The following is a 57,186-nucleotide window of genomic DNA, read 5'->3' on the forward strand; positions in this document are numbered from 1 at the left end:
CTCAGAACCACGCCGAAACGCCGCTTTCGTCGCAGCAATTGTCCGGAGGCCCCCGTTAAGAGCATCCCAACCGGCATCGGAATGCCTCCGGCTTGGCCGCTGGCTCCAACCGCAGACCCCGCCGTCTGCGCTCTTTCCCCATAGACAGCCCCAAGAGTCCCGCGGCTTCCACCTTGGGAGGTTTTCCAACGCGGGCCGATGTCGCGCCAAGCCGCACCCTCACACCGCGGCCCGCATCAGAAAACCTTCACCAATGCGGGCTTCGAGGGGTCTTTGCTGAAGCGGTCGATGCGTTTCTGAGTGTCCTCGACCGCAGCACCGTCGCCGATCTGATCAGAAACAAGGCGGATCTGGTTCCGTTGCTGACATTGTCGGAGGCGGCAGATAATCCGTAATCCGCCGTGAACCGGCCAAGGAACCCAAACTGGTCAAGGGCAGTGACCAGGGGCTTGGCAGGACGCTAATTGCAGGGAGTGGCTGAAATTTGCGACGCCGTCCCCGTTTGGCCTGCCAACTGCAAGACACACCCGGTTAGTGAGCAGGAAAACAAGTACGAAACGCGGCTTACTATGTCTTCTTTCTGCCTGAGGTTCTGGGTAACCGTGGCTTCCTGCAATGGCGAAAGGGATGCTGCAAGGCTGGAAGAACATTTGTGTGCCGAACCATGAGCCACCGAAGAGTTGCCGGGCGATAAAACGTTTTCATAGCGCCTGTTTTGTGCGCAGTTTACCGGCGGGTGGTTCATTTCCGGGCAGGCGGAGCCATGCAGCTGAAGTCAAATCTCTTGCGCCATCTCTCACCGGTATTGCCGCCAGCACAGATACGGAAAACCCTCGCGTGGCGACGGGTGCCGCCACCGGGATTTGTGTTTGCGCGTTGTTCGCGCTTGTCTGGCCGGAAATCGCAGGGGTTCCAATGCGCCTGCTCGCCGCCTTGGGCGCCTCCGCGGTTTTAATCTACGCCGTCCAAAATTCCCCGCTGGCGCAGCCCTGGTCGGCAATCTGCGGCAATGTTGTTTCCGCCGCGGCAGCGGTTGCAGTCTTGCAAAACCGTGCCCATGCCCTGGCAACCGGCATTGGCTGTGGCCGCCGCGATCTTCGCAATGATGATCGCGCGGGCCCTGCATCCTCCGGACGGGGCAATTCCCTTGCTGGCGGGACTGGAACCGGAGCCGGTCCTTGATGCAGGTTTTGCCTTTGCGATCGTACCAGTTGACCTTCTGATGGCCGCTTTAGTCCTGACGGGTGTTCTGATTAACTGGGTCACAGGCCGGATGTACCCGTTTGGCCAATCCTTAGAGACGCCTGTGCAGCCGCAAGAGGTCCGCGTGGGTCTCAGCAATGACGAGCTGGAGGAGTTGCTGGAGCGCTTCCATCAATCTGCCAACATCGGCGTGGCAGATCTGGGGCGGTTGCTTGCCGGTACCGAAGGATGGCCGCCTGGCAGGTATTCTCACGCGTACCGACATCATTGGTCTGCTTCTGCGAGGGGCGCAAAACAGATTGGCCGCGTAAGTTAGAAGTCGGTTAGGGGCACTGGAGACGCCCAGGCTGCACCTTCGGTGCCGGGCAGTTTTTACCGCTCAACTTCAGTTAGTGCTGGGCGCAACTAAAGGCGACTCACCCCGGATCAGCTACTCGTGCTGGTTGCGGCAAATTGGCGGGTCGAACCCAAAACGCCGAATGCAGCGCCTGGCCCGAGCGGCAGGGCTGCGCAGGAAGCGGGCTTTGCAAAGCATTGATTGCTTCCCGATTTCGGCCCTTCGCGCCGCTTGCCGGGAGCCGCAATCACGGCCGCCGGACAGAGTTTCCGTTGGCGATGATCTGATTGATCAGAGCGGCTGCTGCCTTGTGAGTTACGACTTCTGCATCCGTACCGGCAGCGTTTTCATGTGAGGCTGCTGCGTCACGGAGGATTCCGGTGATTTCATGCTCCGGCATCACTTGGAGGTCATTCATGGCAAGCAGCAGCGCCTCGCAAATTGATAAGGCGGCCATTCCCGCCTTGTCGGAATACTCAGGCATCCTGCATTCTCCTTTCTTGCATTGCATATCAAGCCAATGTGGCAGACTGGTGATCAAGGGCATCTTTGCAGAAAACGGAGTATGCTGGGCTGATCGAGAGCAGTCCCTGTCCTGGGGGCGTTCTGAACTGCCGCGTCTGTCCGGGGGGGGGGCCATGAACGCTATCAAAAATAGCCCGTTTACAAGAAAGCTATCAGCTTTTGCCGTATTGTCAGAAGATGAGCTTGCCGTGCTGGAGCGTTTGCACCAGCGCCGCAGAACTTTTTCTGCCGGGAGCGACCTTGTGCATCAGGGGCAGCCGGAACAAGCTGCCTATATTCTGTCCTCCGGCTGGGCCTGCTCCTATAAAATTCAGCAGGAGGGGTCGCGCCAGATCGTTGACTTTCAGATACCGGGTGATTTCCTGGGATTGCGCAGCGTTCTTCTGCGCACCTCTGACCATAGCATTGAACCTATCGTGGAGATCGAAGCTGCCGAAGTTCTGGCAGAAGACCTTCTTGGGGCATTTGCCGATACCCCAAGGCTGGCGGCAGCCATACTGTGGGCAGCGTCCCGGGACGAAGCAATGGTGGTGGAGCATCTTGTGGGACTTGGGCGCCGTGATGCGGATGCCCGAATGGCGCATTTCCTGCTGGAACTTGGTGCAAGGCTGGCTCTCGTCGGGATGGGAAGCAAGGCGGGCTATGCCTGTCCGTTAACGCAATACCACCTGGCCGACGCGCTGGGACTGACCGCAGTCCATGTGAACCGTGTGCTGCGCCAACTGCGGGAACGAGATCTGGTCACCTTCCGCGACGGTTATGTGAAGTTCGGCAGTTTTGACCGCCTGGTGGCACTGGCGGATTTCGATCCGGGATATCTGGATCAGGCTGGGCCGCTTCTGAAATGAAGCGGCCGCCCTCGGGTAAAACCTGGGCGGCCGGAAAACCGGTCCGGAATAGGAAGGTTACACGAGGGCTAGTTTTGCCGCATCAAGCTCTTTGTACATTTCAGCATCGTTTTCCTCGCTCTGCGCCAGCTCGGCCAGCCGGTAATGCTTCCAGGCGGTGTCTTTCCGTGGCCCGGCAGGAGCCCTTTCGCAGGCAGCCCTGACAGAGGCCAGTTTTATGGACATCTCTCTTGTTTCAGGTGTCATTCGATTGTCCTTTCTTTGGCGTTCGCGGAAAACAAGAAGCGCGAACCATATGCCGAGCCAAATTAGGCCGGCACATCCTCCGCGCTTCTTGGCACTCGTAATACCCCCGCTGGCAAATGCATGGCCAGTCCGAGATGCTTAGCTGGATCCCGATCAGTGCGCACTGACCTAGGTTAGCTAGCGGCGCTGCGTTGCGGAGGCTTGTCAGGGATCAGGCTTTCTCCGTCAGCGAAAGACGCGGCCGATTGGGGCCAGGCACCAGATCATCCTATGGCTTCAGAGAGCCCTATACCCGGGCACAGAGCAGCGGCTGTAAAGCACCCGCCTCTCCGGTTGATCAAAACCACACCTGGAACCGCCCAAGCTGGAAAACCGTCAGGCGCTAACATCGATCAGCACGTGACCATTCCTTTCAGCTTAAAGTCTCGATGACACTCAGCGCTGCCGTGATCTCGCGCAACAGGTTACGAGGCGCCCCGCGGCAGCAGCTGCAAGCAGCCGCCATACAGGACATCAATGAGAAACAGGATGAACACACGGTCGTCCAGACTGATGGTGACGTTTTCCCATCCGTTTGCCTTAGCTGGCTACGCTGACGAACTTCCTTCGGGTGGGTACGAAGTTATCGTGGAAGAGGAGCTTATTCAGGGGCTCAGCTTCGAAGCTTACCGAACCACAGCAACCTACCTGCTGGTCCATGGCAGGGGCGGCCGCGCGGGGCGGACCGAACTGCGCCTGATCACTCAGAAGGATTTGGAAACGGCGCTGAACCGCGACAGCGGATTCCACACATAACAGCAATCATAGCGAGGCGGCGCTTTCTCCGCAGGAGGACTAGAAATGACTTATCCCGAATGGCTGAAACCCGGCGTTTACGGTGCCTTGATTGGCGCGGTTTCTATTACTATTGCCGGTTTTTCTTGGGGCGGCTGGGTGACAGGAGGTCATGCAGAGGCAATGGCGAGCACCAGATCCCATGACGAACTGATTGCAGCCTTGGTGCCAGTGTGCGTCAACATGGCCAAAACAGACACCGACCGGATCGCCAAGCTGGCGTCAATCCAGGAAACGATGTCCTTCAAACGCCGGGACGCGGTTATTGCAACGGGCTGGGCAACAGTTCCGGGCGCTGAAACGCCAAACCGTGATCTGGCGCAGGCTTGTCTGGCCGGGCTGGAATTAGATGCATCGTAATCTTCTTCCACCAATACCGCTTCTTCGCGCCAACGCGGAGAACTTCAGCCGGGTGATGGAATTAAGACGTTTTCTGCACTCAATGATCAAACGCCTTATTGTGGTGTTCGGTCTGCTGGCAGCCTTTATTCAACCTGCATTTTCAGAGACGGTTGCTCTTTCAGTGCCAGAGAATGCACATAAAAGCAGTTACGGTGATGGCTGGGAATGCAACCGGTCTTACCGGGCGGTCGGCAGCGCCTGCATAGCCGTCGTCGTTCCGCAAAATGCCTACCCCACACACAGAAGCTATGGTCCCGGGTGGGAATGCTCACACGGGTTCATTGAGGCCGAAGGGGCGTCCTGTGCTAAAGTGTTTGTGCCCGAAGGCGGGTATCTTGCCCCCTCAGGAACTCGGTGGAACTGCCTGCGCGGTTATAGAAAGATCGACGATTTCTGCCAGAAAATAGTTCTGCCGCCTGACGCCTATCTGACCAACAGCACACACGGGCCAAGCTGGCTTTGCGACCGCGGTTTCGAAGCTAAAGGCGGCGCCTGCGCAGTTATCGAAGTTCCAGAACACGCCTTCCTGAATGCGTCGGCTTATGGCCGGCAGTGGAAATGCGAGCGCGGCTACGCAGTGTCCGGTGACCACTGTATCCTGATTGAACTGCCGGAAAATGCACATCTTGCCAGGACGGGTAACCGTTGGGAGTGCAACAAGAATTTTCAGCAGAAGAAAGGCCGCTGTGTTCTGAACAACTAGGCGCCGCACCTCCGGCTGCCGGCTTGGCAGCATCAATACCTGCATCAAGAGCACCAATGCCCTGAACGCGGGCCTCTCAGAAGGAAATTCCATGGAAACCGCAGTCAAAGCGGGAAGGCCGGTATGGCAAAATGCCAGCGGTCCGCAACTACGATTATCTGAACGCTCTCAGAAACCTGGCGGTTCCCCCGCCGCTCGCCCCCCCACCGCAATCGTGTATTGCGAAGGGAATTTCGCACGTGTCGACGGCAAGACAGCAAACGGGCTTGTCCGGCACTCACAAGCCTATCGCATACTCTCGGTGGTCGACAGTGATCACGCAGGAGGTGACAGCGGGCAGATCCTTGACGGCGCCCCGAACCACATTCCAGTCTTTGACGATCTTGAAACGGCAGTTACTCACGAGGCAGTCATTCCTGACACGCTGATCTATGGGATGGCTCCGTCAGACGGAAAACTGTCGGCAGATGACCGCCGTGTTGTGCTGGATGCAGTATCTTTAGGGATGAACATTGTCAGCGGGCTGCATGAATACCTCAGTGACGATCCGGAGATCGCCTTGGCAGCCAAATCGCGCAGTGTTTCCCTTCGCGATATCCGCAAACCGCGGAGCAGCAAGGACATGCGTCTGTTTGACGGCAGTGTCGCGAATGTGAAGGCAATCCGTATTGCTGTACTGGGAACTGATTGTGCGATTGGTAAGCGGACGACGGCAACGCTTCTCGCCCGCGAACTGAATGCGCAAGGGATCAGGACTGTTCTGGTTGGCACCGGCCAGACCGGCCTGATGCAGGGGGCCAAATACGGCGTGGCAATGGACGCAGTGCCGCCGCAATTCTGCTGCGGGGAACTTGAAGGGGCCATTGTCGCGGCATCCGAAGGTGAACAGCCTGATGTCATTCTGATCGAAGGCCAGGGCGCACTCAGCCATCCGGCATTCTGCACGTCTGCATTCATTCTGCGCGGCAGCCAGCCGGACGCGGTGATCCTTCAGCACGCCCCCAAGCGGGCGCACCGTTGCGACTTTCCAAACATGGCCATGCCTGATCCCGGTGACGAAATCGCCTTGATTGAAGCCTTCGCGAACACAAAGGTGATCGGCGTGACACTCAATCACGAGGGGATGACGGAAGCCGGACTCACTGCCGCGATCAAGGAACATGCCGGCAACCTGGGCCTTCCTGTCAGCGATGCCCTCAGCCGCCCCGCGGCGCATCTTGCCGAAATTGTCCTGTCCGCATACCCCCGGTTGCGGCCAATGCCTGTTGCGGCAGCGTTATGACCGCACCGCGTATCAAAATTGACCTGCACAAAATCCGCGACAACACGCGATGTCTAGTTGAGCGTCTGAAACCGCGCGGAATTACCGTCACAGGGGTCACAAAAGGCGTGTGCGGTCATCCTGGCATTGCAAGGGCGATGCTGGACGGCGGCGCGATCGGATTGGCAGATGCGCGGCTTGCCAATGTAAGACGCATGCGCAAAGCAGGGCTGACCTGTCCGATCCTGATGATCCGGACCCCAATGCTGAGCCAGGCCGGGCAAATCGTCGAAACTTGTGAAGCAAGCTGCAATACAGAGACCAGCGTTATTGCAAAGCTTGCCGCTGCGGCCTTGCGCAGAGGCATTCGTCACGAGATAATTCTGATGGTGGAAATGGGGGATGGGCGGGAAGGCATCATGCCTGAGGATCTGACGGATGCTGCCCTTCACGTCACCAGGACGCCGGGTGTGCTTCTCAAAGGTATAGGCGCAAATTTCGCCTGTCTGGCTGGTGCAGCCCCCACCTCCGGGATGATGGCGGCACTCTCAACCCTTGCTGATGACATTGAGCAGATGTGCGGACCCTTCGCCGAAGTGGTTTCCGGGGGAAGTTCCGCAAACCTGCCATGGGCATTCGATGGCGGGGCGGCAGGGCGGATCAACAATTTGCGCATAGGCGAGGCCATCCTGCTGGGCACTGACCCTGTTTCGGGGCATCCGATCAGCGGGCTTCATACAGATGCTTTCACGCTGCTGGCTGAGGTGATCGAGACGAAAATCAAATCAAAGCCGGTACCGCTGAAATTATCCGACCCGGCCCTCTCGGCGCTGAGCCTGGTGCCAGGCAATCATTGGACAACCCGCTCGATCCTGGCCCTCGGGCTGCAAGACACCGACCCTGCCGGGCTGGCCTTTCCAGCGGCTGTTACCTTTGCCGGTGCGACCAGCGATCACATTGTGGTTGAGACGACCAATTGCCCCCTTCGCATCGGCAGCGAGATGTCGTTGAAAATGAGCTACAGCGCCCTTGTGCGCGCCATGGCAGCCCCCGATGTTTCGAAGGTTCTACACGGAAACAGAACATTGACAGAAGGTGCCGCCGCCAGCCGCAACGACCGGCTTCCTGAGTTTTTTTGATCCTGGCGTTTCCTTAACAGCGTTGCTCCAAACCGCAATCAGAGGCCTCCTTCTGCGGCGTTCCGTAGTAAATGGTGCAGTGAATGCCTATATTGGTTTCAGTTGCGCATCTTTCCGTGCCTCGCCGCTGGCATGAAAATGGCTCCGGCCGTCAGGCGATCGCAACATCTCTCTCAAAGACCGGATGGCTCCTGTGGCGGCCTTGCCGGAACCAAAGCCCTCTGCAGCTTTGCAAGCTGTGGCGGACTTCGGGCGTCTTTCAAAACCCCGGAAACGCCCAATCCTGCCGCTTGGAGGTCAGGGAAACATTCAAGCGGCGGAGACATACACGCTATGGGTCGCGCAAATACAGCTCAGCAGCAGAGGAGAGATAAATTAATGGATCAGCTCAGCAGCAGGACCGTCGCAGTATTTTCCCGATCCTTCACCTTGCCGGGTTTTGATGAGGCACTCCCCGCTGGTGAATATGATATTGAAACCGAATTATCCGCGCCTCCTGACCACCTGGATCCTCAAGCCTGGAAGGCTTCGGTTCTGGTGCATCTGCATCCCCGGAAATCACACCCTGGTCTGGCGAGGAGCCTGACCGTTTCATTGGCGGATCTCGAAAGCGCCCGGGCCAAAGACAAGCTTTCTGGAAAAGAGCTGTCGACGTTCATCTTCGAGGAAATGCTAGCCGATCCGATGGTGCGCCTTGTTATGCAATCCGACGGTGTCTCCGAAGCTCAGATCCGGCACCTTTACTCTGGTTTGGGAATATCAGAGCCGGATGGCGAACGGCATGACTAGCAGTTTGAGTACATGCGGCAAAAGGAGCGGCTCTGAATAATGGAGGCAGGCCAATCATGACCAATACCGATCAAAATGAAGTATTCTTGGCTCCGGCCCGCGAAGACGTGCCGCGGGAGCGCCAGTGCCTGCGCTGCAACACCGCGTTCTGGAGTGAAGGGTTCGGTGAACGGATCTGCCGACGCTGCAAAGCGTCGAATGCATGGCGCAACGCCGTTCCAGTAAGGTCCGGTTCACCTCGCCGTCACTGAATGCTCCAGTTAATGACAGCCTCCTTGTGCTTGCTTCGGGCTTTGTGAGAAAAGGTGAAGGTCTGCTTCGACGATTTCGGGCGGCTGCTTGGCGTCTGTTCCGTCCCGATTCTGTTGAAAAACAACGTGTTGCTGGCGCAGAAAGTAGCGTCTCAAACAGAGTGCAGGCGCCTTTCTGATCACGCTTTGCGGGCTTGCTGCGGTGCAGGAAAGTTCTTGGCCAGTTTGCGGAGGTTTTGAGCGGTTGCGGCGAGTAGGAATTCGTCATTTTCGCCGCATGGGCCACGTAATCGGAGCCGTCCGAGGCCAAGGATGCGTTTGAGATGGGCGAAGAGCCTCTCGATCTTCATTCGCAGCTTCATCGAGATTCCGTATTGTTTGGTCTTTGCAATATCGCGTGCAATCTGACGGGCGTCTTCGTGTTCTTCCCGGGTGATGGAACGGGTGTCCATGCTGGGGCAACAACGGGCCTTTGATGGGCATGATTGGCAGGTGAGCTTGAGCGCCCGGTATTTTGCGACACCTTTGCCGGTTGGTCCCCTGTTTGGATCGGAGTAGTTACGGCGGAACGGCTTCAGTTCCTGACCTTCGGGGCAGATGTATTAATTGTTCTCAGCATCCCATTCGAAGTCAGCCCGTGTCCAGGTTCCATCTGTCCGGCCAGCCCTGTCGATAACTGGAATATGTGGCGCGATTTTGCGACCCACCAGCCAGCCCAACATCGGGCCGGAGCCGTATGCCGTGTCCGCAATGATCCGTTCCGGGTGCTGGCCAAACCCGCCTTTGACCCGATCCAGCATCGTGCGGACAGCACCCGCTTCTGCCTTTCTGATCGACCGGGTCGCTTCGACGTCCACGATGATGCTGTGATCTGTGCCGATGAGATAGTTGGTGGAATAGGCAAAGAACGCAGGGCCTTTGCGGGCTGCTGTCCATTGGCTGGACGGGCCGGAATGGGACGTGAACTTTGGTTCGGCCATTGTTGCTGCGCCAAAAGCCGCGTCGTCCAGTGCGCCGAGATACTCGCGCACGGCACGTGGTGCGTCGTCGGGGGTGATGGTGCCGTGATCCCAATCTTCCTTGGGTGTCGAGTTTTGTTTGTTCGCGTCCGCTTCAATCAAACTGGCATCCGCTGCAAAGCGCTGGCCGCTGACCAGTCCTTCGGCGATGCTACGCGCCGCCGTCGCTTCCAACAAGCGGCGTAACAGATTGCTGTCTCGGAACCTACCGTGCCTGTTCTTAGAGAAGGTGGAATGATCCGGCACAGCATCCGTCAGATCGAGGCGGCAAAACCAGTGAAACGCCAGGTTCAGATGCACCTCTTCACACAAACGCCATTCAGGCCGAATGCCCAAACAATAGCCAACCAATAGCATTCGGGTCAGCAACTCCGGATCAATCGGAGGGCGGCCTGTATAGCTGTAGAAATCAACCAGATACTGACGGATGTCGCTCAGATCGACGATGCGGTCAATGGACCGCAATAGGTGATCTTGAGGGGCATGATCCTCAATGGAGAACTCGCAGAACAGCGCACCTTGCGCTTCCTGCCTCGGTCCCAACATGATCAATCCCTCCGCTCGATACGGGAATTGAATCAGCAGTTCATGTGTCAATCAAGGAAGAGTTTTTCAACGAAACAGGCTGCCTGGCGTCATTGCAATTTTTCGCTGCGCGCGCTCGCAGCGCAAATTTTTCTGCATCTGCGCAGATTCTCGTGCTGCGGCGCGGCGGCGATTCCGGCCATTCGCGCATCGCGCAGCATTTTTGGATGTGGGAATTTGCAGGTCGCCGGACAAGGACGAAGCCGCTGCCGCGGCAATGTTACTTGTGGCTGGTGTTCCGCTTTGCGTTTGGCCGAGTGCATTTTGCGAACTGACGAACCTGTCTGTCGATTGGGATCTTCTCAATCTGATGACAGGAGGGTCCCATGGCGGACGCCAAGACCACGCATTTGCGTGAACGAATGATCGAAGATATGCGGATCAAAGGGCTGGGCGAGAACTCACAGAAGTCCCATATCCGGGCGGTTCGATACCTTGCCGAGTTCAAAGGCCGATCACCGGATACTGCGAGCGCCGAAGATCTGCGTGCTTACCAGCTTCACATGTTGAACACGAACGTCACCCCGTCGACCTATAAGGCGCGGCTGGTCGGGCTGCGGTTCTTTCCCCCACTGAAGTGGTCCTCCGCTATGTTTAGGAAAACGGCGGAATACCATGGCCAACAAACGGCCAAAGCCCGAGGAGATTGTCACGAAGTTACGGCAAGTTGAGGTTCTGACTGGGCAAGGTATGCCGCGTCTGGATGCGATCCGTCAGATTGGTGTGACTGAACAGGCGTCTTATCGCTGGAAGATCGAAGCATCGCAGCGCCATTGGTTCAAGCGTGATGCTGAGGTACGGTGGAATGGGCACGGACCAGCTGAAAGAACTGAAGCGTCTTCAGAAGGAAATGAACGGCTGAGAAAGGCGGTGTCTGACTTGACGCTGGACAAGTTGATTTTGGCGGAAGCTGCGAAGGGAAACTTCTAAGCCCCGCTCGCCGCCGCGCTTGCATTGATCGCGTTCGTGCTGAACTGCACATCCCGGAGCGCCGGGCATGCCGGGTTCTGACACAGCATCGATCCACGCAGCGCAAAGTGCCAGTAGGCCGCGCTGATGAAGAACGATTGGCGGCCGGCATGATCGAGCTGGCGGGACAATACGGTCGATATGGCTATCGTCGGATTGCGGCTTTGCTGAGGGACGCTGGCTGGCATGTGAATGACAAGCGGGTCGAAAGGCTGTGGCGGCGAGAGGGGCTGAAAGTACCAATGAAACAGCCGAAAAAGGGACGGCTCTGGCTGAACGATGGATCGTGCGCGCGTCTTCGGCCACAACGGCGCAACCATGTCTGGTCATATGACTTCGTGCATTGCCGCACTGACGATGGAAAAGCCTTCCGGACACTGAACATCATCGACGCGTACAGTCGGGAGTGTCTTGCCATTCGTGTGGATCGCAAGCTGAACTCAGGCAGCGTCATCGATGTCTTGAGCGGCCTGTTCATTCTGCGCGGGGCGCCGTCGTTCATTCGTTCAGACAACAGTCCGGAGTTTGTTGCTCAGGCCGTCCAGAACTGGATCAAGGCTGTTGGCGCGAAGACCGCATACATCGAACCAGGGTCTCCATGGGAGAACGGATATTGCGAGAGCTTCAACGCACGGTTCAGGGACGAGTTCTTGAACGGCGAAATCTTCTACAGCCTGCGAGAAGCTCAAATCCTCATCGAAGACTGGAGGAAACACGACAACACCAAACGCCCTCATAGTGCTCTGGGCTATCGCCCACCGGCGCCAATCGCTGCCCGGCAGTTGATTGCAGAGCAATCAATGAGAGGGGCGCAAAGTGCATCTTGCGATGGATGCTGCCATGTCTGACATCCGTGCTGTCCCTTGTCCGGCAGGCGATTTGCAAAGCAAATCTGACGAGAGGGAATTCACCCCCAGCCACGACGGCCCCACTCGTGGTTATGCTGCGCAAACCACGAGTGGGCAGTGGACAGCCCGGTCCTGCCGGAACTGCTCGATCAGATTCCGAAGGACGAAGAGATCAGCAGCGTGACCGCAGACGGAGCCTATGACACGCGCCGTTGCCACTCCGCCATCATCGAGCGTGGTGCCGCCCCGATTATCCCTATCCGCAAGAATGGTCGGCCGTGGAAAGAAAACTGCCCGGCGGCACAGGTCAGAAACGAAACCTTGCGCGCCACCCGGCACTACGGCCGGGCCTTCTGGAAACGCTGGACGGGATACCACGCCCGGAGCCGGGTCGAGGCAAAGATGCGCTGCTTGAAAGCATTCGGCGAGCGCATCGCTGCAAGAGACCCTGACCGCCAAACCGCCGAAATCCACATCCGCATCGCACTCATCAACCGCTTCAACGCACTCGGTACCGCCGAGATCGTCCGCGTCGCCTAAGTTCAGAGGGGAAAGGGGGAGCCAGGCCTCAAGAGGGAGTTCTGCAACATGTATAACCGCCCCTTGCGCAAGAGGTAACTTCAGAGCTGATCTTGGCACGTCACCGGGTGCTGACATGTACCCGGCCTCGTATGCGGCGTCACACATGCCGCAGGGCCCGTATGGTGTTCGCGGATCAGACCCCAAATCAACGCCGCGTGCTCATGGGCACTCTGTGGCACACTGGTTTTCCCGATCCCGTCTCACGACTGTTGCGCCAAACTGCTCTTTGCCCTCTTACGCTCCGGCGCCCTCGCGACCTACCGCTGGCTCATGCCACCGCGGCCGGAGATTGGTAGACGCCGCCGCGGGCCATCCGCTGCCCGGCAGGGCATTGCGCAGCAATGTCCCGAGAGGGGGCCCAGACGATCCGCGCCATCTTGTTCGCCAGCGCCACCCTCACCAGCACCGGTGGCTTGCGTGACAGCCTTCCAGCCAGCCAGGTGCCCGGCCGGGCCGCAGCATGGACGTGACGTTTGATGATGACGCTGTTGGCGTCAATGATCAGCAACCGCCTGAGAGACCGCTCGCCTATCCACTGCCCGGCAGGGAATTGCGGCACGCAATGTCCCGGGAGGGTCGTAGTGGCCCCAAGCCGCTGCTTGCCGCCTGTCGAATGCTGGCGGGGCGTGAGGCCGAGCCATGCCGCAAAATCGCGGGTCTTGCGGAACGTCTCGGGCGGCGGCGCAAGGGTCGCGATGGCCGCAGCGATCAGCGGGCCGATGCCCGGCACCGTCATCAGGCGGCGCGCCACGTCGTTCTCCTTGGCCCGGCGGGCGATCTCGGCATCGAGCTTGACAATCTCTGCCTCCAACTGGGTCAGGGCCGCGATCAGCACCTTGAGTGCGGGGATGGCATCGGCTGGCAAGCCGCTTTCCGGGGCTTCGACGATTGCAATCAGCTTCGACGCGTTGGCCGCCCCCTGTGGCGCGACCTGTCCGAACCCGCTCAAATGCCCTCGCAGTGCATTGATGGCCTGGGTCCGCTGCCGGATCAGAAGCTCACGCACGCGGAACACCATCGCCGCACCCTGCGTCTCTTCGCCTTTCACAGGCACAAAGCGCATCGTCGGACGCAGCGCGGTCTCGCAGATCGCCTCGGCATCGGCTGCATCATTTTCTGGCGTTTGACAAAGGGCTTCACGTAGGCGGGCGGGATGAGCCCTACATCATGACCCAGCTTGCCGATCTTACGACCCCGGAAATGAGCGCCGCCACAGGCTTCCATCGCGACAACACAGGGCTGCAACCTGCTGAAGAAGGCCAGCCCCTGATCCCTCCGCAATTTCTTGCGCAGAACAGGCTGCCCCGCTCTATCTGCCCCGTGGACCTGAAACACAGTCTTCGCCAGATCGAGCCCGACCGTGATAATCTCTGACATGACCGCTCTCCTTTGTGGATCGTTGCAGACCCACCTTGGCACAGTGATGCCGTCGGGGGGCGGTCACATCATCAACGCCCCTAAAATGGTCCGAACCGGCCGTTTCTTTGATGGTCAGCGCCAGTTGTCACTTTTGGAAAGGGTTTTGTCCCATATGGACGTGGAATCCTTCTCAAACTACACGTAGTTGGCGTGAAGGAACCCAAATTCGGAGCAATAAAATGACCTATCAGGCGCCGGTTCGCGATATCATGTTCAATATCGAGCATTTGTCTGACTGGCCCGGGGTTGCATCTCTGGCGGCTTATACCGGGATCGAAACCGGGGATGTCCAGGCTGCGCTGGAAGGGTTCGGGCGCTTTTGCTCGGACGTGGTTGCTCCGCTTTCTGGCTCCGGAGACGACACCGGTGCGCGGTTCGACGGTGAAAATGTCGTGATGCCCGAGCCATACCTGCAGGCTTATGCACAATACGCCGGGATGGGCTGGCAAAGCCTGCCGCACCCGGAGGAGTTTGGCGGGATGGGGTTGCCGCGGGCCGCAGGGGCCGCCGCGACTGAGATTCTGAACGCAGCGGATATGAGTTTCGGGCTGTGCCCGCTTTTAACCGACGGGGCGGTTGAGGCGCTGTTGCTTACCGGCTCCGGCGCGCAGAAAAAGCGATACCTCGAGCCGATGATTTCCGGCCGATGGTCCGGCACCATGAACCTGACAGAACCCCAGGCGGGCAGTGATCTGGGGCGCGTGCGGTGCAAGGCGGAACCCGGCGCGGATGGTGCATATTCGATCAGCGGAACAAAGATCTTCATCACCTATGGCGCGCACAGCCTGACCGAAAACATCGTTCATCTTGTTTTGGCGAGAACCCCTGATGCCCCGGCCGGCCCAAAGGGGCTGAGCCTGTTCATTGTGCCTAAATTCCTGGTCCAAGAAGACGGATCGCTTGGCCGGCGCAATACCGTCCAATGTGTCAGTATTGAGCATAAATTGGGCGTCAGGGCGAGCCCGACCGCGGTTCTGGAATTTGACGGCGCCACCGGTTTTCTGGTGGGAGAGGAAAACCGGGGCCTTGAATATATGTTCGTGATGATGCGGGCCGCCCGGTTTTCTGTGGGCGTGCAGGGGGTTGCCGTATCGGAACGCGCGTATCAGCACGCCTTGCGCTATGCGCAGGAGCGGGTGCAGAGCCGCCCGGTTGACGGCAGCTCCAAGGAGGCTGTGCCGATCCTTCAGCATCCGGATGTGCGGCGGTTGCTGCTGCGGATGCGGGCCTTGGTCGAAGGCGGGCGGGCTTTGGCGATGGCCACTGCAGGATGGCTGGACCTGGCGCAGCACGCCGAGGCCGAACAGGCCCGCGAGGCGTCGGAGATGGCCGAATTTCTGGTGCCGCTGGTCAAGGGGTACTGCACGGAACGGTCTGTGGAAGTCACCTCTATGGGCCTGCAGGTTCATGGCGGCATGGGGTTCATCGAAGAAACCGGGGTTGCGCAATTTTATCGGGATGCCAGGATCCTGCCGATCTACGAGGGCACGACGGCGATCCAGGCCAATGATCTGCTGGGCCGCAAAGTGCTGCGGGACGGTGGCAAGACCGCCCGCCGCTTTGCCGGCATGATCCTGTCGATTGAGGCGGACTTGCGCAAGGGCAGCGCGAAGGCGCAGCTGGTTGCAGACCGGCTGGGGCAGGCGCGCCGCGCGTTTGAGACCAGCCTTGCCTGGCTTCTGGAGACCGCGCCCAACGACCCCAATGCGGCCTATGCCGGCGGTGTTCCCTTTCTGATGCTGGCAGGCAATCTTGCCTCGGGCTGGCAGCTGGGCAGGTCAGTCCTGGCTGCTGAATCCAAGCTGGAACAGGGCGAAGACACAGCCTTCATGACACAGAAAATCGCCACCGCAGTGTTTTACGCACAGCATATTCTTGTGGAATGCGGAACCGAAAGCGCCCGGATCATCGACGGCAGCAAAAGCCTGTTCGATGCCGGTTTCGAAATCTGAACAATGGAAATTCCCGGCCTGGACAGGGGCAGGACAGTAAGGAAAAGGCCAGAACAATGTCGCAAGCTGCCAGTTCGCAAACCTATGAAAAGCTCGCCATCGAACAGCGGGACAATGGTGTCTTTATTGTCTCGCTCAACCGGCCGTCCAAGCGAAATGCGCTGGATGCTGCCACGATTGAGGAACTCATCTGCTTTTTCAGCGGTGCGCATCGCAATGGCGTAAAGGCGGTGGTGCTGGCAGGCGCGGGCGACCATTTCTGTGCTGGCCTGGATCTGGTGGAGCACTGGAAGGAAGACCGCAGCCCGGATGACTTCATGCATGTCTGCCTGCGCTGGCACGAGGCCTTCAACAAGATGGAATACGGCGGGGTGCCGATCATTGCCGCCCTTCAGGGGGCGGTTGTCGGCGGCGGGCTGGAACTGGCCAGCGCGGCCCATGTCCGGGTGATGGATCAGACCACTTATTTTGCGCTTCCTGAAGGTCAGCGCGGCATTTTTACCGGCGGCGGCGCCACCATCCGGGTGTCCGACATGATTGGCAAATACCGGATGATTGACATGATCCTGACGGGCCGGGTGTATCAGGGGCAGGAAGCGGTCGATCTGGGGCTGGCGCAATACATTACCGAAGGGTCCAGTTTCGACAAGGCGGTCGAGCTTGCCGATAAGGTCGCGCAAAACCTGCCGCTGACCAACTATGCCATCTGTTCGGCGATCAGCCATTTGAACAACATGTCGGGCATGGATGCGGCTTATGCCGAAGCCGTCGTGGCCGGCGTTGTGAACACGCAGCCGGCAGCGCGTGAACGGCTGGAGGCCTTTGCCAACAAAACCGCAGCCCGCGTGCGGCCCAACAGCTAGGCCGGGCAAATCAGCCGTCAGGCCGTGGTTTTGCATGGCCTGATGCCGCCGCAGGGTGGCGGGCAGGGGAGACGGACCCTGTATGCGGTGCAGATTGCTTATGCTTTGTGATAGTCCACATCTTGACATAACCGGTTTTGTGGTTATTTTGACGTCATGACAATATCAAGCCACAACGCCCGCGCCCTTGCTGCCCTTGGCCACGATGCCCGTCTGGCCATTTTCCGCCTGCTGGTCAAAGCAGGGGAGGACGGGCTGCGGGTCGGCGAGATTGCCGAACATCTGGGTTTGGCGCCCTCCACGCTGGCGCATCATCTGTCGGCATTGGTGGATGCCAGACTGGTTGTGCAGGATAAGCGCGGGCGTGAAGTGTTCAACCGGGTTGATTACCCCGTCATGCTGGGCGTGGTGAATTTCCTGACATCCGAATGCTGCACGGGCGTGACCCTGTCTGCCAAAGAGGAGGTCGCATGAGGTGAACAGTTCTTTTCTGCGATCTGAAACAACTATAAAACCGGTGATATAAAAATGGCAAACGCAACAAACATCCCCCCAAGACCAGGTGTATCCCTCAGGCGGTTCTTCCAACAGCAGCGGGTCTGGTTCGCCTCCGCCGCAATCCTGCTGCTGCTGGCCATTTTTGATCCGGCGCAATCTGCAGGCAGTGCCGTCTTTGCCGGGGCCGCGCTGGCGCATACGGCACCTTATCTGCTGTTCTCCATTGCCATCGCGGCCTGGGCTGGCGCTACTGGCGCGGACAATCTGGTTGCCAAGGCTTTTACCGGTAAACCGCTTCTGATGATTGCGCTCGGCGCTCTGGCGGGCGGGTTGTCGCCGTTCTGCTCCTGCGGGGTGATCCCGCTTATTGCGGCACTTCTGTCGATGGGGGTGCCGTTGTCCGCCGTCATGGCGTTCTGGCTGGCGTCGCCGATCATGGATCCGTCGATGTTCTTTCTGACCGCCGGGGTTTTGGGCGTTGAATTCGCGGTGGCCAAAACCGCAGCCGCAGTGGGTCTTGGCATTTTTGGCGGCTTGGTTGTCCATTTGCTGAACCAGAGCGGCGCCTTGAAGGATGCGTTGCGTGACGGTGTCGGAAACGGCGGCTGCGGCGGAGCAAAGCTGCGCGCGCCCAAGCCGGTGGTCTGGGCATTCTGGACTGAGGCTGAGCGCCGGGCAAAATTTGCAGCAACTGCATGGACCACGACGATGTTCCTGGCCAAATGGCTGCTGCTGGCCTTTATTCTGGAAAGCCTGATGCTGGCTTGGATCCCGGCGGAAACAGTGACCTCCGCCCTGGGCGGTGAAGGGCTGCTGCCGATCATTACAGCAACGCTGGTTGGTGTCCCGGCCTATCTGAACGGTTATGCGGCGCTGCCGCTGGTCGGCGGGCTGATCGAGCAGGGCATGGCACCGGGGGCAGGCCTTGCCTTTCTGGTGGCCGGCGGCGTGACCTCGATCCCCGCAGCGATGGCCGTGTGGGCGCTGGCACGTCCGCAAGTCTTTGCGCTGTACCTTGGCCTATCGCTCAGCGGAGCTTTTTCCGCGGGGCTGCTGTTCCAGCTCTGGCACGCAGTCTGATCTTGCCAGCCGGGGGATGTGCCAGTGTCCTGGGGTGTCCCGGCGAAACCAGCGCGGACGGGCGGGGCAGTAACCCAGTGGTTTCGCCCCGCCCAGGCGTGCCGCCTCAGGCCTTCACCCGGCTCATCGACGGGTCGTAGAGCGGGCTGAGCTGCACCTTGCAGGGCACTCTCTCAGTTGCGACTTCCAGTTCGTAGTCGCCGCTCAGCACATATTCTGCATCAACGCCATCTGAGTTGCGGATATAGCCGTAGCCAATGGATTGCCCCACCGTGTAGCCATAGCCGCCCGAGCTGAGCCAGCCGACGCGCTGTCCATTCCGGTAGATGGTTTCGCGGCCCAAGAGCACCACACCGGGATCAGCGGTAAAGCAGGCGAGCATCTTCTTCACACCCTTGGCCTTTTGCGCTTCGGCGGCGGCACGGCCCTTGAAGGGCATGTCCTGCTTCAGCTTCACTGCCCAGCCCAGCCCGGCTTCAAACGGGGTGTGGTCCGGCCCGATATCAGCTCCCCATGCGCGGTAGCCTTTTTCCAGGCGCAAGGACTCAATAGCGCGGTAACCGGCGTTTATCAGACCGTGCGGCTGGCCGGCTTCCATCAGCGCATTGTAGACGGTCTGGGCGTATTCCACCGGCAGGTGCAGCTCCCAGCCCAGCTCACCCACATAGGTGACGCGCAGCGCCTGAACCGGGCAGCCCGCAATGCCGATGGTGCGGATAGTGCCGAACTTGAAACCGTCGTTTGATACATCGTCGCGGGTGACAGCGGACAGGATATCGCGCGCCTTCGGCCCCATCAGTGACAGCACCGCGTTGGAGGAGGTGATGTCGAACAGCTGGCAGTTCATGCCGTCGGGAATGTTGCGGCGGATCCAGTCGAAATCATGGGTGGCATAGCCGGTGCCGGTGACAATGTAGAATTCGTCATGCGCCACGCGGCCCACGGTCAGATCGCATTCGATACCGCCTTTGTTGTTCAGCATCTGGGTGTAGATCAGCGCGCCCACGGGCTTGTCCACGTTATTGGCGCAGATCCAGTTCATCGCGGCCAGCGCATCCGGGCCTTTCAGCGCGAATTTGGCGAATGATGTCTGGTCGAACAGCACCGCGGCTTCGCGCGCGGCCTTATGTTCGCGGCCCACCGCCTCGAACCAGTTCTGGCGCCCAAAGCTGTAGACGTCCTTGGGCGTTTCCCCTTTGGCGGTATCGGCGAACCAGTTGGGGCGCTCCCAGCCGAGTTTTTCGCCGAAGCAGGCACCCTGGCGTTTGAGCGTGTCGTAAAGCGGCGACTTGCGGCAGGGGCGGCCGGAGTCGTGTTCCTCATGCGGCCAGGCCAGGGTGTAGTGCTTGCCGTAAGCCTCGACTGTTCGCGTGCGGACCCAGTCGGTGTCGAAATGCGGGCGGCCAAAGCGGCGGATATCGGCGGACCACAGGTCGAACGGCGGCTCGCCGTTCTTCACCCATTCCGCCAGCGCCATGCCTGCACCGCCGCCCGCGGCGATGCCGAAGGCGTTGAAGCCGGCGCCGACAAAGAAGTTCTGCAGCTCCGGCGCCTCGCCGATGATGAAGTTACCGTCAGGGGTAAAGCTTTCGGGCCCGTTGGTCAGGGTCTTGATACCGGCATGCTCCAGCGCCGGGACCCGGCCAAGCGCCTGTTCCATCAGCTGCTCGAAATGGTCGAAGTTGCTGTCCAGCAGCGTGTAGTGGAAGCCCTGCGGGATGCCGTCCTGGGCCCAGGGGATCGGGTTCGGCTCGTAGCCGCCCATCACCAGCCCGCCGACTTCTTCCTTGTAATAGGTCAGCCGGTCGGGGTCGCGCAGGGTGGGCAGGTTGGACGGCACGCCCTCGAACGGCTCGGTCACCATATACTGGTGCTCCATCGGCACCAGCGGTACGTTGACACCAAACCGCTTGGCAAAAGTGCGGGTCCATTGGCCGGCGCAGCAGATCACCTTTTCACACTCAATCCGGCCATGTTCGGTGATCACGGCACGGATTTTGCCGTCCTTGATCTCGATATCGGTGACCTCGGTGTCCTCGAAGATTTTGGCCCCGGCCATCCGTGCGCCCTTGGCCAGCGCCTGGGTGATGTCGGACGGGTTGGCCTGGCCGTCGGTGGGCATGAAGGCGGCGCCGATCACGTCGAAGATATCCATCAGCGGCCACAAGTCCAGCGCCTCCTTGGGGGTCAGCAGCTCCATCTCCAGACCAAAGGAATGCGCGGTGGTGGCCTGGCGTTTGACCTCGGTCCAGCGTTCTTCGTTGCAGGCCAGCCGCAGCCCGCCGTTCATTTTCCAGCCTGTGCCCAGGCCGGTTTCCTCCTCAATCTTGTTATAAAGGTCGACCGAATAGCCCAAGAGCTGGGTGATATTGGCGTTTGAGCGCAGCTGCCCGACCAGCCCGGCGGCGTGGAAGGTGGTGCCCGAGGTCAGCTTTTTCCGCTCCAGCAGAACGGTATCCGTCCAGCCCAGTTTGGCCAGGTGATAGGCTGTTGAGCAGCCGATAATGCCGCCGCCGATGATGACTGCCTTGGCAGTTGAGGGGAGTTCGGTCATGTCAGTCCTCAGGTGTTTTGAAAGTCGTCAAGTGCGGCGCGGAAGCGCGCGAGGTTTCCGGCGGTGTAAGCCGCATAGTCAAAGTCGATTTCTGAAGTGATTTCCGAGACCATGCTCCACATGGTCTCCCGCAGCAGCGAGGCGCATTTCATGGCGCTGTAGCGGTGCAGCAGCGCGTCTGTCACCGGTGCTTCGAAATAGGTTTCCAGCAGCCAGAGTTCCTGTTGCTGCGACAGCCCGTTGTTGGAGGCGAGCCCGCCCAGATCGAACAGCGGCGAGTTGAAACCTGCATAGTCATAGTCGATCAGCCAAAGCCGCTGTCCGTCGTCCAGAAAGTTGCTGCAGAGCAGGTCATTATGGCCAAAGACGATGTCGAAGGGGCCGGCGGCCTGTTCCAGGCCGTTGCCGATGCCAGCCAGTTCTGTCGCCAGCGGCGCATGCGGGCTGTTCTGGTCCTGCAGCGTCGCGGCATAATCGCGGATCACATGAAAGACCCAGAACACCAGCGCCGGGCCGCGCAAGTGCCGGGGCACATCGCGGTGGCAGGATTTCACCAGCTCCAGCACCCGCGGCAGCATGGCCGGGCCGCGCACGTCCGCTTCGGTCAGGGTGCGGCTTTCGATAAACTCCAGCACCGTCAGGCCGTCTTGGGTGTGCACCACCGCGGGCGACAGGCCGGCGGCATGGGCTGCACGGCTGGCCGCCAGCTCATTAAAGCGCATCACCTGATGCAGCGGGATATCATCGCCCGCGCGGACCACGTATTTGCCGGCACTGTCCTCGACCAGGCAATTCACATTGGTGATACCGCCGTCGAGCGGTTTGACGTCTATTTCACCTTGCCAGATCGGCAGGGCGCGGATGCGGTTCAGCAGATCGGATTGGCTCATGCTCAGCTCTCCAGTCCAAAGCGGATGCGGGCGCCGCGGGCACCGGCATTGACCAGCCGGTCGGCGATGATGGCGATAAAGGCGATGGCAAGACCTGCCACCAGGCCGCGGCCGGTGTCGGCCTTGGTCAGCGCAATATAGACCTCCTGACCCAGGTCGCGGGTGCCGACCAGCGCGGTGATCACCAGCATCGACAGCGCCAGCATGATGGTCTGATTGATGCCCAGCAGGATCTCCGGCAGTGCCAACGGCAGGCGCACCAGGCGCAGAAGCTGCCATTTGGTGCAGCCCGAGACCTGCCCCGCCTCGATCAGCTCGCCGCTGACACTGCGCATGCCGTGGGCCGCATAGCGGACTGCCGGTGCCAGCGCATAGAGCACAATGGCAATCAGCGCGGTGAAATCGCCGACCCGGAACAGCATCACCACCGGGATCAGGTAAACAAAGCTGGGCAGTGTCTGCAGCGTGTCGATCAGCAGGTTGATGGCGATGCCCGCACGCCGGTTGAGCGCCGCCAGAACCCCCAGCGGCACACCGATCAGGGTTGCCAGGATAACCGAGGCACCGCAGAGATAGACTGTGACCATCGCCTTGGCCCACAGGCCGCTGACCACGATCAGCAGCGACAGCCCGCCGCACAGCAATGCCAGCCCGACGCCGCCCGCACGCCAGCCAAGCAGCGTCAGCATGGCGATGGCCCAGGGCCAGGGGAGGCCCAGCAGGATCTTCTTGATCGGCAGCATGAACCAGTGGAGGAAGAACACCTTCACGGCCTCAAACATGTCGAAGTAGTTCACATTCAGGTACTTGACGGCATCGTTCCAGAAATCGCCGGTGGTGATGGTCTGGCTGGCCGGATAGTCCAGCAGCAACGGCGAGAAGCGGCCAAGAACCCAGGTGACGGCCAGCAGGGACAGCACCAGCACCGTGCGCTTGTGCCGGGCGGCGAAGGTTCCGGGCGGCGTGTGGTGAACCTGGCCCATCCGCTCTGCCAGTGCCTGGCTCAGCCGGTCCACGGCGACGGCCAGCACCACAATGGCAATGCCTGCCTCAAAACCGGCGCCGATATCCAGACGGCGCAGCGCGGCCAGCACGTCAAAACCAAGCCCTCCCGCGCCGATCATCGAGGCGATGATCACCATGTTCAGCGACAGCATGATGACCTGATTGACGCCCACCATCAGGCTTTGGCTGGCCGAGGGCACCAGCACCCGCCACATCAGCTGGCGTTGTGTCGTGCCTGCCATCCGGCCGAAATCCAGGATCTCCGGGTCCACCGCCTTCAGCGCCATAATGGTGATGCGGATCATCGGCGGGGTAGCATAGATGATGGTGGCAACCAGCGCCGAAACGGGGCCAAAGCCGAACATGAACAGGATCGGCACCAGATAAGCGAAGATCGGAATGGTCTGCATCAGGTCCAGAACAGGCGACAGGATGCGCTCGCCCAGCGGATGGCGGTAAGCCCAAATGCCAGCCAGCAGCCCGCCGACCGCACCGATCGGCACCGCGATAACCACCGAGGCCAGCGTCACCATGGCACTGTCCCACTGCCCGAATACGGCAAGGTAGGCAAAACAGGCCCCGACCAGCGCCGCCAGCCCCCAGCTGCGGCAGTAATGCCCCAGCGCAACAGCTGCGGTGGTGACGGCAATCCAGCTGATGGCAGGTAGCAGGATCTGCTGGTCCGGGCCGGAACCCAATAGAAACCCATGCGCCAGCAGGCTCAGCATCAGCTCATAAGGTTGTTCGATCAGCCAGGCGAGGGCGCGGGTGGCATCGGTGAAAGACACCGGGCCTATGGCCGCGTCTTCGACCAGCCAGGTCATGCCCGCGGAGATATGGGTTTTGAACGGGATCACCCATCCGGAGGGCCATTTGATCAGCCAGCGCGCATCCAGCGCCTTAGCCAGATCGCGGCCGAACCAGCCCAGCAGGATGGTGGCCAGCACCAGCCCCCAGGCGGCCTGTGCCGGCAGGCGCGGCTTCATGCTGCGTCCCCCGTTCCGAACAGCACCCGGGCCACGGCCTGGCGGCCGATACTGCCGACGATCCGGCCGCTGCCGTCACTTACGGGGCGCGGCGCGTCCGCTGCGATAATCTGCTCGGCCACCTCCGATACCCGCGCTGATTGCAGCACCGGGTCGCCTTCGCCGCCGGTGCCGGGGGTCATGATGCCACCCACCGTCAGCACTTTGGAGCGCGGGATGTGGCGGGTGAATTCAGCGACGTAATCTGTGGCCGGGTTCAGCACCAGTTCCTCGGGCGTGGCAATCTGGATGATTTCGCCGTCCTTCATGATGGCGATACGGTCGGCCAGGCGCACCGCTTCCTCAAAGTCGTGGGTGATAAAGACAATGGTTTTGTGCAAACGGGCCTGCAGGCGCAGGAACTCGTCCTGCATCTCGCGGCGGATCAGCGGGTCCAGCGCCGAGAACGGCTCGTCCAGAAACCACAGATCAGGCTCTGTCACCAGCGAGCGGGCGATGCCGACGCGCTGCTGCTGGCCGCCGGACAGCTCGCGCGGGTAATAATCCTCGCGGCCCTTTAGGCCGACCAGTTCCACCACCTCGCGGGCTTTGGCCTCCGCCTCGGCTTTGGGAGCAGCCTGAACTGTCAGCGGGAACTTCACGTTTTGCAAAACGGTCAGATGCGGCAGCAGGGCAAAGTGCTGGAACACCATGCCCATCTTGTGGCGGCGGATTTCGATCATTTCACGCGCGCTGGCGGTCAGCAGATCCACGCCGTCAAACAGCACCTGGCCACCGGTGGGTTCGATCAGCCGCGACAGGCAGCGCACCAGAGTGGATTTGCCGGACCCGGACAGCCCCATGATGATAAATATCTCGCCTTCGGCAATGTCGATGCGGGCATCGCGTACAGCACCTATAATACCCGCCTTGCGGATCTCCGCGCCGCTGGGGGACGGGTTGCCGTTCAAAAACACCGTGGTATTGGCGCCATACAGCTTCCAGATATTGCGGCAGGAGAGTTTGGTCTTGGGGGTCATCAATGCGGTTCCTGAACCGGTCCGCGGAATGCGGCCGGGTTGATTGACGGGGCAGGGGAAAAGGCCGGGGCTGCCTGAGAGCGTGCAGCAGCCCCGGGGAGTGAGATCAGTTGCTGATCCAGCCGGACCAGCGGTCCTTGTTTGCGGCCATCCAATCCGACACCACTGTATCGATATCAACGCCGTCCAGGTCTGCTTTGCCGACCATGGCGCTCATCTCTTCGTTGGAAATCTGGTAGGACTGCACGATCTCATAGGCGCCCGGCCATTTTTCCGGCAGCCCTGCCCAAGCGGCTTTCCAGATCGGGCCGCGCGGCTTGCCGCAATCATAGGCCAGATCCGGGTTCACCCCCGCCGCAGGATCGGTGTAGCATTCCGCGGAATAGGGCGGGAACTCCACGAATTCACCGTCGTATTTGGCCGGCGCCCAGTGCGGCACATATACCCACAGGACAATCGGGTCCTGGCGCTGATAGGCGGATTCAAGTTCGGCAAACAGTGCGGCGTCGGTGCCTGCGTGAACCACTTCAAATTCCAGCTCCAGCGCCTCGACGCGTTCTTCGTCAAAACCGCCCCAGGTGACCGGGCCGCCGACATAGCGCCCGTAGGGAGAGGTTTCCGCCGTTGCGAATTCCTCGGCACAGTCCTTCAGCGCCTGCCAGTCGGGCAGGCCGGGGCAGCGGTCTTTCATATAGGCGGGGTACCACCATTCCTCGATCGCCATCAGTCCGGTTTCGCCGGCATTGACAACTTTGCCCGAGGCGGTCGCGTCGTCCAGCGCCTCGCGCCCGGTGGTTTCCCAGATTTCCATCGCCAGATGCAGATCGCCGGTCTTCAGCCCGGCAAACTGCGCGATATAGTCTGCCTGGACATATTCGATGTTATACCCTGCCTCCTGCAGGATGCTGCCCATGATCTTGGTGTTGATCAACTGGCCGGACCAGTCGTGCAAGGTCAGTTTGATCGGGTCGGAGGACTCGGCGGCCCAGGCGGATGAAGCGGAAACGGCGGCTGTCAGCGCCACGGCTCCCAAAGCGTTGAAGTTTCTCGGCATAAGGAATTCCCTGATATGTGGCATTTTGTGCGATTCTTGGCGTCGCCTGTTATGATGGTGCGGCGATTGTGCCGATCAGTCAATAAAAAACCACAATAAGCCACAGTCACCTCGAAGAAAGTGCGTTTTGAGGCGGACGGGCGCGGTATCCGAGGGCTCATGTGTTGTTTTTTGTGGCTTTCTGGCGTAGCAACACAACAGGAGGCCCAATGACCAAAAGCCGCAAAACCACCAATCAGCGCGAAGAGGAAATCCTGCGGGCGCTGCAACAGGCAGGCGGGTCCTGCCGGGTCAGCTATCTGGCCGGCAGGCTGGGCGTGTCCAATGAAACCATCCGGCGCAATATCCGCACGCTGGAGGATGCCCAGGCGGTCCGCAAGGTGCACGGCGGGGTGCATCTGGTTGAAGATGTGAACGAGCTGCCGCTGCAAAGCCGGATGGACACACACGCCTCAGAAAAGCAGCGTCTGGCCATCGAGGTTGCCAAGACCATCAGCGACGGGGATTCGGTCTTTTTGGATGTCGGCTCCACCACCGCTTATGTGGCGCAGGAGCTGCGGCAGCGGTCAAACCTCTTTGTGGTGACCAATTCCGTGCTGGTGGCCCATGCGCTGGCCTCGCGCAACAACAACCGGGTGTTTCTGGCGGGCGGCGAGCTGCGCCCGCATGACGGCGGTGCCTTCGGGGCCGAAGCGCTTGATCTGGTGCGGCGGCTGAACGTGCAGTTTGCCATCTTTTCGGCCGGGGCGATCAATGCCGAACTGGGCTTCATGCTGCATGATCTCGAAGAGGCAAACCTGGCCCGTGTCGCGGCGGCCAATGCGCAGGTCCGGATTGTTGTGGCCGATCATGACAAGTTCAACAAGCGCGCGCCGGTGTCGGTCGGCAAGGATACAAAATTCGAGGTCTTCTATACGGACGCGCAGCCGCCGCAGGCCATCAAGGACATGCTCAAGGCGATGGATACCGATCTGATCGTGGTCGAGTAACCGGGCAGGGCCGTCATCCGGACAAGACGCAGCCCAGTTGCTCTGGCTGCGCCCGGTTTGCAGAATTCCCTCTGCATCAAAACTTTTTCTTGCCGCAACGAAAGGGATGCGCTACCCGCGCTTTACCGGTCCCGAAAGGGCTAAGAGGGAATCCGCGGTGCCTGCCGGCGCCAAACGGAACTGCCCCCGCAACTGTAGGCGGCGAGAGCTGTGCCATGACGTCACTGGACCAAACGGTCCGGGAAGACGGCACAGTCATTGACCCGCCAGTCAGGAGACCTGCCGGTGAAAACCGAAAGACACCGGGCGGGGTTGTCCGGGGAGGTTGCCGGTAAGATGCGCCGCCGTTTTCCGGTGCCGCAAGCGGGGGCCAGACCCTCAGCCTTACCGGTCAATGCCCTTTCACCCGTTCTCCGGTCATTGACACATGGAGATCGAATATCATGTTTTTGCGTTCCGGCCTGATCGGCCTTTCCTTCATCGCTGCCGCACAGGCTGCGGCGGCCAGCGAAACCTTTCCGCTGACCATAGAAAACTGCGGCCAGTCGGTCACCTTCGAGGCGCCGGCAGCGTCTTCGGTAACGGTTGGCCAGGCGGCGACCGAAGTGCTTTATGCGCTGGGGCTGGGCGATAAGGTGCTGGGCACCTCGGTCTGGTTCAACGACGTGCTGCCGGAATACGCAGACATGAATGCCAAGATCGACCGTCTGGCCGACAACGACCCAAGCTTTGAAAGCGTCGTGGCCAAACGCCCCGGTCTGGTGGCAGCGCAGTACGAATGGCACGTCGGCCCCGAAGGCGTCGTAGCCAAGCGCGAGCAGTTCCATGATCTGGGCATCCCGACCTATGTGATGCCCGCCGATTGCGTCGGCAAGGACAACACCACCGGCGGCGACGGCACCCGCACGCAGATGTTCACCACCGGCAGCCTGTATCAGGGGATTGAGGAACTGGCGGCGATCTTTGGCGAGGCTGAAAAGGGCGCCGAACTGGTCGCCGATTACAAGGCGCGCGAGGCTGCGGCGGTTGCCAAGGCGCAGCAGGTCGCGCTGGAAGATGCGTCTGCCGTGTTCTGGTTCTCGTCGCCCGAAATGGAAAGCGACCCGTTTGTGGCCGGCCAGAAGGGCGCGCCAGGTTACATGATGCAGCAGCTGGGCCTGCGCAACGTCGTTGAGACCGACGAGGAATGGCCAACGGTCGGCTGGGAGACCATCGCCAAGGCCAATCCGACGGTGATTGTGATTGCCCGCATGGACCGCCGCCGCTTTGCCGCGGATGACTATGAAAAGAAGCTGGACTTCCTGCGCAATGATCCGGTGGCGAGCCAGATGGATGCAGTCAAGAACAACCGCATCGTTGTGATGGACGCCCAGGCGATGGATGCCACCATCCGTGCCATTCCGGCGCTGGAGGATCTGGCTGCTGAACTCAGCGTGATCGGCACCAGCCAGTGAGTGCAGCCGCTGCAATCACATGGCAGGGCGTCAAGGGCGCGTGCCTGGCCTTGCCGGTGCTGATTGCAGCGGTTCTGGCAGGCGCAATGATCGGGGAAACCGCGCTTGCGCCTGACCTAGTGCTGTCGGTTCTGGCCAATAAGCTGGCCGGGGCAGGGCTGCCGGTTGATCCGATAGATCAAGGCATTGTCTGGAGTTACCGGCTGCCGCGTGCGCTTGTGGCGGGGGCCTGCGGGGCGGCGCTGGCGGTGGCGGGCGTGGTGCTGCAGGCCCTGCTGCGCAATGCGCTGGCAGACCCCTATATCCTGGGCATTTCCGCCGGCGCCTCGACCGGGGCGGTTGCGGTGACCATTGCAGGGCTTGGCGGCGGTGCGCTGTCGTTGTCTTTTGGCGCCTTTAACGGCGCGCTGCTGGCCTTTGGCTTTGTTGCCGTTCTGGCCCGGGCCGCCGGGGCCGGCGGTAGCCGCGCTGCGGCAGCGCAAATTGTGCTGGCCGGCATTGCAGGCTCGCAGCTGTTCAACGCGCTGACGGCCTTCATCATTGCCAAATCCGCCAACGCCGATCAGGCCCGCGGCATCATGTTCTGGCTGATGGGCAATATGGGCGGGGTGCGCTGGCCGGATGTGTGGCTGGCAGTGCCGCTGGCGCTGGCGGGCTGGGTCGTCTGCCGGTTCCATGCGCGGGCGCTGGATGCCTTTACCTTTGGCACCGATTCAGCAGCCTCGCTGGGCATTCCGGTGCGGCGGGTGCAAGTTATCCTGATCTTTGCCACCGCGCTGACCACAGCGGTGATGGTGTCCATCGTTGGCTCGATCGGCTTTGTCGGCCTGGTGATCCCGCATGCGGCGCGGTTCCTGGTTGGTCCCGGGCATCGCAGGCTGATGCCGGCCGCGGCGCTGACCGGCGCGGTGTTCCTGATTGGCGCAGACATCGTGTCCCGGATCATAATCCCTGGCCAGGTGCTGCCCATCGGCGTTGTCACAGCCCTGATCGGGGCGCCGTCCTTTGCGGTGATCCTGGTGCGCGGAAGAAGGGCTGCGCGATGAAGATCGAAGCCCGCAGCCTGTCTTACTCCATCCGCGGCAAGCTGCTGTTGTCTGATGTCTCATTGACGGTGCAGCCGGGTGAGACCCTGGCGCTGGTCGGTCCGAACGGGTCCGGGAAATCCACGCTGATGCGGCTGCTGGCGGGGTTGGCACGCCCCTCGCATGGCGAGGTTCTGCTGGCGGAAAAACCCTTGGCGCAGCTGACGCGCAGAGAGGTCGCCCAGCGGACCGCGATTGTCGAACAGCAGGCCGATACTGCCGAGCGCATCACCGCACGGTCGGTGGTGGAACTGGGGCGGACGCCCTGGCTGTCAGCGTTGAGACCTTGGAGCGGCGAAGACAGCCTGCATGTTGAAAACGCGCTGAAGACAGTGGAAATGGAGGGTTTTTCCAGCCGCGAATGGGCCACATTGTCCGGCGGCGAGCGGCAGCGGCTGCACATCGCCCGCGCCCTTGCGCAGCGGCCCGGGCTGCTGCTGCTGGACGAGCCGACAAACCACTTGGATATTCATCACCAGCTGTCGATCCTGAACTGCATCCGGAACCTGAAGGTGACCACCGTCGTGGCACTGCACGATCTGAATCAGGCGCTGATGTGCGACCGGGTGGCGGTGCTGTCGGGCGGACGCCTGGTGGCGCTGGGCACCCCGCAGAGAGCATTGAACCCGGAAACGGTATCGGAAATTTTCGGGATCAAGGCCCGCTGGATCCGTGACGCGGACGGGGCAGAACCGTTCCTGTCCTTTCATCTGGCGTGAGCGGCTGCGATGCCGCACTCCCGCCCGTTGCCGGATCCCCTGACGGAGACCCCGCGCCCGTTGGGCCCGGCGCCGCGCTGCCGCGCGGCGGACCGGTCAGCACTGCTGACCGGATGTTTCGCGCGCGAAACATTGAGGCAGAAAAGCTGACCTTCTTATCATCTTGCGGGCGAGGGTTGTTGGGGAGTTCAGCTGTTGGTGATTTCCCCAAGGATTTTGTTGCGCTGGATCTTTCCTGACGGTCCTTTGGGCAGGTCCGGCAGGATGTGGATCTCGTCCGGCGATTTGAACCGGCCCAGTACGGACTGGCAGATTTCGATCAGCTCCAGCGGTGTCAGGGTGGAGCCGTCGCGGATTTTGACCGCGGCCTCGACCGTTTCACCGTAGCTTTTGCAGGGGCGGGCAAAAGCGGCGGCCTCGATCACGTCGGGGTGCGAATAAAGCGCCTCGTCAATCTCGCGCGGTGCGATGTTTTCGCCGCCTTTGATGATCAGCTCTTTCAAGCGGCCAGTCACGAAGACATAGCCGTCTCCGTCGATGCGCCCCAGATCACCGGTCCGCAGCCAGCCGTCCGCGGTGAAGGTGCCCGCCGTGGCCTCCGGGTTGTTCAGGTATTCCAGCATCACGTTGGGGCCGCGCACGGCCAGTTCGCCCTCGGTGCTATCGGTAACCGGCTGCTGGTTTGCATCCAGGATGGCGATGCCGTTGCCATAAGCGATGCCGGGGGAGCCGATCTTGCGGGTGCCTGGAGGCAAGGGATTGGACAGGATCTGCGCGGCGGTTTCCGTCAGGCCCATGGTCTCGATGATGGGGATGCCGAACCGGTTCTCAAACGCGCGCTGCACGTCCGGAGCCAGCGCCGAAGACGCGGAGCGGCCAAAGCGCAGGCGTGCCCTGGTGCTGTCGACGGGATCAAGCTCTGAGTGCAGCAGATGCGATATGATGGTCGGCACCACCGAAAACCACGTGGCCTTGGACCAGCCCGCATGCGCCCAGAAGCGGCTGGCCGAGAAACGCTCGCACATGGCCAGCGAGCCGCCGGAAATCAGCGTGCCCATCACCGTCACGCACAACCCGTTGATATGGTAAACCGGCAGCACGCACAGACCGCGGTCCTGCGGTGTCAGCTCATGCGCGATAGCCGTGGTCCAGCCCCCGGCCAGCAGGCTGGCGTGGCTGTGCACCACCCCCTTGGGCTGCCCGGTGGTGCCGGAGGTATACATCAGCAAAGCGTGGTCACCGGCAGAGAGCGGGTGCAGCTCTGCCGGTGGCCCGCCGGTGACTGCCTGCCTGTCTAATGGGGAGAGGATGGACAGGTCGGCAGTCTGCGCGAACAGCCCGGTCTGGCTGTCATGAACAAAGGCGTAGCGGGCGCCGCTGTGCTGCAGGGCGTAGGCGACGGCGCTGTTGCCCGCGACCAGGTTGATCATGGTGGCGCGGAAGCCGCCGTAGAGCACCCCGAACAGGCATTCGAGCGCCTCGCGTCCGTTGGGGTGCAAGATCGCGATGCTCTCGCCCTTGGCGATGCCCAACGCGGTCAGCGAACGGGCGATGGCCTCAGCCGTGCTGCGCAGTTCTTGCCAGCTGAGATCCGGCGCGCCATCGGGGAAGATAAAACCGGTGCCGCCGTCCTCGGCGCGTTTGTTCAGCCAGTCGCGAATGGTTCCTTTGGGCGGTTCCATCATTGTCCCGCCTCCGCCCAATAGCTGGCAAAGATGTCGTCCAATGCCGGTTCGCGAGGTGCGATTTCGCGCACGATCTTGGTGGTTTGCACGAAATGCCGCCAATGGAGGTTGGTGTCGATCGAATTGCCGCCCCAGCTGCCGCACCCCATCGACAGGGAAAACGGCATCCCATTGGTGAAGGCGCCGCCGGTGGCAAAAGTATGGGCCTGATTGACGATCACCCGGCAGGCGGGCATCTCGCGGCCCAACTCAATGGCGCGGGTGTCCTGGCTTGTGTGGATGCCGATGGAATGGCCGCCGCCCTGGTGGTCCAGAATCCGGGCGGCGATGGCTTTGGCATCCGCAAAATCAGCGGCGCGGTAGACCGCCAGAATGCGGCTCAGCTTTTCGCCGGACAGCGGGTGATCCGGGCCGATGCCCTTGGTCTCCACGGCGAGAAATTTGGTGCCTTCCGGGATCTGGCCGGCCATGTCCAGTGCCGCCAGCATTTTGTCCGCGTCCTGTGCAATGACTTCGCGGTTCAGGTGGCCGTCCGGCCAAAGTTTGGCGATGATGCCGTCTGAGTCAGCCTCGGAGATCAGCGCGCCGCCTTCCTGGGCCAATGCGGTGATAAACCGGTCATAAATGGCCTCCACCACCACAACCGAGTTCTCGGATGAACAGGAGGTGGCGTTGTCGAACGTCTTAGAGGCGGTGATCTTTGCTGCCGCGCTAGCCAGATCGGCGGTCTCGTCCACGATCACCGACACATTGCCGGCCCCCACGGCCACGGCAGGGGTGCCGCAGGACTGGGCGCGGTGGACGTTGTTCTGGCTGCCGGTGCAGATCACCCGGTCGGCGGTCTCCATCAGCGCCTGGGTCTTGGCCTTGGAGCCGGGTGCAGGGATCATCTGCACCAGATCCGGGTCCAGCCCGAGCTTGGCGAATTCGGCGTGGATATAGGAGAGCAGCAATTCGCAGGAGGCGACGCCCTTGGGCGAGGGGGCCACGACGATGGCATTGCCGCCTTTCAGCGCGTTGATGATGTTGTTGGCGGGCGTCGCCGCCGGGTTGGTTGACGGGACCACGGCACCGATCACCCCGATGGGGCGCATGATCTCGGTGATGCCGGTCGCGGGATCATCGCTGACGATGCCCTGGGTCTGAACGCCTGCAATGTCGCGCAACAGTCCCAGCGTCTTGCGGTGGTTTTTGGTGATCTTGTCAGGCACGTTGCCCAGGCCGGTGGATTCAACGGCAAGCTTGGCCAGGGACCGGTTGCGGGCGGGTTCCATGATGGCCCAGCCTGCCGCCAAGGCTGCCTTGTCATACAGCGCCTGGCTGCCGCGGGCCTCGAATGCCTTTTGTGCGGTGCGTGCGCGCGCCACGATCTGTTCCACCTCGGCGATGCCAGAGGCGAGTGCGTCCTGAGCGGTCATGTCTTTCCTCGATTGATTGTCCGGGGCAGGGGCGCTGCCCCGGAGGGTTTCGGCCTGGGGGCGCGGGATCAGAGCCCGGCCAGAAGTTCCTTAAGCGTCTGTTCGCGGGCGGCCCACATCGCCTTGACCTCGTCACGGGTCATGATGTGCATGGGCGAGCCGCCGGCCTGCATCTTCTTGGCCACGCGGGGGTTCGCGAACATCTCGGGCACGGTAGCGGCGAGTTCGTCGATCACCTCTTGCGGGGTGCCTTTGGGCACCATCACACCGCGGAAATTGACCGAGGAATTGTCGACGTCCAGCCCCTGCTCCTGCATGGTGGGCACGTCAGGCAGGAACTCCGAGCGCTGCAGGTCCGCCACGCCAAGGATCCTGACGTTGCCCGCCTCCTGCGCACGGAAGGCGTCAGACAGGTTGTTGACCCCGCCCATGACCTCACCGGCGATAACGGCCTTCATCGCCGCGGCACCGCCGCCCTTGGTCGGGATATAGGCCATTTTGACGCCAGCGGCCTTTTCGATCTGCAGCGCGGCAATATGGTGGCCCACAAACAGCCCGGCGCCGGAGAAGGTCAGCTTGCCCGGGTTCTCCGTGGCATGGGCGACCACATCCGCCATCGAGGTGAAGGGGCTGTCGGCGGCGACAACAAACACAGCCGGATCGGCGCCCCAGTTGGCGATAGGTTCAAAGCTGTCGGAAGAATACTGCACGCCGCCCTTGATCGACTGGGCGATGAAGTGGGGCACGTTGTAGGCGGCCAGCGTGTAGCCATCCGGATCCGCTTGCGTCGCAAACCAGTTCCAGCCGACACGGCCGCCGGCGCCCGGCTTGTTGATGATGGCGATGGGCATCCCCAGCGCATCCTCGTTACCCGCGGTCATGGTCACGATGCGGGCCTGGAAGTCAGTGGCACCGCCCGCGCCGTAAGAGACCATCATCATAATCGGGCGTTCGGGGTAATCCTCGGCCAAGGCGGCTCCGCCCAGGCCCATCAGCGCCATGGCAGCGCCTGTAATCAGGTTCTTCATCTTCTTCTCCTCCCTTATGATTTCGCTTATGTTTCCGGGCCGCGTTCAAACGGTCAGAACAGAATTTCACGTGGCGTGTAGACGCTCAGCAGCAGCGCAAAGAGCCCGTACATCACGGCAACAAAACAGGCGGTGATCAGGGCGCGTTTGCCCCAGGTTCTGGCTTCGGAATGGGGCGCCGGATCGTAAATCGACAGCAGAATGAAAAAACCGATGGCGGTGGCGGTATAGAACCCCAGTGTCTTGGCGGCCCAGAAGACATAGATCAGCATCACCATCAGCCCCGGCACCATTTGTATGAACATGCTGCGGGACACGCCCGAGCCGACTTTGCTGAGGCCCAGGACGGCCTTGCCAAAGGTCCAGCCGGCCAGCACCACAAACACCGAGGCAATCAGGCGCGGGAACAGGAAGGCCTCGGCAGGGGCCTGCGTGTAGCTGATCCAGGCGACCCAGATACCGACCGCAAGGACCAGGCCGGAGCCGAAAATATGCTGAGACCGGTTCATGCCTGTGCCTCCTCTTTGGTGGTGTAGCGGCGGCTGCGCAGCTCCATCCAGCCCGAATAGGCGACGGAGGCAACAACCACGGCGATCAGGAAGATGTTCAGCCCGCCGGACAGGAAGTAGCCGGCCCGGCCCACTGTGGCATCGGCGATCATTCCGCCCTGGATAAAGTTGGATTCCGCGATCGGACCCAGGATCAGCCCCAGCACCAGCGGTGCGGCGGAAAAACCGAAGCGTTCCAGAAAATACATGCCGATGCCGAGGCAGGCCATCACATAGACGTCGCCCATCGAGCTTTGCACCGAGTAGGCGCCGAAGACCGACAGCGCCAGCACAATGGCAGCCATCACCGATTGCGGCACTTGGGCGACACGGGCGGCGAGGCCTGCCACGTAAAGGCCGAAGAGGCACATCAGAACCTGGCCCACCAGCATCGAATTGATGAAGGTCCATGCCACATCCGGGTGGTTGTCGAACAGGTCGGACCCCGGGAAAATGCCGTGGATCAGCAACCCGCCCAGCAGCACCGCAGCGGTGGGGCTGCCGGGGATCGACAGCGTCAGAAGCGGCACCAGCGAAGGGCCGACCATGGCGTTGTTGGCAGCTTCTGCGGCGATCACGCCTTCGCTGTGGCCCTTGCCGAATTTCTCCTTCTCGGAGGAGAACTTCTTAGTCTGGTCATAGGCCACCAGCCCGGCGATCTGGCCGCCCACGCCGGGGATCAGGCCAATGATCGATCCGGTGATGGTGCCGATGCCCAGGGCCAGGGGACGGCGGAGCAGTTCCTTGGTGGCGTCCAGAACCGAGTGTTTTTGCACTTCGATTACCTCGGCACCTGATGTGCGGCGGCCCTTGGCGAACATGGTCAGCACCTGCGGGATGGCAAACAGGCCGATGAGGGCCGCGATGATGTTGATGCCGCCGCCAAGGGACGGGTGGAAAATAAAGCGCTGGGCGCCCATGATGTCGTCAAAGCCGATGGTTGCCAGCCACAACCCGATGCAGCCTGACAGCAACCCCTTAACCACCGAGGCGGAATCGAGCGAGCCGATGACCGTGACGCCCAGGATCGCCAGCCAGAACAGATGCGAGGGGCCAAAGGCCAGCGCCCATTCGGCCAGCAGCGGGGTCAGGAAGATCAGCAGCAGCACGCCGAAGATGCCGCCGACGGCAGAGGCGAGGAAGGACAGCTGCAGCGCCTTGGCGCCCTGGCCTTGCTTGGCCATCTGGTGGCCGTCCAGCGTGGTGGCGATATTGGCCGGCGCGCCGGGGATCTTCAGCAGGATGGCGCTGACGGCGCCGCCTGCAACAGTGGAGGTATAGGCCGCCCCCAGAAGGATCAGACCCTGCACGGCCTCCAGATGAAAGGTGAAGGGGATCAGCAGCGCCACTGCCATTGTGGGGGAAAGCCCCGGGGTTGCGCCCAGGATAAGCCCGCCGATCGTGCCGCCCAGAAGCAACAGAAAGGACAGCGGCGAGAAGACGTCTCCGAAGTAAAATATGAAGTCCATTCAGGGCCTCCCAACCCGGCTGATCCCGTTTTCACGTTTCTTGACAATTCAGGTTAGGCCATGAAAATAGTATTGCAAACGTTTTCATAAGATGTATCGCGGGAGGGGGGTTTTTGGCTTCAAAACAAAAGGGTAACGTCGATATCGTCGCTGTGGCCAAGGCTGCCAAAGTGTCTCCCTCCACGGTGTCGCGCACCTTTAATCACCCCGATCTGGTCAGCCCGGCGACTCGCAAGAAGATCAACCGCGCTGTGCAAAAGCTTGGTTATATCCGCAACCGCGCGGCGCAGACGATGCACGGTAAGCGTTCGGCAACTATCGGCCTGGTTGTGCCAACAATCAACCATGCGATTTTTGCCGAGGTGATCCAGGCGTTTTCGGATGCCATCGGCAAAGAGGGGTTCAGCTTGCTGCTGGCCTCGCACGGGTATGATCTGGAGCGCGAGTACGCGATGGTGCGCAAGTTTCTGGAGCATCGGGTCGACGGGGTGGCGCTGATCGGGCTGGAGCATTCGCAGGCCACCACCCGGCTGATCGCGCAGCAGGAAACTCCGGCGATGGCGATCTGGAATTATGCCGAAGATGCAGAACTGCCTTGTGTCGGGGCCGACAACAGGCAGGCAGGCCGGATGGCAGCGGCGCATCTGCTGGAACTAGGGCACCGCGATATCGGTCTGATCTTTCCTGACACCCAGGGCAATGACCGGGCGCGGCACCGGCTGTCGGCGGTGCTGGAAACCCTTGAAGCTGCGGGCATCACCGTGCCGCAGGACAGAAAATCCGAGGCGCCTTACAGTGTCGCGCAGGCCAAGCAGGCGGCCTTGGATCTGCTTGCCGGCCCGTCCCGTCCGACGGCGCTGTTGTGCGGCAATGACGTGATTGCCCAGGGCGCGCTGTACGGGGCGCAAAAACGCGGGCTGAAGGTGCCTGAGAAGCTGTCGGTGATGGGGATCGGCGATTTCAAAGGCTCGGCTGATATTGAACCCGGCCTGTCAACGGTCCGGATCCCGGCAGAGGCGATCGGGACACTCGCGGGTGCGCAGTTTACCCGTTTTATCACATCCGATGCGCCGGAACCTTTCAGGCTGTGCTGTGAGCTGGAGCGGGTTATCCGGGGAACCACCGGGCCGGCCTAAGCAATTGCTCTAACCGGGCAGGTCGCTGGACAGGTCGCAGGATTGGATGAATGCACTGCATTCCGCGGTAAGCGCGGCAAAGCGGGAGCGGTCGCGCTGATACAGATAAACTTCGCGCCTGTCCGGCAGGTCGGCAATCGGGCGGAACACCGTGGTTTCCGGCATGAAACGGGCCACGGTTTGCGGCAGAACCGTGACCCATTTTCCGGTGCGCACCATGGTGATCAGTGAATGGGTGTTGTGGATCGTCACATCCGCGCCGCTGCTGGCCTCGACAAAGCGCTCGTTGCGGATCAGGTCGCACAGCGCATTGCGGACAAATCCCGCGCCGGTGACATCCGCAATGGAGGGCGGGCTGTCTTGCCGAAACAGCGGGTGCCCGGCAGAGCAGACCAGTCCGAAACGGTCCTCGAACAGCGGCACTGCCCTGACCCCGTTCAGCGGGTGATAGCCAGAGGCGATGCCGATATCCGCCTTGCCCTCGGCCAGCGCATCCAGCACCTGCTGGGTGTCGGTATCGCGCAGTTCAACCTTAAGCCCGGGGTAGCGGGCGGTCATATGCTCCAGCACCGGCGGGAACACCAGCGCCGCAACTGAAGGCACCGAGACGATACGGATCAGCCCGTGAATGGCCTCTGCTGCCATCTCGATGCTTCGCACGGTCTGGTCGAACTGGCGCACTTGTTTCTGGGCCAGTTCAAACACCTGCTCTCCCAATGATGACAGTTGGTTCTTGCGCTCGCCTTCGAACAGCTTTTTGCCCAGATGGTCCTCCATCTGCTTGAGGGTCATGGAGACAGCTGACTGGGTCCGGCCCAGACGGTTGGCCGCCTCTGACAGGTTGCCGGTCTGCGCCACCGTGCAAAAGGCACGCAGCATTTCGATTTTCAAAGCCATGACTTCAGAAATTCTGTAGTTATGTTCAGTTAATTGAGTTTGACTGATGCGGGTGCCGAAGTCCATCCTGCTGTAAACCTGAAATTCAGCATCTGGGGCTTCTCCGTGACCAAATTGAACCTGATTGCCGGCGAATGGCTGGCTGGCGAAAGCGAAATCGAAAACCGCAACCCTTCGGATCTGAGCGATCTGGTCGGCATGTTTGCCCAGGCCAGCGCCGATCAGCTGGAGGCAACGCTGGACCAGGCGCAAGTTGCGCAAGCCGAGTGGGAAGCCTATGGCATGGAGCGCAAGCAGGCGGTGCTGATGAACATCGGCAACGAGCTGATGAGCCGCGCCGAAGAGCTGGGCACGCTGCTGTCCCGCGAAGAAGGCAAGCCGTTTGCTGAAGGCAAGGGCGAAGTCTACCGTGCTGGTCAGTTCTTCACCTATTACGCCGCTGAATGCCTGCGTCAGCTGGGTGAAAACGCCGATTCTGTACGTCCCGGCGTTGAAATCGACGTGCGCCGCGAAGCGGTTGGCACCGTTGCCATCATCAGCCCCTGGAACTTCCCGACCGCAACCGCGTCGTGGAAGATTGCGCCGGCGCTGTGCTACGGCAACGCCGTGGTTTGGAAACCTGCCAACATCACCCCTGCATCGGCTGTTGCGCTGACAGAAATCATCAACCGTCAGGACATCCCCAAAGGTCTGTTCTCGCTGGTCATGGGCTCGGGCCGCTCAATCGGTCAGCGCCTGGTGGAAAGCCCCAAGGTCAACGCCATTTCCTTCACTGGGTCTGTGCCGGTTGGCAAAGGCATCGCCTCCGCAGCCATCCAGAACCTGACCAAAGTGCAGATGGAGATGGGGTCCAAAAACGCGCTGGCGGTTATGGATGATGCAGATATCGATCTGGCTGTGACCCTCGCGCTTGGCGGTGCCTTTGGCAGCACCGGTCAGAAGTGCACCGCGTCGTCGCGTCTGGTTGTGCATGCTTCGGTTCACGATGAATTTGTCGAAAAACTGGTCGCGGGCGCCAGCGCCTACAAGGTTGGCCACGCCCTGGAAGAGGGGACGCAAATTGGCCCCGTTGTCAGCGAGCAGCAGCTGAACGATAACCTGGCCTATGTCGATCTGGGCAAAACCGAAGGCGCCGAACTGGCCTGCGGCGGCCAGCGGCTGGAGATGCCGCACGAGGGCTATTACATGTCCCCCGGCGTATTCCTGAACACCAACAACCAGATGCGCATCAACCGCGAGGAAATGTTCGCGCCGCTGACCAGCGTGATCAAGGTTGGCAGCTATGACGAAGCGCTGAGCGTGGTGAACGACACCAACTTCGGCCTGACTTCGGGCATCGTTACCCAGTCGTTGGCCCGCGCCACCCATTTCCGCCGCAACGCCCGCACCGGTGTTGTCACCGTCAACCTGCCGACCGCAGGCACCGACTACCACGTGCCGTTCGGCGGCCGCGGCGACAGCTCTTATGGCCCGCGCGAGCAGGGCAAGGCGGCGGCGGAGTTCTATACCACTGTCAAGACTGCCTACATCAGCGCCGGCAATCCGGTCTGATTAAACGACTCTGGCAGCGCCGTGCAGCCGGCCTGCCAGCTTATGGACGCGCCCGTTCTGCCTCACGTGGGGCGGGCGCATACTGCCCGCCGCAAGGGGCCGGGCGATGGTTTTTGAAATTCGAGGTGCTTGAATGACCGGATACCGTATCGATTGCCTGCAATATGCCAACTGGTCGGAGAAGATATTCCGCCAGCTGCGCGAGGGCGGCGTGGACGCGATCCAAGTCACCATTGCCTATCACGAGAACTTCCGCGAAACGGTTCTGAACTTTGAGAAGTGGAACCGCTGGTTCGAGCAGTATCCGGACCTGATCATGAAGGGGCAGTGGGCCTCTGATATCGACAAGGCCCGCGAAACCGGCCGCACAGCTGTGTTTTTCGGCTTCCAGAACCCCTCGCCGATGGAAGACGACATCGGCTTGGTCGAGATCCTGCACACCCTGGGCGCACGTTTCATGCAGCTCACCTATAACAACCAGTCGCTGCTGGCGACCGGCTGTTACGAGGCCGAGGATCCCGGCATCACCCGTATGGGCAAGCAGGTCATCAAGGAGATGAACCGCGTCGGACTGGTCGTGGACATGAGCCATTCCGCCGACCGTTCCACCATCGAAGCGGCTGAGATTTCCACCCGCCCGATCGCCATCACCCATGCCAACCCGTATGAGTGGTCGCCGGCCCTGCGCAACAAAAAGGATGACGTCATCCGCGCGGTCACAGGCCACGGCGGCATGCTGGGCTTTTCGGTCTATCCGCATCATCTGAAGGACAAGGGCGCCTGCACCCTGCAAAGCTTCTGCGAGATGATTGCCCGCACCGCCGACAAATACGGGCTGGAACACCTCGGTATCGGCACCGACCTGTGCCAGGATCAGCCCGACAGCGTGGTTGAGTGGATGCGGGTCGGCCGCTGGAGCAAGGAAATCGATTACGGCGAAGGATCAGCCGCCGCTCCGGGATTCCCGGAAATGCCAAGCTGGTTCAAGGACAACCGCGACTTTGGAAACATCGAAGAGGGCCTTCGCGCGACGGGCATGAACGATGATGAGGTCAGCGGCATCATGGGCGGGAACTGGCACCGGTTCTTTGCCGAAAACTTTGGCCCCAAAGGATAACCTAAATGGAAACAACCGCGCAGACATCAATATCACTACGGGACCCGGCGCAGGTCATGCGCCTTAGCCGTCTCGGTTCTTTGCACCAGTGCCGCCTCAGCTTCATGCGGATTCTGACACGGCGCATGGCCCGCGAAAACTGGAGCTTTTCGCGCCCCAAGTTTGATATTGATGAAAACGGGGTCGGTGTTGCAGTCTTTTCCGCCACCGGCCCTGCGCGGACCTATTCTCTGATCGCCTTTGCACATGATCTGCCGCCTGAAATGCGGTCGGATCGTGTGATTGCAACTGCGTGGGATGCCACCTTTGCCCTGTTCGATGGTGTCCCGACGGACGAAGACATCGAACGTCTTTCGAAAAATGTCCCCTATCAGGAAGCCGGCCGGGTCAGCGAGCGCGAGATATCGGTATCGCGCGCAAACCGGTCCGTGCGCCTGTGGGAACATGTGGTTTCCGCCCTGTCCGAAGGCCGCCAGCCTGACGCCGCCCAGCTTGATGCCGTCGGCTATCTGATGCGGACCACAGCCGTTTACGGATCGGGAAAACTGGGTGCTGCGGATCGCGAGATGATCGCAAAACGCCCCGAATTCCAGGTTCCGTTCCAGGCCGAGATGCTGTCGGTTTTCCTGACCCGCTGGTTTGTGCGCGATCTGGTGCAGCATATGGCAGACCTGCGCGCCAAGGCGGCAGGCCGAACAGCAGCACAGCTGGCCCCGGAACTGGCCCGGTCGCTGGGGATCGGCAATTCAACCGGCTTGGGAATGGCGCCGTTCCTGCTGAACCATCCGGTTCTGTTCAACAACTGGATCGCCGCCCGCGAGGATGCAATCCGTACCGTCCGCAGTCTGGACAGCGCATCGGAGGACGAAATCGCCCTGTTCCTGCGGCTTTTGCAGCGCAGCAAAAAGAATGTTGACCTGTGGCAGTCCGAGCATGAGATCCAGGTGCGCAAACTGGCCGGGCTGCGGAACGACCTGGAACAGATTGACGCCTATCTGAGCACTCCGCAGGTGCTGAGCGGTCCCCAGCCATGGGATCAGATGCACCGCTGGGCCGAAGAAACACTGTCTCTGGAAGGCCAGGAATGGCTGGCCTCAATGATGCTGGAACCCTATGGCAGCCTGATTGACGAGTTGAGCGACGGCATGGCGGCGGACAATACGCCGACGTTCCGCATTGCCGGTGCGATGACCATTGACGAACTGCGCGGGCTTCTGACGCGGATTTATGAATGGGCGATCGGTACAGACTGGCAGAAACGGGAAAACCGGGCCCGCGCCTGGTATGTGTCCGAAGAAAAGCTGGAACCGCGCCTGGGCGAACGGTTTGAGGAGCCGGTGGAGGAATACGAGCAGCCGCTGGCGCCTGGCCGGGATGCTGCGGCGCTGTTCAATGCGCTGGCGCATTGGCAGGGGGAGATCCGCGTCGCCGAGTTCCTGCTGCGCCATCCTGAATACCGTCATACGGTGCGCCGGGCGCAGATCGCGGGCCGCGCACCTTATGCCGAGATCCGTGACAACACGATCTCGCACGACGTTCTGCCGATTGACATGCTGCGTTGCAAACTCGCCTTCTTTGGCGCCACGCAGTTTGATCCCCGCTCTGACCGCTGGGTGCGGATCTGCATGTATGGCAACGCACCCTACCCGCAGGAGCTTTCGCAGGAGAACGCTGAATTCTGGGTCTATCCCAGACTGGAAGAGGGGGCACTGGCATGAACCATTCCCTGAATGAAATCGAAGCAATGTGCAAACGCGCTGCCCGTGGCGCCGGCCTTCCCTGGGGATTGGCCGAGGAGGCTGCAAAAGGCACGCGCTGGCTCTCTTCCTTTGGCTTTCCGGGGGCGGAGCTGCTGGCTGCGCTGCTGGAGATGAACGACCGTTTGCCGCCCGCGGATCTGGCGCCCTTGGCACTGACAGGCGTGTGGAGCGCCCCGTCGGGGCGGATGAGCCCGCTGATTGCCGGCGCCGCCCTAAGCGACTGCGCGGTGCAGCTGATGGATGCGGGCCGGATCGAAATGGAGCGTGTGTGCGTGCCGTTGCTGCTGGTTCCCTTTGCTGCAGGGGCTGCGTTGCGGCTGGAGACTCCGGTCGCTGTTGAATGGGCGGGTGTCTACCTTGCAACAGATGGCCGCCAGCTGTGCGCGCGGGGCGCTCCCGATGCCTACACAGCGATGCTTGCCGACAAGGTTGCTTTCACCACTCCGGCTGAAATGACCGACCGCCGGGAGCCGGTTTTGCGCGGCAGCGCTCCGGCCGAGGCCTGGGACCGCCTTGGCGTTCTTGCCCACCGCACTTATGCGCCCGCCACCGAAGCTTCGCGATTGCGCGGCGCAGGTGCCGGGCTGTCTGACAACGACTGAAGAGGCGTCGCTATGACCGAAACCAAAACCCTGACCCTTGCCGAGATCGAGGATCTGTCCTTCCGCGCCCTGGTGGCGGCCGGCACATCCGAGGCCAACGCCCGCCCGCTGGCTGTTGCCACCGCAGCAACCGAAGCGGATGGCGTCGCCAGCCATGGCTTGGCCTATATCCCGATCTATGCCGAGCATGTGCAATGCGGCAAGGTGGACGGGCAGGCGGTTCCGGCTCTGGCGCGTCCGCGTCCCGGCGTGGTGGCGGTGGATGCCGCCACCGGCTTTGCCCATTCCGCGATTGACATGGGGTTCGAGGCGCTGATCCCAGCCGCCCGCGAGCAGGGGGTCGCGGTTCTGGCGATCCGCAACAGCTATAACTGCGGCGTGCTGGGCTATCACACTGCCCGTCTGGCCCGCGCCGGACTGGTGGGGCTGGGCTTTACCAATGCGCCCGCCTCCATCGCGCCTTCGGGCGGTAAGAAACCTGTTGTCGGCACCAATCCGTTCTCAGTCGCGGTGCCGGGTGAAGACGGTGAGCCGGAACTGCTGATCGACCAAAGCGCCAGCACCATCGCCAAAAGCGAAGTGATGAAACACGCCCGCGAAGGCAAAGAAATCCCGCTGGGCTGGGCGCTGGACGCCGACGGCAATCCGACCACCGACCCGGATGCGGGCCTTAAGGGGTCAATGGCGCCGTCGGGCGGTTACAAAGGCGTCGGTGTTGCGCTGCTGACCGAGATCATGGCCGCAGCCCTGACCGGTGCGACCCTTGGTATCAACGCCTCGCCGTTTTCCGGCACTGCAGGCGGGCCGCCCAAAACCGGCCAAATGTTCATCGCAATCGACCCGGTTGCCACCTCAAATGACAGTTTTCGATCCGGAATGGTCGGAATCGTAGAAGCAGTACGTGCGCAGACTGGCGCACATCTGCCGGGCGACGGGCGCCGCGGCAAGCGGATCAAGGCCCGGACAGATGGCGTCGCGGTCAGCGTAGCAACGCTGAACAGGATCAAAGCCCTGATGGGCTGACGCCAGACTCCGGCGGTTGCGCGAACCGCCGGAAAATCCGCACTTCGGTGCGGCACGTGCGAAACGGGAGGAAACGCATGTCAATTAAACAACCTTTCACCGATCTGGAGATTAACACCTCCGACGGTGGCTTCTATAAGGGGCACAGTCTTGAGATCGCCTTGCTCAGCAAGGGGATCATGGTCGCTTTGGTTCTCTGGGCGCTGGTCTGGCCGGCCAACGCCACCGGCGTTCTGGGCAGCCTGAACGGGCGCATTCTGGAAGACTTCAACGCCTTCTACATCGTCATTGTCGGCTTCTTCGCCTTTTTCCTGTTTGTGGTCGCCGCATTGCCGCAAACCGGTAAGCGGATCATGGGGACGCCAGGCGAGCAAAAGGAGTTCTCGGATTTTTCCTGGTTCTCGATGATGTTCGGCGCCGGTCTGGGCGTCGGCCTGATGGTTTTTGCCACCGCTGAGCCGCTTGGCCTTTGGGGTTCCAACCCGGAAGTGCTGGCGCAGAACGTGGTTCCGAACACCGAAGAAGCCATTCAGTCCGGCTTCCGCTACACGTTCCTGCATTACGGCTTCCATGCCTGGGCGATCTATGTGGTGACGGGTCTGTCGCTGGCCTACTACGCCTATACCCGTGATATGCCGCTGACCATCCGCACCGCACTGACTCCGCTTTTCGGCAAGCTGATGAACGGCATTGCGGGCCATGTGGTTGACGTGCTGGGCGTGGTTGCAACCATCCTGGGTGTGTCTGTGACCATCGGTTTCGGTGTCAGCCAGTTTGTTGACGGCGTCTATGCCATCACCGGCATGGAATGGATGATGGACATGAGCGGCGACGCGCCGGCACCCGGCACTGTTGGCCTGCTGTCAGGTCTCTTTGCCATCATGGGCCTGTCGATCATCTCGGCTGTGTCCGGCGTGGGCCGCGGCGTGAAGTACCTGTCGAACCTGAACCTGGTTCTGTCGTTCATCCTGCTGCTGACCTTCGTGGTCTTCGGCTCCTTCATGTTCGCCATGACCACCTATGCGACGGCCTTTGTAGACTACATCCTGCACTTCGCTTCGCTGAGCTTCGGTCCCTACACCCCGCAGCCTGCGGCTGATTTTGCGGCGGCATTGCCTGCTGAGGCTGCCCCGTATGCGGATGCATTGCGCGGCGGTGCGACCAATGCCTGGGGCTCCTTTGACGGTTTCAAATCGGGCTTGGAAGGCGAAGCAGCTGCCCTGTCCGACGACGTTCTGTCGGCGGCCTATGCAGCGGGTGAACCGCAGCGCCAATTCGGCTGGCAGGCAGGCTGGACCACGTTCTACTGGGCCTGGTGGATTGCGTTCTCGCCCTTCGTCGGCCTGTTCCTGGCACGCATTTCCCGCGGCCGTTCGGTGCGTGAATTCATCATCGGCTGCGTGTTTGCACCGGCGATGGTCTGCTTTGCCTGGATGGCTATTCTGGGCGGCACCGCGATCGACCTGGAACTCAGCGGTGCGGCAGAAGGCGCCATCATTGGCGCGTCGAACACGGCCAAGCTGTTCGTGACCTTGCAAAGCATGATCGACGGCGGCCTGCTGTCGGGCATCACCATCATGTGTGTTGTGCTGATCATGACCTTCCTGGTTACCTCGGCGGACTCCGGCATCCTGGTGATGAACACCATCATGTCCGGCGGTGATCAGAACATCGGCAACAAGCACAAGATCGTTTGGGGCCTGATCCTGACCGCTGTGATCGGCACCCTGCTGTTCGCAGGCAAGCAGAACGGCGGAGCCGATCCGATGGAGGCGCTGAAAAGCGCGATGATCATCGGCGCGCTGCCCTTCACCATGGTGATGGGCCTGATGTGCGTGTCGCTGGCCAAGGCGCTGTACCGTGACGGTCTGCGCGAAAAGGCTGGGGAAAGCGCACCTGCTGAATAAGCAACACCTCCGGGCTGCTTATACCAGAGCGGCCCGGTAAACAGATCAGCCGCCTATTCAGGCGGCAACAGGGCCGGCGGGAGAGATCCCTCCGGCCTTTTTTATTTGGGGCTAGCCGGATCCCGGCTGGCTGCGGCTTCCCGTTTGAACCACTTCAGCATCCGCTCCAGCGCGCTGCCGCTGGTTTCCCGGTGCTGCAGGAAATAACTGTGCGGCCGGTCCGACACCGCAGGCCCCAGCCGCAGCACCTCGCCGGCTGCTAGGGCCTGATCGGCAATCCCCGCCCAGCCCAGCCCAATGCCTTCACCGCGCCGTATCGACTGCAGCAGGAACGGATAGGCGTCGAATTCCGCGGCGGTACCGAAGTGCGGCGCCTGCAGCCTTGCCTGGGAAAACCAGCCTTCCCAGGTCAGAAAGCCAGAGGTTCCGGTATCAAAATGCAAAAACAGATCCGGCGCGAGTTGTGCAATGTTGTTCTCTGCTTCTGGGTGGGCTTCCAGAAAACCGGGGCTGCAAATCGGAAAGGTTTCCGCTGGGATCAGCGGAAAATACGGCCGGTCCGGCATCCGCGACGGATCCCAGACAACTGCTGCATCCAAGCGGCTAAGGTCGATGTCGCCCAGCTGGTCCGTGGTCACGACCCGCACCCGGCCGCCGTCCAGATAAGCACGCAAGGCAGAGAAACGAGGCATCAGCCACTGGTCCGCAAAGCCGAAGGTGCAGGCGAGTGTCACCTCATCCGTGTCCGGAGCAGCCAGAACCTCGCTCCAGGCCTGATCCACATGACCCAGCCCCAGCGCCACCGCATCCGCCAGCCGGGTGGCATTGGCGGTCGGCGTGATCCGGTTGTTGTTGCGCTCGAACAGCGGCTGCCGCAGGCGCTCCTCCAAAGTGGAGATATGGCGCGAGACTGCAGGCTGGCTGAGGCCCAGCTCGGCGGCGGCGCGGGACAGGCTGGCATGGCGCACCGCCACTTCCAGCACCAAGAGGGCGTTCAGCGAACCGGCGGTGGGGCGTATCGAGCGTTCCATAGGAAATTGTTAGGGAGAGCATGCTTTTTTGGCCAGTGGATATTGCGGGGCCTGAAGATAATCTGTTGCGGATTGAACTTTGAACCGACAACAGGCGAGACCTCTTCATGCCGCAGCGCCCCCTTTCCCACATTCGCATTCTTGACTTCGGCCACTACCTGGCCGGCCCCCTGACCGGCATGATGCTCGCCGATATGGGCGCCGAGGTGATCCGCATTACCCCGCCCGGCGGCACCGGCTTTGACGGTGCTGCGTTTGACATGCTGTCGCGGGGCAAGCAGGTGCTGGAACTGGACCTGAAATCCGATGAAGGCCGCGCCGCCGCAATTGAGCTGGCCAAACGTGCCGATGCGGTGATCGAAAACTTCCGCCCCGGGGTGATGGGCCGGCTGGGCCTGGGGCCGGAGGCCTTGCGCGCGGCCAACGATCAGCTGGTCTATCTGTCGATGCCGGGCTTTGCCTCCACTGACGCCGATCTCGCGGACCTGCCCGCCTGGGAGGCGGTGATTGCGGCCTATACCGGCCAATTCACCGACATGGGGCTGAACCGCCGCCTGATGGGCATCAACCCGTCTTTTTCGCCGCTGGCGCTGGCTTCGGCTTATGGGGCCAGCTTTGGCGCCATGTCTGTGCTGTTTGCGCTGAACGCACGGGCACAGAACGGCGGCGACCATATCGAGGTGCCGCTGGCAGCGGCGCTGCTGGAGGGGCTGGTCTATAACTGCGAGCAGATCGAGGACTACCCCGAGCGCTATAAATCCCCGCGCGAGGTGGAGCTGGACCGGCGCGAAGTCGAAGGCCTGCCGATGAACCTGAAGTTCGCGGAGCTGTCCGAATTCCTCGACCCGTTCTACCGCACCTACACCTGCGCTGATGGGCGTGGTTTCTATGTGGTGGCCGGCTCGGTTGCCACTCATCCCCGCCGGGTGCTGGAGACCTTGGGGCTGAAGGATCTGGCGGACGGGTTGCCGGATTTCTCCGCCTATCTGGACACCAAGGACTGGCCCGCCGAATGGTCGATGCGCAACTACCCGGTGGGGCCGTCCGACCGCGAACGGGTGTCGGCGGCAATGAAACAGGCCTTCCTGACCAAACCGTCACATGAGTGGGAGGCGCTGTTCGGCGCCGCCAAGGCCCCCGCCACCGCGCAGCGTTTTACCAGGGAATGGCTGGACGACCCGCATGCGCTGGCCTCGGGCCTGGTGCTGCAGGTAGCGGATACCAAGCACGGCGCGATGCGGCAGATGGGCAATGTGGCCTGGCTGGCAGGCGACGCTGGCGCAGCACATAAGGTGAGCGCCGTCAAAGCTGATCTGACGGCGCTGCTGGCAGAGCCGGAGCGCAGCACTGGCGGCGGTCATGAAGGCAAAGGATGGCTCGACGGATTGAAGGTCGTCGACCTTACCAATGTGATCGCCGGGCCGACCATCGGTTCAACCCTGGCGCGGTTTGGCGCCGAGGTGACGCTGGTGCAGCCGGTGGAACCGTCGGTGGATCCCTGGAACACCGTTGTCTTCGGCATTCACGCGCAGCGCGGCAAGGAGAGCATCCTGCTGAACCTGCGCACGGACGCGGGGCAGGACGCATTGGCCAAGCTGATTGCTGGCGCTGATGTGATCACCATGAATGGCACGGACCAGCAGCGGGACAAGCTGGGACTGTCTCCGGCGCGGCTGGCCGCAATCAACCCGCGCCTGATCCTGGTGCAGCTGGATGCCTTTGGCGGGCCTATGCGCGGGCCGAAGTCGGATCACCTGGGCTATGATGACCTGGCGCAGGCGGCAACCGGCGTGATGCTGCGCTTTGGCGGCGGCATGGACACGCCTGAGGAGCACGCCCATTTCGGCACCATCGACGTGCTGACCGGTTTTTGCGCCTGTGTGGCTCTGGGCGGCGCTTTGCTGCGGCTTAAGGAGACCGGCAAAGGCGGGGTGGCGCGGGCCTCGCTGGCGGCGGCGGGTAATCTGATCCAGGCGCAGTTCATGTACGGCCACGCGGGCAGGGCACCGTTTGACGAACCCTCAGGCCGCGAGGCCCTGGGCTGGGGGCCGTTCTACCATTGCTATCAGGCCGCGGACGGCTGGTTCTTCTTTGCGGCGCCGAGTGAGGGCGGCGCCGCGCTGGCGCGGGTGGCAGAGCTGGCAGACCTGGCCGCGCTGCCGGTGGATCAGTTGCACGGCGCATTGGAGGAGCGATTCCGCACGCAGCCGCTTGCCCATTGGCGTGCGGCATTTGCCGGAACTTCTGCCACGGCGGTGCCGCTGTCGTCGCTGCACGAAACCCGCGATGCGGCGCTGCAGCTGGAAAGCGCTGGCAATATCGACCTGAAACAAGCTACGTTCCGGGTAATCCGCCACGACCGGCACCCAATGGGCCGCTGGTGCGATCTGGTGGCGCCGAATGCGGTGCGCCCGCAAACCGGCCGGATCACCATCCCGGGGCCTGCACCGAAATACGGTGCGCACACCAGAACCATCCTGGAGCGGTTGGGTTACCCGCCGGAACAGGCTGAGGCGATGATTGCCAGCGGTGCTGCGGGTGAGGCCTGGTCGGAAAAATACTTGCCGGAATAGGTCTTGGATCTGTGGTCTGGGATGCCCGGGCCGGGCATTCCTTGGCTTTGCCGGAAATGCGGGGAATTGGAAATTACCTGCCGCAAAAGGCGTAAAACTTCCGGATTCTGGATTAATTTGTGAAACCGTCATATAGTGGCATCTCATGCCAAATGAACCTGTGTGCCGGACGGTCGGAAATGTCCGGGCAGCGGGGAAAGGGGGCGGGATGCTGATTGCGGTCGTGCTTGTGCTGATCGTGGCGGGGTCTGTTGCGTTCCATCTGTTAAGCCCGTGGTGGTGGACGCCGATCGCGTCGAATTGGAACTATATCGACGATACGCTGGTTGTAACTTTCTGGATCACCGGCGCGGTGTTTGCCGCGGTGGTCTTGTTCACGGCTTATTGCGTCTGGAAATTCCGCCACCGGCCCGGGCACAAGGCGGAATTCGACCCGGAAAACAAACGGCTGGAGCTGTGGCTGACCGGGGTGACCGCTGTGGGAGTGGCGGCGATGCTGGTGCCGGGGCTGTTTGTGTGGAAGCAGTTCGTCACCGTGCCTGAAGACGCCACTGAACTTGAGGTCTTCGGCCAGCAGTGGAGCTGGGCCTACCGGCTGCCCGGCGCTGACGGGGTGCTGGGCACCGCCGATGCGGAATGGGTGAACGGGGAAAACCCCTTGGGTGTCAATCCGCATGACCGCTTTGGCAAGGATGACCTTATAGTCGAGGGCGGTGAGGTGTATCTGCCGGTGGATAAGCCGGTGAAGCTGCTGCTGCGCTCGATCGATGTGCTGCACAATTTCTACGTGCCTGAATTCCGCGCCAAGATGGACATGGTGCCTGGCATGGTCACCTATATCTGGCTCATCCCCACCCGCACCGGCACCTTTGAAGTGTTATGCGCCGAGTACTGCGGCACCGCCCATCCCTTCATGCGCGGCTATGTGAGCGTAGTGGAGGCGGAGGAATACCAGGAGTGGCTGCAGGAGCAGCTGACTTTTGAAGAATATGCCAATGGGGGCTCTGAAACCGGAGCCGGAACCAGGCTCGCCCGGCGCTGAGGGGGCGGGCGCAATGCGCCCCCTTGTGAGGAAGGCCGGGCGATACATCTGAATTGGATGGAGTTCTGCAATGACCGACTACTTGCCTGAACCGGACAGCAATCTGCCGCCGCGCGAAGTGGCCGATGTGATGCCTCCGCATGCGCACAGCTGGATCGGCAAATACGTCTTCTCGCAGGATGCCAAATACATCGCCATCCAATACTCCGGCACCGCCATTGCAATTGGCATGGTGGCGCTGGTGCTGTCGTGGCTGATGCGGCTGCAGCTGGGCTTTCCCGGCACTTTCGACTTCATCACGGCCGAGGCCTATTACCAGTTTGTCACCATGCACGGGATGATCATGGTGGTCTATCTGCTGACTGCGATCTTCCTGGGGGGCTTCGGCAATTACCTGATCCCGCTGATGGTCGGTGCGCGCGATATGGTGTTTCCCTTCGTCAATATGCTCAGCTTCTGGATCTACCTGCTGGCGGTTCTGGTGCTGGTGGCCAGCTTCTTTGTTCCTGGCGGCCCCACTGGCGCAGGCTGGACGCTGTACCCGCCGCAGGCGGTGCTGTCCGGCACCCCGGGCGGCGCGCAGGGCGGGATCATCCTGATGCTGCTGTCGCTGATCCTGTTCATCATCGGCTTCACCATGGGCGGGCTGAACTATGCCGTCACCGTGCTGCAGGCCCGCACCCGCGGCATGACAATGATGCGGCTGCCGCTGACGGTCTGGGGGATCTTCACCGCCACGGTGATGGCGCTGCTGGCGTTTCCAGCGCTGTTTGTGGCCTGCGTGATGATGCTGTTCGACCGGCTGCTGGGCACCTCTTTCTTCATGCCGACGCTGGTGGAACTGGGTGAAAGGCTCAGCTATGGCGGCGGCAGCCCGATTGCCTTTCAGCATCTGTTCTGGTTTTTCGGCCACCCCGAAGTCTACATCGTGGCACTGCCCGCCTTCGGCATCGTCTCCGATCTGATTGCCGTGCATGCGCGCAAGACGGTGTTTGGGTACCGGATGATGGTCTGGGCGATCGTCATCATCGGCGCGCTCAGCTTTATTGTCTGGGCACATCATATGTATGTCTCCGGCATGCACCCGTGGTTCGGCTTTTTCTTTGCCACCACCACGCTGATCATCGCCATTCCCACCGCGATCAAGGTCTACAACTGGGTGCTGACCTTGTGGAAGGGCGATATCCATCTGACCATCCCGATGCTGTTTGCGCTGGGTTTTATCGTCACCTTCGTGAACGGCGGGCTGACGGGGCTGTTCCTGGGCAATGTGGTGGTTGATGTGCCGCTGTCGGACACGATGTTTGTGGTCGCCCATTTCCACATGGTGATGGGGGTGGCGCCGATCATGGTGATCTTTGGCGCGATCTATCACTGGTATCCGCTGATGACCGGCCGGCTGCTGAACAACGCCATGGGGCAGATCCATTTCTGGGTCACCTTCATTGGCGCTTATGCGATCTTCTTCCCGATGCATTATGTCGGACTTGTCGGCGTGCCGCGCCGCTATTTTGAGCTTGGCGAGCCGGAGTTCCTCACAGCGCCGGTGGAAGGGCTGAATGCCTTCATTTCATCGGCGGCGCTGATAGTCGGCGCGGCGCAGCTGCTGTTCCTGTTCAATATCCTCTGGAGCCTGCGCCACGGGCGCCGATCAGGCGGCAACCCGTGGCGGGCGGCCTCGCTGGAGTGGCAAACACCTGAAATCCCGCCCCGGCACGGCAATTGGGACGAGCTGCCCAATGTCTACCGCTGGGCCTACGATTACAGCGTGCCCGGCGCGGCTGAGGATTATATCGCGCAGACTGACCCTTGGGTGCCGGACGGGCAGGGGCGGCGGCTGTGACTGTCATCCTCGCCTTTCTGGCGCTGGTGGCGCTGGCTGCGGGGCTGTGGCTGTCGCAGCAGCATCTGGCCGCCAAGCCCTGGCTGGAAACCGGGATTGCGCCCTTGGCGGGCCATGGACCGGGCCGCGCGCCGGGCATCATCTTCATTGCGGTCTTTGTAACGGTGATCGGCGGGCTGTTTGCCATGCTGGGCAGCGCCTTTGTCATGCAGATCGAAGAAACCCCGTGGGAGCTGGTGCCGCTGCCGGGCCGGGTCTGGCTGAACACGGCGCTGCTGCTGCTGGCCAGCCTGTGTCTGCAATTTGTGGTGATGTCCGCACGGGCAGGCACGCAGCGCTGGCTGCGCGGCAGCCTGATTGCAGCAAGCATCGCCACACTCGCCTTTCTGGCCGGTCAGATGCAGGTGTGGATCACCTTGACCGATGGCGGCTACCGGCTGGATGGCACTCCGGCGGCGAGTTTCTTCTATCTGATCACCGGCCTGCACGGGCTGCACATGCTGGGCGGTATCATCGCGCTGGCGGTGATCTGCGCCCGCCACGCCGGCGCCGGAGACGTGAAGGCGCTGCTGCCGGGTGTGCGGCTTTGCGCGCTCTATTGGCACGCGCTGCTGGCGTTCTGGCTGATGCTGTTTGCGCTGCTGCAGGGCTGGGGCAATGCGTTTCTGGCGCTTTGCCGCGCGGCTGTGAGTTGAGGAGGGAGACAGATGGAACACCCATTGCAAGGCCAGGACCAGACGCTGCAGCAACAGGGACATAGCGGCTTTGCCGCCGATTGGGGGTCGGACCAGCGCGCCTTCAAGAAAGTCTCCTGGGGTAAGGCGATGATGTGGATCCTGCTGCTGAGCGATACTTTCGTCTTTGCCTGCTTCCTTGTCGCCTACCTGAATGCCCGCAACTCCACCACCGTTGAATGGCCCAATGCCAGCGAGGTTTTTGCCCTGCATATCGGCGGCGCGAATCTGCCCCTGATCCTGATTGCCATCATGACCTTTGTCCTGATCTCTTCCTCCGGCACCATGGCGATGGCGGTGAACTGCGCCTACCGCAAGGCGCGCAAGGCCACCGCCGTGCTGATGCTGGCCACTGCCGCGCTGGGCGCGGCTTTTGTCGGCATGCAGGCGTTTGAGTGGTCCAAGCTGATTTCTGAGGGCGTGCGCCCCTGGGGCAACCCCTGGGGGGCCGAGCAATTCGGCGCCAGTTTCTTTATGATCACTGGCTTTCACGGCACCCATGTCACCATCGGGGTGATCTTTCTGGTGATCGTCGCCCGCCGGGTCTGGCGCGGTGATTTCGACCGCAACCAGCGCAGCTGGATGTCGGCGGGCAACGGCGACTATGAGGCGGTGGAGATCATGGGGCTTTACTGGCACTTCGTCGACCTGGTCTGGGTCTTTATCTTTGCATTCTTCTATCTGTGGTAGGGGGCCGATATGACAGATTCACCGCAAACCGCCGAGGCGGCGGAGATGGCGCATGACGAGGGGCAGCAGCATCCGTTAAAGCTCTATTTTTCAGTCTGGATACTGCTGTTCGTGCTTAGCGCGGCGTCTTACTGGGTCGATTACGCCCAGTTGCAGGGGCTATTGCGCTGGAGCCTGATCCTGATCTTCATGACGCTGAAGGCGGGGCTGATCATTGCCGTCTTCATGCATATGGCCTGGGAGCGGCTGGCGCTGATTTATGCGGTTCTGCTGCCGCCCCTGGCGATGATCGGGCTGCTGGCAATCCTGATCATCGAGTCGGATTACACGGCAGAAACACGGGTGATCGAATTCGGCCAGGGAAGTGCAGCAGTTGAATAATCGTATCGCCCGGCTGAAGGCCGGGCAACGCCTGACCTTCGCTTTGTATCTCAAAGGCCGCAACGAAAAAGGCGCCCCGGTTTCCCGAAGCGCCTTCTTTTCAAGTAAGGTGCTGCTTATGCCGCCAGATCAAACCGGTCTGCGTTCATCACCTTGACCCAGGCCGCCACAAAGTTCCGCACAAACGCCGCTTCGCCGTCCGCCTGCGCATAGACCTCGGCCAAGGCCCGCAGCTGCGAGTTGGAGCCGAACACCAGATCCGCGCGGGTGCCGGTCCACTTCACCGCTTCGCTGGCCCGGTCACGGCCCTCATAGGTGCCGTCGTCCGTCGGCTTCCACTCCACACCCGCATCGGTGATATTTGCGAAGAAGTCGGTGCTCAGCACGCCCACCCGGTCGGTGAACACGCCATGTTTGGAACCGCCATGGTTCGCACCCAGCACCCGCAGACCGCCAACCAGCGCGGTCATTTCCGGCGCGCCAAGGGTCAAAAGCTGCGCCCGGTCCACCAGCATCTTCTCAGCCGGAACGCTATAGGCGGCTTTCTGGTAGTTGCGGAAACCATCGGCCTCCGGTTCCAGCACCGCAAAGCCTTCGGCGTCGGTCTGCTCCTGGGACGCGTCCGTCCGGCCCGGTGTGAACGGCACCGAAACCGGGTGGCCTGCAGCCTTGGCGGCTTCCTCAACACCGGCGCAGCCCGCCAGCACGATCAGATCCGCCATCGAGATCTTCTTGCCGCCTGCAGCGCTTGCGTTGAACGCGGACTGGATGCCTTCCAGGGTGTTCAGCACCTTGGCCAACTGGTCCGGCTGGTTCACCTCCCAGTCCTTTTGCGGTGCCAGACGGATACGGCCGCCATTCGCGCCGCCGCGCATGTCGGAGCCGCGGAAGGTCGAGGCCGAAGCCCAAGCGGTCGAGACCAGCTCGGAAACCGACAGCCCGGTTGCCAGGATTGTGGCCTTCAGCTGCGAGGTGTCCTGTTCGTCCACCAGCGCATGATCCACTGCCGGGAGCGGATCCTGCCAGATCAGATCTTCGGCAGGCACATCCGCGCCCAGATAGCGCGACTTCGGTCCCATGTCGCGGTGGCACAGCTTGAACCAGGCGCGGGCAAAGGCATCGGTGAATTTCTCCGGGTTGGCATGGAAATCGCGCGAGATTTTCTCGTAGGCCGGGTCCATCCGCAGCGACATGTCCGCAGTGGTCATCATCGGCGCATGGCGCTTGCTGGGGTCATGCGCGTCCACCACCATATGCTCCGGTGCCACGTCCTGCGCGTGCCATTGCTGCGCACCTGCGGGGCTTTTCTCCAGCTTCCACTCATAGCCGAACAGCACGTCGAAATAGCCCATGTCCCAGGTTGTCGGGTTCGGCTTCCAGGCGCCCTCGATACCCGAGGTCGTAGTGTCGCCGCCCTTGCCGGAGCCATGCGCATTGATCCAGCCAAGGCCCATCTGCTCCATCGCGCCGGCTTCAGGTTCAGCCCCAACCAGCTCAGGATCGCCGGCACCATGCGCCTTGCCAAAGGTATGGCCGCCCGCAACCAGCGCCACGGTTTCCTCGTCGTTCATCCCCATGCGGGCAAAGGTGTCCCGCACATCCAGCCCCGAGGCGACAGGGTCCGGGTTGCCGTTCGGCCCCTCGGGGTTCACATAGATCAGGCCCATCTGCACAGCGGCCAGCGGGTTCTCCAGGTCACGGTCGCCGGAATAGCGCTTGTCGCCCAGCCACTCGGTCTCGGTGCCCCAATAGATGTCTTCCTCCGGCGCCCAGATGTCCTCGCGGCCGCCGCCAAAGCCAAACACCGGACCGCCCATAGATTCAATGGCGCAATTGCCTGCCAGGATTATCAGATCGCCCCACGAAATGCTGTTGCCGTACTTCTGCTTGATCGGCCACAGCAGGCGGCGCGCCTTGTCCAGGTTGCCGTTATCCGGCCAGGAGTTCACCGGCGCAAACCGCTGGTTGGCGGTGCCGCCGCCGCCGCGCCCGTCCGCGGTGCGGTAGGTGCCTGCGCTGTGCCAGGCCATGCGGATAAACAGCCCGCCGTAATGGCCATAGTCCGCTGGCCACCAGTCCTGGCTGTCGGTCATCAGCGCAAACAGATCCTTCTTCACCGCTTCCAGGTCCAGCTTGTTGAAGGCCTCGCGGTAGCTGAAATCAGCCCCCATCGGGTTCGACTTGGGCGAATGCTGATGCAGGATCTTCAGGTTCAGCTGGTTCGGCCACCAATCCTGGTTCGAGGTGCCGCCGGCATCGGTATTCAGCGCCGCGCCGTGCATCACCGGGCATTTTCCTGCGGGGGTGTTTCCGTCCATATTCTTCTCCGATCGTGGCTTCAAATAGTTGAACTGCGTCGTGGCAGAAATGTTCCCGGATCAGTCCAGCAGCGCAGGCACCGCCTGAAAATGCACTGGGGGCAAAAACTGCTGTTGCCGGGAGTCCCTGTTGTTCTGCAGAGGAGGCTAGCAGGGAAATTCCATTGGATTAAGTTGCATTTATTCATCGCAGTGATAATGAAATCCTATGATGAACGTGACTCTCCGTCAGATGCGCTATTTTGAGGCGCTGGCCCAGCACCGCCATTTCGGCCGTGCGGCAGATGCCTGCGCAGTGTCGCAGCCCGCTTTGTCGGTTCAGATC

At 61.5% G+C, this 57,186-nt stretch carries 47 protein-coding genes, 5 pseudogenes and 1 riboswitch (1 of these 53 cut by a window edge); of the genes and pseudogenes, 35 read left to right on the forward strand and 17 right to left on the reverse strand.

The genetic code is table 11. The annotated features are described in order from the left end of the window. The first annotated feature begins 915 nt into the window (after window positions 1-915). Window positions 916-1,519 (forward strand): annotated as a pseudogene (locus tag K3555_RS05000) (HPP family protein). 268 nt (window positions 1,520-1,787) lie between these two features. On the opposite strand, the gene K3555_RS05005 reads toward K3555_RS05000, so the two are convergent. Further along, a complete protein-coding gene (locus tag K3555_RS05005; protein ID WP_260007624.1) occupies window positions 1,788-2,024 on the reverse strand; it encodes a hypothetical protein in 237 nt (78 codons plus the stop codon). 154 nt (window positions 2,025-2,178) lie between these two features. Here K3555_RS05005 and K3555_RS05010 point away from each other — a divergent pair, with 154 nt between their 5' ends. Further along, a complete protein-coding gene (locus K3555_RS05010; RefSeq protein WP_260008488.1) occupies window positions 2,179-2,913 on the forward strand; it encodes a Crp/Fnr family transcriptional regulator in 735 nt (244 codons plus the stop codon). Window positions 2,914-2,970: 57 nt separating this feature from the next. On the opposite strand, the gene K3555_RS05015 is transcribed toward K3555_RS05010, so the two are convergent. After that, window positions 2,971-3,159 carry a hypothetical protein gene (locus K3555_RS05015; RefSeq protein WP_027246853.1) on the reverse strand — a complete coding sequence of 63 codons (189 nt, stop codon included), beginning with the start codon at window positions 3,157-3,159 and terminating at the stop codon, window positions 2,971-2,973. Between the two features lie 528 nt (window positions 3,160-3,687). Here K3555_RS05015 and K3555_RS05020 point away from each other — a divergent pair. The 7 genes from K3555_RS05020 to K3555_RS05050 all read left to right on the forward strand — a co-directional run bounded on the left by K3555_RS05020 (window position 3,688) and on the right by K3555_RS05050 (window position 8,538). Further along, window positions 3,688-3,954 carry a hypothetical protein gene (locus K3555_RS05020; protein ID WP_259990715.1) on the forward strand — a complete coding sequence of 89 codons (267 nt, stop codon included), beginning with the start codon at window positions 3,688-3,690 and terminating at the stop codon, window positions 3,952-3,954. A 45-nt stretch (window positions 3,955-3,999) separates the two neighbouring features. Next, entirely contained in the window at window positions 4,000-4,353 is a 354-nt protein-coding gene (locus K3555_RS05025) for a hypothetical protein (protein WP_014875288.1), read from the forward strand. After that, window positions 4,343-5,098, forward strand: a complete 756-nt coding sequence (locus tag K3555_RS05030) for a hypothetical protein (protein ID WP_260007625.1) — start codon at window positions 4,343-4,345, stop codon at window positions 5,096-5,098. Before K3555_RS05025 ends, K3555_RS05030 begins: the two co-directional genes overlap by 11 nt. Before the next feature lie 91 nt (window positions 5,099-5,189). After that, a complete protein-coding gene (locus tag K3555_RS05035; RefSeq protein ID WP_260007626.1) occupies window positions 5,190-6,380 on the forward strand; it encodes a DUF1611 domain-containing protein in 1,191 nt (396 codons plus the stop codon). Next, entirely contained in the window at window positions 6,377-7,498 is a 1,122-nt protein-coding gene (locus K3555_RS05040) for an alanine/ornithine racemase family PLP-dependent enzyme (protein WP_260007627.1), read from the forward strand. Before K3555_RS05035 ends, K3555_RS05040 begins: the two co-directional genes overlap by 4 nt. A 378-nt stretch (window positions 7,499-7,876) precedes the next feature. Next, entirely contained in the window at window positions 7,877-8,287 is a 411-nt protein-coding gene (locus K3555_RS05045) for a hypothetical protein (RefSeq protein ID WP_260007628.1), read from the forward strand. A 56-nt stretch (window positions 8,288-8,343) separates the two neighbouring features. Further along, window positions 8,344-8,538: a hypothetical protein gene (locus K3555_RS05050; RefSeq protein WP_260007629.1), complete on the forward strand. Its 195-nt coding sequence runs from the start codon at window positions 8,344-8,346 to the stop codon at window positions 8,536-8,538. A 179-nt stretch (window positions 8,539-8,717) separates the two neighbouring features. On the opposite strand, the pseudogene K3555_RS05055 reads toward K3555_RS05050, so the two are convergent. Further along, window positions 8,718-10,103: pseudogene (locus K3555_RS05055) on the reverse strand (transposase). Between the two features lie 44 nt (window positions 10,104-10,147). Here K3555_RS05055 and K3555_RS05060 point away from each other — a divergent pair. From K3555_RS05060 to K3555_RS05075, 4 genes and pseudogenes are all read left to right on the forward strand, one after another. After that, window positions 10,148-10,417 carry a hypothetical protein gene (locus K3555_RS05060; RefSeq protein ID WP_260007630.1) on the forward strand — a complete coding sequence of 90 codons (270 nt, stop codon included), beginning with the start codon at window positions 10,148-10,150 and terminating at the stop codon, window positions 10,415-10,417. 51 nt (window positions 10,418-10,468) lie between these two features. Further along, the gene (locus K3555_RS05065; protein ID WP_260007631.1) at window positions 10,469-10,813 is read left to right on the forward strand and encodes a site-specific integrase; all 345 of its coding nucleotides are present in this window, start codon (window positions 10,469-10,471) and stop codon (window positions 10,811-10,813) included. Further along, window positions 10,758-11,959, forward strand: a pseudogene (locus K3555_RS05070) (IS3 family transposase). The gene K3555_RS05065 and the pseudogene K3555_RS05070 overlap by 56 nt, the downstream one beginning before the upstream one ends. Beyond that, a pseudogene (locus K3555_RS05075) lies at window positions 11,922-12,499 on the forward strand (IS5 family transposase); the annotation flags it as partial. The pseudogenes K3555_RS05070 and K3555_RS05075, both read left to right, overlap by 38 nt. A gap of 310 nt (window positions 12,500-12,809) precedes the next feature. Here K3555_RS05075 and K3555_RS05080 read toward each other — a convergent pair. Beyond that, window positions 12,810-13,918, reverse strand: a pseudogene (locus K3555_RS05080) (IS110 family transposase). Between the two features lie 221 nt (window positions 13,919-14,139). Between K3555_RS05080 and K3555_RS05085 the strand changes: the two are divergent. From K3555_RS05085 to K3555_RS05100, 4 genes are all read left to right on the forward strand, one after another. Next, window positions 14,140-15,912, forward strand: a complete 1,773-nt coding sequence (locus K3555_RS05085) for an acyl-CoA dehydrogenase (RefSeq protein WP_260007632.1) — start codon at window positions 14,140-14,142, stop codon at window positions 15,910-15,912. A gap of 56 nt (window positions 15,913-15,968) precedes the next feature. Further along, window positions 15,969-16,775, forward strand: a complete 807-nt coding sequence (gene dmdD, locus K3555_RS05090; protein ID WP_129370120.1) for a methylthioacryloyl-CoA hydratase — start codon at window positions 15,969-15,971, stop codon at window positions 16,773-16,775. 156 nt (window positions 16,776-16,931) lie between these two features. Next, window positions 16,932-17,249, forward strand: a complete 318-nt coding sequence (locus K3555_RS05095) for a helix-turn-helix transcriptional regulator (RefSeq protein WP_259990730.1) — start codon at window positions 16,932-16,934, stop codon at window positions 17,247-17,249. Window positions 17,250-17,303: 54 nt separating this feature from the next. Further along, entirely contained in the window at window positions 17,304-18,353 is a 1,050-nt protein-coding gene (locus tag K3555_RS05100) for a permease (RefSeq protein ID WP_260007633.1), read from the forward strand. A 106-nt stretch (window positions 18,354-18,459) separates the two neighbouring features. Here K3555_RS05100 and K3555_RS05105 read toward each other — a convergent pair whose 3' ends face one another. The 5 genes from K3555_RS05105 to K3555_RS05125 form a co-directional block, all read right to left on the reverse strand. Further along, window positions 18,460-20,907, reverse strand: coding sequence for an FAD-dependent oxidoreductase (locus K3555_RS05105; RefSeq protein WP_260007634.1), 2,448 nt, complete (start codon window positions 20,905-20,907; stop codon window positions 18,460-18,462). Between the two features lie 8 nt (window positions 20,908-20,915). Beyond that, entirely contained in the window at window positions 20,916-21,797 is an 882-nt protein-coding gene (locus K3555_RS05110) for a phosphotransferase (protein ID WP_260007636.1), read from the reverse strand. Window positions 21,798-21,799: 2 nt separating this feature from the next. Continuing rightward, window positions 21,800-23,788, reverse strand: coding sequence for a proline/glycine betaine ABC transporter permease (locus K3555_RS05115; protein ID WP_260007637.1), 1,989 nt, complete (start codon window positions 23,786-23,788; stop codon window positions 21,800-21,802). Further along, window positions 23,785-24,807, reverse strand: a complete 1,023-nt coding sequence (locus K3555_RS05120) for a glycine betaine/L-proline ABC transporter ATP-binding protein (protein ID WP_260007638.1) — start codon at window positions 24,805-24,807, stop codon at window positions 23,785-23,787. Before K3555_RS05120 ends, K3555_RS05115 begins: the two co-directional genes overlap by 4 nt. A gap of 106 nt (window positions 24,808-24,913) precedes the next feature. Further along, complete coding sequence (locus tag K3555_RS05125) at window positions 24,914-25,861, reverse strand: ABC transporter substrate-binding protein (protein ID WP_260007639.1); 948 nt, start codon at window positions 25,859-25,861, stop codon at window positions 24,914-24,916. 209 nt (window positions 25,862-26,070) lie between these two features. Between K3555_RS05125 and K3555_RS05130 the strand changes: the two genes are divergently transcribed. From K3555_RS05130 to K3555_RS05145, 4 genes are all read left to right on the forward strand, one after another. Further along, window positions 26,071-26,850 (forward strand): DeoR/GlpR family DNA-binding transcription regulator, encoded by a 780-nt coding sequence (locus K3555_RS05130; protein WP_259997743.1) that lies wholly within the window; start codon window positions 26,071-26,073, stop codon window positions 26,848-26,850. A 109-nt stretch (window positions 26,851-26,959) separates the two neighbouring features. Then, window positions 26,960-27,152: riboswitch (cobalamin riboswitch) on the forward strand. A 141-nt stretch (window positions 27,153-27,293) separates the two neighbouring features. Continuing rightward, a complete protein-coding gene (locus K3555_RS05135) occupies window positions 27,294-28,304 on the forward strand; it encodes an ABC transporter substrate-binding protein (protein WP_259997745.1) in 1,011 nt (336 codons plus the stop codon). Next, on the forward strand, window positions 28,301-29,350 hold the full coding sequence (locus K3555_RS05140; RefSeq protein ID WP_260007640.1) for an iron ABC transporter permease: 1,050 nt from the start codon (window positions 28,301-28,303) through the stop codon (window positions 29,348-29,350). Before K3555_RS05135 ends, K3555_RS05140 begins: the two co-directional genes overlap by 4 nt. Then, the gene (locus K3555_RS05145) at window positions 29,347-30,108 is read left to right on the forward strand and encodes an ABC transporter ATP-binding protein (RefSeq protein ID WP_259990748.1); all 762 of its coding nucleotides are present in this window, start codon (window positions 29,347-29,349) and stop codon (window positions 30,106-30,108) included. Before K3555_RS05140 ends, K3555_RS05145 begins: the two co-directional genes overlap by 4 nt. Window positions 30,109-30,296: 188 nt before the next feature. On the opposite strand, the gene K3555_RS05150 is transcribed toward K3555_RS05145, so the two are convergent. The 5 genes from K3555_RS05150 to K3555_RS05170 all read right to left on the reverse strand — a co-directional run bounded on the left by K3555_RS05150 (window position 30,297) and on the right by K3555_RS05170 (window position 36,256). Beyond that, complete coding sequence (locus tag K3555_RS05150; RefSeq protein ID WP_260007641.1) at window positions 30,297-31,793, reverse strand: AMP-binding protein; 1,497 nt, start codon at window positions 31,791-31,793, stop codon at window positions 30,297-30,299. After that, window positions 31,790-33,211 (reverse strand): acylating sulfoacetaldehyde dehydrogenase, encoded by a 1,422-nt coding sequence (gene sauS, locus K3555_RS05155; RefSeq protein WP_260007642.1) that lies wholly within the window; start codon window positions 33,209-33,211, stop codon window positions 31,790-31,792. The genes K3555_RS05150 and sauS overlap by 4 nt, the downstream gene beginning before the upstream one ends. Before the next feature lie 68 nt (window positions 33,212-33,279). Next, window positions 33,280-34,239 carry a tripartite tricarboxylate transporter substrate binding protein gene (locus K3555_RS05160; protein WP_260007643.1) on the reverse strand — a complete coding sequence of 320 codons (960 nt, stop codon included), beginning with the start codon at window positions 34,237-34,239 and terminating at the stop codon, window positions 33,280-33,282. A gap of 53 nt (window positions 34,240-34,292) precedes the next feature. Then, window positions 34,293-34,748, reverse strand: coding sequence for a tripartite tricarboxylate transporter TctB family protein (locus K3555_RS05165; RefSeq protein ID WP_260007644.1), 456 nt, complete (start codon window positions 34,746-34,748; stop codon window positions 34,293-34,295). After that, on the reverse strand, window positions 34,745-36,256 hold the full coding sequence (locus tag K3555_RS05170) for a tripartite tricarboxylate transporter permease (protein WP_260007645.1): 1,512 nt from the start codon (window positions 36,254-36,256) through the stop codon (window positions 34,745-34,747). Before K3555_RS05170 ends, K3555_RS05165 begins: the two co-directional genes overlap by 4 nt. A gap of 113 nt (window positions 36,257-36,369) precedes the next feature. Here K3555_RS05170 and K3555_RS05175 point away from each other — a divergent pair, with 113 nt between their 5' ends. Further along, window positions 36,370-37,392 carry a LacI family DNA-binding transcriptional regulator gene (locus K3555_RS05175; protein WP_260007646.1) on the forward strand — a complete coding sequence of 341 codons (1,023 nt, stop codon included), beginning with the start codon at window positions 36,370-36,372 and terminating at the stop codon, window positions 37,390-37,392. A gap of 9 nt (window positions 37,393-37,401) precedes the next feature. Here the strand turns inward: K3555_RS05175 and K3555_RS05180 are convergent, their stop codons facing one another. After that, window positions 37,402-38,289: a LysR family transcriptional regulator gene (locus K3555_RS05180; protein ID WP_259990762.1), complete on the reverse strand. Its 888-nt coding sequence runs from the start codon at window positions 38,287-38,289 to the stop codon at window positions 37,402-37,404. Window positions 38,290-38,394: 105 nt separating this feature from the next. On the opposite strand from K3555_RS05180, the gene K3555_RS05185 reads away from it, so the two are divergent. The 6 genes from K3555_RS05185 to K3555_RS05210 all read left to right on the forward strand — a co-directional run bounded on the left by K3555_RS05185 (window position 38,395) and on the right by K3555_RS05210 (window position 46,249). Next, the gene (locus tag K3555_RS05185) at window positions 38,395-39,840 is read left to right on the forward strand and encodes an aldehyde dehydrogenase family protein (protein ID WP_260007647.1); all 1,446 of its coding nucleotides are present in this window, start codon (window positions 38,395-38,397) and stop codon (window positions 39,838-39,840) included. Between the two features lie 133 nt (window positions 39,841-39,973). Next, window positions 39,974-40,957 (forward strand): dipeptidase, encoded by a 984-nt coding sequence (locus K3555_RS05190; RefSeq protein ID WP_260007648.1) that lies wholly within the window; start codon window positions 39,974-39,976, stop codon window positions 40,955-40,957. A gap of 5 nt (window positions 40,958-40,962) precedes the next feature. Beyond that, window positions 40,963-42,675, forward strand: a complete 1,713-nt coding sequence (locus K3555_RS05195) for a hypothetical protein (protein WP_259990768.1) — start codon at window positions 40,963-40,965, stop codon at window positions 42,673-42,675. Continuing rightward, window positions 42,672-43,319 (forward strand): DUF3726 domain-containing protein, encoded by a 648-nt coding sequence (locus K3555_RS05200; protein WP_259997764.1) that lies wholly within the window; start codon window positions 42,672-42,674, stop codon window positions 43,317-43,319. Before K3555_RS05195 ends, K3555_RS05200 begins: the two co-directional genes overlap by 4 nt. A gap of 12 nt (window positions 43,320-43,331) precedes the next feature. After that, entirely contained in the window at window positions 43,332-44,342 is a 1,011-nt protein-coding gene (locus K3555_RS05205; protein ID WP_260007649.1) for an Ldh family oxidoreductase, read from the forward strand. Between the two features lie 77 nt (window positions 44,343-44,419). Beyond that, a complete protein-coding gene (locus K3555_RS05210; RefSeq protein ID WP_260007650.1) occupies window positions 44,420-46,249 on the forward strand; it encodes a BCCT family transporter in 1,830 nt (609 codons plus the stop codon). Window positions 46,250-46,350: 101 nt separating this feature from the next. Here the strand turns inward: K3555_RS05210 and K3555_RS24775 are convergent, their stop codons facing one another. Then, entirely contained in the window at window positions 46,351-47,280 is a 930-nt protein-coding gene (locus tag K3555_RS24775; protein ID WP_311200020.1) for a LysR family transcriptional regulator, read from the reverse strand. A gap of 107 nt (window positions 47,281-47,387) precedes the next feature. Here K3555_RS24775 and K3555_RS05225 point away from each other — a divergent pair, with 107 nt between their 5' ends. The 6 genes from K3555_RS05225 (at window position 47,388) to K3555_RS05250 (ending at window position 54,543) form a co-directional block, all read left to right on the forward strand. Continuing rightward, on the forward strand, window positions 47,388-49,853 hold the full coding sequence (locus tag K3555_RS05225) for a CoA transferase (RefSeq protein WP_260007651.1): 2,466 nt from the start codon (window positions 47,388-47,390) through the stop codon (window positions 49,851-49,853). A gap of 208 nt (window positions 49,854-50,061) precedes the next feature. Then, complete coding sequence (locus K3555_RS05230; RefSeq protein ID WP_260007652.1) at window positions 50,062-50,895, forward strand: cytochrome c oxidase subunit II; 834 nt, start codon at window positions 50,062-50,064, stop codon at window positions 50,893-50,895. A 70-nt stretch (window positions 50,896-50,965) separates the two neighbouring features. Further along, on the forward strand, window positions 50,966-52,738 hold the full coding sequence (locus K3555_RS05235) for a cbb3-type cytochrome c oxidase subunit I (RefSeq protein WP_260007654.1): 1,773 nt from the start codon (window positions 50,966-50,968) through the stop codon (window positions 52,736-52,738). Continuing rightward, window positions 52,735-53,433, forward strand: a complete 699-nt coding sequence (locus tag K3555_RS05240) for a cytochrome c oxidase subunit 3 (protein ID WP_260007655.1) — start codon at window positions 52,735-52,737, stop codon at window positions 53,431-53,433. The genes K3555_RS05235 and K3555_RS05240 overlap by 4 nt, the downstream gene beginning before the upstream one ends. Window positions 53,434-53,445: 12 nt before the next feature. After that, window positions 53,446-54,162, forward strand: coding sequence for a heme-copper oxidase subunit III family protein (locus K3555_RS05245; RefSeq protein WP_259990783.1), 717 nt, complete (start codon window positions 53,446-53,448; stop codon window positions 54,160-54,162). 9 nt (window positions 54,163-54,171) lie between these two features. Then, window positions 54,172-54,543, forward strand: coding sequence for a cytochrome C oxidase subunit IV family protein (locus tag K3555_RS05250; RefSeq protein WP_260007656.1), 372 nt, complete (start codon window positions 54,172-54,174; stop codon window positions 54,541-54,543). 116 nt (window positions 54,544-54,659) lie between these two features. Here K3555_RS05250 and katG read toward each other — a convergent pair whose 3' ends face one another. Next, window positions 54,660-56,861 carry a catalase/peroxidase HPI gene (gene katG / locus K3555_RS05255; protein WP_260007657.1) on the reverse strand — a complete coding sequence of 734 codons (2,202 nt, stop codon included), beginning with the start codon at window positions 56,859-56,861 and terminating at the stop codon, window positions 54,660-54,662. 208 nt (window positions 56,862-57,069) lie between these two features. On the opposite strand from katG, the gene K3555_RS05260 reads away from it, so the two are divergent. After that, a protein-coding gene (locus tag K3555_RS05260) for a LysR substrate-binding domain-containing protein (RefSeq protein ID WP_260007658.1) crosses the window boundary here: on the forward strand, window positions 57,070-57,186 show its 5' portion. It continues 801 nt past the right edge of the window; 117 of the gene's 918 nt are visible here — the first part of the coding sequence; its start codon is at window positions 57,070-57,072; its stop codon lies off the right edge, out of view.

This window comes from Leisingera sp. M527, assembly GCF_025141525.1.
Lineage (GTDB): Bacteria > Pseudomonadota > Alphaproteobacteria > Rhodobacterales > Rhodobacteraceae > Leisingera.

What these genes read in the sequence shown, in the direction of transcription:
- K3555_RS05030 (WP_260007625.1), top strand. Translation starts at nt 4,343, where the DNA reads ATGCATCGTAATCTTCTTCCACCAATACCGCTTCTTCGCGCCAACGCG.
- K3555_RS05225 (WP_260007651.1), top strand. Translation starts at nt 47,388, where the DNA reads ATGCCGCAGCGCCCCCTTTCCCACATTCGCATTCTTGACTTCGGCCAC.
- K3555_RS05120 (WP_260007638.1), bottom strand. Translation starts at nt 24,807, where the DNA reads ATGACCCCCAAGACCAAACTCTCCTGCCGCAATATCTGGAAGCTGTAT.
- K3555_RS05180 (WP_259990762.1), bottom strand. Translation starts at nt 38,289, where the DNA reads ATGGCTTTGAAAATCGAAATGCTGCGTGCCTTTTGCACGGTGGCGCAG.
- K3555_RS05205 (WP_260007649.1), top strand. Translation starts at nt 43,332, where the DNA reads ATGACCGAAACCAAAACCCTGACCCTTGCCGAGATCGAGGATCTGTCC.
- K3555_RS05125 (WP_260007639.1), bottom strand. Translation starts at nt 25,861, where the DNA reads ATGCCGAGAAACTTCAACGCTTTGGGAGCCGTGGCGCTGACAGCCGCC.
- K3555_RS05165 (WP_260007644.1), bottom strand. Translation starts at nt 34,748, where the DNA reads ATGAACCGGTCTCAGCATATTTTCGGCTCCGGCCTGGTCCTTGCGGTC.
- K3555_RS05015 (WP_027246853.1), bottom strand. Translation starts at nt 3,159, where the DNA reads ATGACACCTGAAACAAGAGAGATGTCCATAAAACTGGCCTCTGTCAGG.
- K3555_RS24775 (WP_311200020.1), bottom strand. Translation starts at nt 47,280, where the DNA reads ATGGAACGCTCGATACGCCCCACCGCCGGTTCGCTGAACGCCCTCTTG.
- K3555_RS05235 (WP_260007654.1), top strand. Translation starts at nt 50,966, where the DNA reads ATGACCGACTACTTGCCTGAACCGGACAGCAATCTGCCGCCGCGCGAA.
- K3555_RS05195 (WP_259990768.1), top strand. Translation starts at nt 40,963, where the DNA reads ATGGAAACAACCGCGCAGACATCAATATCACTACGGGACCCGGCGCAG.
- K3555_RS05045 (WP_260007628.1), top strand. Translation starts at nt 7,877, where the DNA reads ATGGATCAGCTCAGCAGCAGGACCGTCGCAGTATTTTCCCGATCCTTC.
- K3555_RS05160 (WP_260007643.1), bottom strand. Translation starts at nt 34,239, where the DNA reads ATGAAGAACCTGATTACAGGCGCTGCCATGGCGCTGATGGGCCTGGGC.
- K3555_RS05130 (WP_259997743.1), top strand. Translation starts at nt 26,071, where the DNA reads ATGACCAAAAGCCGCAAAACCACCAATCAGCGCGAAGAGGAAATCCTG.
- K3555_RS05025 (WP_014875288.1), top strand. Translation starts at nt 4,000, where the DNA reads ATGACTTATCCCGAATGGCTGAAACCCGGCGTTTACGGTGCCTTGATT.
- K3555_RS05035 (WP_260007626.1), top strand. Translation starts at nt 5,190, where the DNA reads ATGGAAACCGCAGTCAAAGCGGGAAGGCCGGTATGGCAAAATGCCAGC.
- K3555_RS05040 (WP_260007627.1), top strand. Translation starts at nt 6,377, where the DNA reads ATGACCGCACCGCGTATCAAAATTGACCTGCACAAAATCCGCGACAAC.
- K3555_RS05200 (WP_259997764.1), top strand. Translation starts at nt 42,672, where the DNA reads ATGAACCATTCCCTGAATGAAATCGAAGCAATGTGCAAACGCGCTGCC.
- K3555_RS05190 (WP_260007648.1), top strand. Translation starts at nt 39,974, where the DNA reads ATGACCGGATACCGTATCGATTGCCTGCAATATGCCAACTGGTCGGAG.
- K3555_RS05005 (WP_260007624.1), bottom strand. Translation starts at nt 2,024, where the DNA reads ATGCCTGAGTATTCCGACAAGGCGGGAATGGCCGCCTTATCAATTTGC.
- K3555_RS05245 (WP_259990783.1), top strand. Translation starts at nt 53,446, where the DNA reads ATGGAACACCCATTGCAAGGCCAGGACCAGACGCTGCAGCAACAGGGA.
- K3555_RS05230 (WP_260007652.1), top strand. Translation starts at nt 50,062, where the DNA reads ATGCTGATTGCGGTCGTGCTTGTGCTGATCGTGGCGGGGTCTGTTGCG.
- dmdD (WP_129370120.1), top strand. Translation starts at nt 15,969, where the DNA reads ATGTCGCAAGCTGCCAGTTCGCAAACCTATGAAAAGCTCGCCATCGAA.
- K3555_RS05135 (WP_259997745.1), top strand. Translation starts at nt 27,294, where the DNA reads ATGTTTTTGCGTTCCGGCCTGATCGGCCTTTCCTTCATCGCTGCCGCA.
- K3555_RS05110 (WP_260007636.1), bottom strand. Translation starts at nt 21,797, where the DNA reads ATGAGCCAATCCGATCTGCTGAACCGCATCCGCGCCCTGCCGATCTGG.
- K3555_RS05020 (WP_259990715.1), top strand. Translation starts at nt 3,688, where the DNA reads ATGAACACACGGTCGTCCAGACTGATGGTGACGTTTTCCCATCCGTTT.
- K3555_RS05170 (WP_260007645.1), bottom strand. Translation starts at nt 36,256, where the DNA reads ATGGACTTCATATTTTACTTCGGAGACGTCTTCTCGCCGCTGTCCTTT.
- K3555_RS05115 (WP_260007637.1), bottom strand. Translation starts at nt 23,788, where the DNA reads ATGAAGCCGCGCCTGCCGGCACAGGCCGCCTGGGGGCTGGTGCTGGCC.
- sauS (WP_260007642.1), bottom strand. Translation starts at nt 33,211, where the DNA reads ATGACCGCTCAGGACGCACTCGCCTCTGGCATCGCCGAGGTGGAACAG.
- K3555_RS05100 (WP_260007633.1), top strand. Translation starts at nt 17,304, where the DNA reads ATGGCAAACGCAACAAACATCCCCCCAAGACCAGGTGTATCCCTCAGG.
- K3555_RS05065 (WP_260007631.1), top strand. Translation starts at nt 10,469, where the DNA reads ATGGCGGACGCCAAGACCACGCATTTGCGTGAACGAATGATCGAAGAT.
- K3555_RS05150 (WP_260007641.1), bottom strand. Translation starts at nt 31,793, where the DNA reads ATGATGGAACCGCCCAAAGGAACCATTCGCGACTGGCTGAACAAACGC.
- K3555_RS05250 (WP_260007656.1), top strand. Translation starts at nt 54,172, where the DNA reads ATGACAGATTCACCGCAAACCGCCGAGGCGGCGGAGATGGCGCATGAC.
- K3555_RS05210 (WP_260007650.1), top strand. Translation starts at nt 44,420, where the DNA reads ATGTCAATTAAACAACCTTTCACCGATCTGGAGATTAACACCTCCGAC.
- katG (WP_260007657.1), bottom strand. Translation starts at nt 56,861, where the DNA reads ATGGACGGAAACACCCCCGCAGGAAAATGCCCGGTGATGCACGGCGCG.
- K3555_RS05145 (WP_259990748.1), top strand. Translation starts at nt 29,347, where the DNA reads ATGAAGATCGAAGCCCGCAGCCTGTCTTACTCCATCCGCGGCAAGCTG.
- K3555_RS05050 (WP_260007629.1), top strand. Translation starts at nt 8,344, where the DNA reads ATGACCAATACCGATCAAAATGAAGTATTCTTGGCTCCGGCCCGCGAA.
- K3555_RS05010 (WP_260008488.1), top strand. Translation starts at nt 2,179, where the DNA reads ATGAACGCTATCAAAAATAGCCCGTTTACAAGAAAGCTATCAGCTTTT.
- K3555_RS05085 (WP_260007632.1), top strand. Translation starts at nt 14,140, where the DNA reads ATGACCTATCAGGCGCCGGTTCGCGATATCATGTTCAATATCGAGCAT.
- K3555_RS05105 (WP_260007634.1), bottom strand. Translation starts at nt 20,907, where the DNA reads ATGACCGAACTCCCCTCAACTGCCAAGGCAGTCATCATCGGCGGCGGC.
- K3555_RS05095 (WP_259990730.1), top strand. Translation starts at nt 16,932, where the DNA reads ATGACAATATCAAGCCACAACGCCCGCGCCCTTGCTGCCCTTGGCCAC.